Source organism: Microbispora sp. NPDC046973, from assembly GCF_040644495.1.
Lineage (GTDB): Bacteria > Actinomycetota > Actinomycetes > Streptosporangiales > Streptosporangiaceae > Microbispora.
Genome location: NZ_JBEYWQ010000011.1, coordinates 168,375 through 224,434, shown reverse-complemented (window position 1 = coordinate 224,434; position 56,060 = coordinate 168,375). Strand labels below are relative to the sequence as shown.

Below are 56,060 nucleotides of genomic sequence, written 5' to 3'. Positions count from 1 at the left end.
TCCTGATCGGGCCCGGGCCCCCGATCACCTGCCGCGAGACGGGCGTGTGAGGATATGATCCGTCCGCTCTTGCGGATATTGCGAGGAAAGGGCTGATTTGTCGCTCCAGCACGCGCTCCGGACCTCTCCTCGCCGGGCGACGGGCGGACGCCGATGACGGACGAGACGCTGGCGCGGCTCCAGTTCGCGACGACGGCCGGTTTCCACTGGCTGTTCGTGATGCTCACCCTCGGCCTCGCCCCGCTGATCGCGGTGATGCACACCCGGCACGCCCTCGGCGGCGCACCGCTCATGGAGCGCATGACCCGGTTCTGGGGCCAGATCTACGTCGTGAACTACGTGCTGGGCATCGTCACCGGCCTGGTCATGGAGTTCCAGTTCGGGCTCGCCTGGAGCGGGCTGGCCGAGTACGCGGGCAACGTCTTCGGCGCCCCGCTCGCGCTCGAGACGATCGTCGCCTTCTTCGCCGAGTCCACCTTCCTGGGCATGTGGATCTTCGGCTGGGGGAAGCTGCCCAAGGCGGTGCACGTCACGTTGATCTGGCTGGTCACCCTCACCGCCTACGCCTCGGCGTACTGGATCATGGTGGCGAACGGCTTCCTGCAGCATCCGGTGGGGCACGAGGTGCGCGGCGGCGTCGCCTACCTCACCGACTTCGGCGCCATGCTCACCAACCCCAACGCGATCAACGCGCTGGTGCACGCCGGCACCGCAGCGCTGATGACCGGTGGAGTGTTCGTGGCGGGGGTGAGCTCCTACCACTTCCTCAAGCGCACGGCGGAGCGGGAGTTCTTCCGCGCGTCACTGCGGCTCGGCCTGTTCGTGGCCACGCCCGCGGCGTTGGTGGCCCTCTACTACGGGTTCGTGCAGATCCCGACGCTCGTGGACACCCAGCCGATGAAGGCGGCGACCCTGCGCGGCCACGTCGACGACATCGGCTCCCTGCGGGTCGAGGACGTCCAGGCGCACCTGGCGCAGCGGTTCGGCGCGGGCGACTACCGGCCACCCTCCTGGATCGCCGCCGCCTTCGACGTCATGCAGGACGTCGGTTATCTGATCTTCCTGCTGGTCGTCGTGGCCCTCGTCCTGCTCTACCGGGACTGGTACCTCCGATTCCGCCCGGCGGCGTACCTGATGCTGGTCGCGGTTCCCCTGCCCTTCGTCGCCGCGCTCGGAGGATGGCTGCTGCGCGAGGTGGGACGCCAGCCCTGGGCGGTGTACGGCGAGCTCACGACGGCCGCCGCACGGTCGCCCGTCGGCTCGATGACGGTGTCCCTGGTCCTGTTCTGCGGGGTGTTCCTCGCGCTGGCGGTCGCCGACTGGGTGCTGATCGCCCGGTATGCCCGCCGCGGCCCGGCCGGCACCGACCTGGGCGGACCACCCGGCGACGGGCAGGCGGAGCGGCCCTCCGCGGCGCTCGCCCTGTGAAAGAGGAGCCCTCGTGACGCTCGGACTCGTGTGGCCGGTCCTGCTCGGACTGCTGCTCGCCGGCTACTTCGTCCTGGCCGGTTTCGACTACGGCGTGCAGATGCTCACCCCCTGGCTCGGCCGTGACGACCGCGAACGGCGGGCGCTGCTCAACGCCTTCGGCCCGTTCTTCCTCGGCAACGAGGTCTGGCTGGTGGCCGCGGCCGGGGTGCTGTTCGGCGCCTTCCCCTTCCTGGAAGGGCGGCTGCTGTCCGGCATGTACTTCCTGTTCGCGGCGATCCTGGCCGGGATCGTCGTCGGGAACGCCGCCGTGCAGTTGCGCAGCCGCCACCGGAGCGCCTCGGCGCGCCGGCTCTGGGATGGGTTGATCTTCCTGGGCGGGCTGGTGCCCGCCGTGGGGTGGGGGCTCGTGACCGGCCGCCTCCTCGCCGGGGTGCCGCTGGACGCCCGGAACGCCTTCTCGCTCGGACCGGCCGACCTGCTCCACCCCTTCGTGCTGCTGTGCGGCGCCACGACCACCGCGATGTTCGTCGCGCACGGGGCGTCCTTCCTGGCGTGGCGGACCGCCGGCGAGCCGAGCGCGCGGGCGGCGAGGGCAGGCCGTCGCGCCCTGCTCGTGGCGGCCGTGGCGGCGGTCGCCGTCCTCGTCGCCGGCTTCCTCACCTCGGCGCGGCACGCCCTCGTCAACCCGTGGCCCGCCCTCGTGGCCGGCGCCGCCTTGGTGGTCGTGCTCCTCGCCGGGGCGGCTCTGCTGCGCGCGGGCCGCACCGGTCGCGCCTTCGCCGCGACCTCGTGCGCGGCCGCCCTGCCCGTCGTCGCCCTCGGCGCGGGCCTGCACCCCTTCGTGCTGGTCTCCTCCGGCGCCCCCGGCTCCGGCCTGCGACTGGCGGAGGCGATGGCGGAGGCGGGCACCCTGCGGCTTCTGGCGGGCTTCGCCGCGGTCATGGTGCCGCTGATGGTGCTTTCCCAGGTCTGGAACTGGTGGATGTTCCGCGACCGGGCCGGCCGTACGCCGACGTACCTGTAGCTCCTTCCACCATTCGAGACCGATTCTTGACGAATGCCGGTCACTAGGATGGGTACCCCGATGAGGCGGTGGGCGGCGGGGACCGCTCGGGGGTGGGGTCGCGGTGACGGTCAGCGCTGAAGTGCAGATCACGGATCTGACGATCAACGATCACGCGTGCCTGACCTTCGGCGAGCCGGAAGAACTGCTCGACCTCACCGCCGCGTTCGTACGGGACGGGCTGGCGGGAGGCCTGCGCGTCGTCTGGCTGTGCGAGGAGCCGCAGGGAGCGCTGGCCGAGCTGAGCCGCCGCGGGATCGCCGTGCAGACCGCCACCGCGAGCGGCCGGATGGACGTCGTCGCCTCTCAGGAGGGCCTGCTGTCCGGGCAGGCCTTCAACGTGGATCACGCGATGGGGTGGCTGAGCTCCCAGATGGAGCTGACCTCGCACGAGGGCTACTCGGGACTGCGGGTGGCCCTCGACATGGGCTGGGCCCTGCGGCCGGTCCACGGTGTGGAGCAACTGCCCGCCTTCGAGGAGAAGATCGCGACGGTCCTGTCGGACAGCAGGGTGTCGGTGTTGTGCCAGTACGACCGGGAACGCTTCGACCCGGTCACCCTCGCGTCGGTCTCCCCGTTCCACACACGGGCGGTCGCCGCGGCCACCTACTACGACGACCCGCTGCTGCGGATCTGCCGCCAGTACGCGCCGCCCGGCATCCGGATGGCGGGACAGATCGACCGGGCGGCCGAGGACGCGCTGGCCCTGGCGCTGTGCGAGGCGATCAGGACGGACGGCCCGCTCACGATCAACATGGCCGAGCTGTCCTTCATCGACCTCTCCTGCACCCGGACGATCATCGACGTGGCGCGGAGCGTGGCGCCGGCCCGCACGGTCGTCCTGCGATGCAACCCCGCCATCGTGCCGCGGTTCGTGCTGCTCGGCGCTCAGGGCGTTCCCGGGATCAGCCTGGTGACCACGCATGAGCGATGACGGAACCACCCACGCCTCCCACGTCGCCTCGGGCTCCGGCAGCGGGAAGCGGAGCACCGCTACGCCGGTGCTGATCCTCGACCAGTCGTTCGACCGCGGCTCGCTCTATCCCCTGCGGGAGACGCTGGAAGCCCACGTCGTCCACGCCGGGCTTCCCCACGGCCGGGCCGTGGACCTGGTGCTCACCGTCCACGAGCTCGCCACCAATGCGGTCTTCCACGGCTCGGGAACCGGACGGGCGAGGATCTGGCAGCTCGACGGCGTGCTGCGGTGCGAGGTCGGCGACCCCGGCTCGCCCGGGCACGACGCCGCCGGATGGCCGGTCAGGCACGGGCACGGGCTGTGGCTCGCCCGCTACCTGTCGGACCGGTTCACGATCGACTCCGGCCCGGGCGGCACCCTCGCCACGGCCGACTTCACCCTCCCCGGGCCCGCGTCGCGCCGGTCCGCCACTCCACGGCTGCGCCGTCTCGAGTCGCACACCGTTCTCGAGCTGGACGGCGCCCTGGACGAGCAGGCGGCCCCCGAGATCACCGCGGCGGTCGGGGAGCTCGTCTCCCGGACACCGGCGGCGGGGCTGGTGATCGACCTTTCCGCGGTGACCTACTGGGACAGCACCGGCATCACCGCCCTGATCGTGGCGCAGCAGCGCGTGTCGGAGACGGCGACGGGGATGCTGGTCCTGACCGGCCTCGCGGCCGAGTTCGCCGAGCGCCTCGACGCGCTCAGCCCGGTTCCGTTCACGACCTGCGAGACACCCGCCAAGGCGGTTCCCCTGCTTCCGCCCCCCTGACGCGCACGCATGTGCTGAAATGTGCCGATGGATCGGACGAGGCAGGCGATGGGTGAGATGCTCATCTACCTTTTCGCGGTCTTCCTGATCACCGGCGGGGTGCTGGCGTTCACCTACGTGCCCAGCGGCGAGACGGTCTCCTACACCGGCGACTACGAGCCGCTGCGAGGCGTGCAGATGAGCGCCGCCTACCACTCGATCCTCGACATCAGTTTCGACGATCGCGGCGGCCTGCTCGCACGGCAACTGCACCACCGCTGTGCGATCCTGCTCGGCCTGGGCACCGTCGTCTGGGCCCTGCTCGGCCGGTTCCGGTACGCGCTCCCGGTGCTGGGCCTGGCCGCGGTCGCCGCACTCGGCGGCTACGGGTCCGCCGACGACCTGCTGTCCGGCACCTTCCTGGCCAGGGTGCCCATTCCCGTCTGGTACGGCCTGCACCTCGTGGCGGCGCTCGCCGTGGGCGCCGTGCTCGTGGTCTCCTCTCGCCGGGAGGCCGCCCGGCAGCCCCGCACGGCCGGTTTCGTGGCGGTGACCCTCGGCCTCACCGCCATGCTGATCTTCTTGGTGTAGGAACCGTCACAGCTCGACGACGACCTTGACGTCCTGCGGCCCGGCGGTGAAGGCGTCGCGGAACGACTCCAGCGGCACCCTGCGGTTGATCAGCCGGTTCAGCCAGGCGAGATCGGCCTTGGCCAGGGCGTCCGCCGCGGCGGCGTAGTGGCCGAGGTTGGCGTTGACCGAGCCGATGAGCACGTCGTTCTCCAGCACGATCTCGCGGTTGAGGCTGCCCGCGTCGAGCGTGATCCGGCGGCCTGCCGAGGAGACGCCGGTGAGGCAGACGATGCCGTACGGCGCGGTGTTCGCGGCCACGGCGAAGATGACCGGTCCGGCCCCTGTCGCCTCGATGACCACGTCGGGGCGCACCTTGGCGGCGACCTCGCCGGCGTCCTCGGCGTGGTAGACCGCGCCGAGATCCCGCACGAGGGCCGGTTTGGGGCCCTCCGTGACCCGGTCGAGGACGTGCACCTCCAGCCCGCGCTGCACGCCGAGCAGCGCCGCGAGCAGGCCGATCGGCCCGGCGCCGGTGACCAGCGCGGTCTTCGGCGCGAACCAGGCCCGGGCGCCGACCTTCTCCACCTCGTCCCAGGCCTTGGCGACGACGCTGGTGGGTTCGAGGAGCATTCCGACGTCGGCCAGTCCGGGATCCAGCCTGACGGCGTAATCAGGCTCGACCACCCAGCTCCGGCTGGCGTATCCGTCCAGTTCCTTGATGCCGCGCTCGGTGTAGCGGCCGTTGCGGCACATGTCGAACTGGCCGTGCGCGCAGGCGCCGCACGGCACCGGGTCGGGCCGCCGGACCACTCCGACGACCAGGTCGCCCGGGGCGAAACCGCTGCCGGAAGGCGCCTGCCGCACCCTGCCCAGCGACTCGTGGCCGATGACCAGGCGGTCGCGGCCCGGCGGGGCCCAGCCGTACTCCCCGGCGGCGATCTCCTTGTCGGTGCCGCACACGCCGACGGCGAGACCGTCGACGAGCAGGTCCCCCTCACCCGGCTCGGGATCGGGGACCTCGGTGACGGCCAATGAGTCCTTCTGCAGCGGAATGACGGTGAGAGCGCGCATCAGCGCTCACCTCCAACGTGCTCGTGGCCGTGCGCGACGTGCTCGGCCGGCCGAGTGCCGGACAGGTGCCGGGCGGCGTTCACCAGCCCGACGTGGCTGAACGCCTGCGGGGTGTTGCCGAGCTGCCGCCCGGTCGCGGGGTCGTACTCCTCGCTCAGCAGGCCGAGATCGTTGCGCAGGCTCAGCAGCCGTTCGAACAGCTCGTACGCCTCCCGGCGGCGGCCGATGCCGTACAGCGCGTCGGCGAGCCAGAACGTGCAGGTGACGAAGGCCCCCTCGGTGCCGGGAAGGCCGTCCACGTTGCCGTCGGCCTGCGGCCGGTAGCGCAGCAGGAACCCGTCGGAGCACAGCTCGCGTCGCACCGCCTCAACGGTGCCGGCCACCCGGGGATCGGTCCAGGGCAGGAACCCCACCCGGGGGATCAGCAGCAGGGCGGCGTCCAGTCCCTTGGAGCCGTAGAACTGGGTGAACGTGCCCCGCTCGGGGTCGTAGCCGCGGTCGCAGACCTCGGCGTGGATCTTGTCGCGGGTGGCGCGCCACCGGTCCACCGGCCCGTCGAGGCCGAAGCGTTCGACGGCCTGCACAGCGCGGTCCAGGCCCGCCCACGCCATGACCTTGGAATGCACGAAGTGGCGGCGGTCGCCGCGCACCTCCCACAGCCCGTTGTCCGGGTCGTCCCAGTGGCCCTCCAGGAAGTCCAGCAGCGCCCGTTGCAGGTCCCATGCCTGCTCGTCGGCGTGGATGCCGGCCGTCCTGGCCAGGTGCAGCCCGTCGAGGACCTCGCCCCACACGTCGAGCTGGAACTGCCCGGACGCCGCGTTGCCCACCCGCACCGGAGCCGATCCCTCGTAGCCGGCCAGCCAGTCGAGCGGGTATTCCGGCAGGCGGCGGGTGCCGTCGATGCCGTACATGATCTGCAGGTCGGCCGGGTCTCCGGCCGCGGCCCGCAGCAGCCACTCCCGCCAGGCCCTGGCCTCGGCGACGAAGCCGGTGCCCAGCAGCGCCTGCAGCGTGAACGTCGCGTCGCGCAGCCAGCAGAACCGGTAGTCCCAGTTGCGCGGCCCGCCCGGCTGTTCGGGCAGCGAGGTGGTGACCGCGGCCACGATGCCTCCGGTCGGCGCGTAGGTCAGCGCCTTCAGCACGACCAGCGATCGGCGCACGGCCTCCTCCCACCGGCCCTCGTATCGGAAGCCGCGCATCCACGACGTCCAGAACGCCTCCGTGTCGGCGAGGGCCTTCTCCGCGTCCACCGGTCGCGGCATGCGCTCGTGCGAGGGCCGATAGGTCAGCACGAACGGCACCCGCTGCCCGGCAGCCACCTCGAACTCAGCGTAGGTCGTCATGTCCTCGCCGCGGAGCGGCACCGGTGTCTTCAGCCAGGCGGCGTCCGGCCCGGCGACCGCCGCGAGCCGTCCGTCCTCGTGCCGCACCCAGGGCACGATATGCCCGTAGTCGAACCGCAGCCGCAGCGCCATCCGCATCGGCACCCGTCCGCTGACGCCTTCCACGACCCGCACCACGTCGGCCGCCTCACCGCGTGGCGGCATCGCGTCGATCACGCGCACGGACCCCTCGGGGGTGTCCCACTCCGTCTCCAGGACGAGGGAGTCGCCGCGGTAGCGGCGGCGCGTGCAGAGCCCGCCGGCCGCGGGGGCCAGACGCCAGGACCCCGCCCGCTCGTCGCCCAGCAGGGCGGCGAAACACGCGGGAGCGTCGAACCGGGGCAGGCACAACCAGTCGATCGACCCGTCGCGCCCCACCAGCGCGGCCGTGTGCAGGTCGCCGAGCAGCCCGTAGTCCTCGATCCGCAGTGCCACCGCGCCTCCCCCTCCGGTGGTCGATCTCGCTCTCGCGAAACAAGGCCGGGCTACCCGGGCAAAGGGAACGTATGCACTGTGCAAAGAACCGTCGTCCAGCCGGCTGTGCCGCCTACCCACCTTTTTGTGGGTACTTGTCGGCCAGGCTCGCGCGGCGTGACGCTTGGTTCCGGGCGGCCGAAGGCCGTCGCATTCACGTGGGAGCGGAGGTGACGGCGGTGCGTCAGGAGACCGGGAAGGGCCCTGCCGGCGCCTCCTCTGCCGACGTCTCCCGGGCTGACGTCTCCCGGGCCCGCGTCTCCCGGGCCAGCTTCTCCAGGCGGCGATGTCCCCAGTCGGACAGCGGCGCCAGCGCCTCGGACAGCTCACGGCCGAAATCGGTCAGTGAGTACACGGTCTTCAACGGACGGCCGTCGTGCACCTCACGGTGCACTAGCCCGTCGGCCTCCATCTCCCGGAGCGTCTGAGTCAGCACCTTCTCGGTGAGGCCCGGCAGCCGCCGGACCAGCTCGCCGGGACGACGCGGAGCGGATTCCAGGAGCCAGAGCAGGATCGTCTTCCACTTGCCGTCGATCACGGCGATCGCGGCGGTGACCCCGCAGACGTTCAGGTCTCCGGCACGGCTACGCGTCATCGTCCATCCACCCGTTCAGCGCAATCTCCGTCATGCACACAGGAGTCGAGACATGAGCCAGCACGCCCACCAGTCTGCCGTCACGGTGCTCGGCCTGGGGCCGATGGGCCGGGCCCTCGCCGGGGCCTTCCTGGACGCCGGCATCCGGACCACGGTCTGGAACCGGACACCGGGCAGAGATCGGCAGTTGGCCGAGCGGGGCGCGTACGGCGCCCCCACGCCGGAAGCGGCGGTCGCCGCGAGCGAGCTGACCGTGATCTGCGTGGTGAACTACGACGCGGCGGACGCCGTCGTACGGCGCGAGGCGGTCGCCGGCGCGCTCCGGGGACACACGCTCGTGAACCTGACCGCCGACACCCCCGACCGCGCCCGGAGCACCGCCGCCTGGGCGGCCGGGCACGGCATCGGCTACCTCGACGGCGCGATCATGACGCCGACCGCGACCATCGGCACCCCGGCCGCGGTGTTCCTGCACAGCGGCCCTGAGGAGCTCTACCGGCGGCACCGGCCGGTGCTGGAGGCCCTCGGCGGCACGCACACCCATCTCGGCGAGGAGATCGGCCGGGCGGCGGCCTATGACATCGCGCTGCTCGGCGTCTTCTGGACCGCGATGGCGGGCTACGCGCACGCGCTGGCGGTGGCGCGAGCCGAGGGGGTGACCGCGCGGGAGCTGGCGCCGTTCGCCAAGGGCATCGGCGCGATCCTGCCGCCCGTCTTCGAGCAGGCGGCGGCGGAAGTGGACAGCGGCGGGTTCTCCGGCGAGGGCAACCCGATCACCTCGGCGGCCTCGTCCATGGCCCACGTCGTCCACACCTCCGAGGCCCACGGCATCGACGCGAGCGTGATGCGCGCGGCCGAAGGCTGGGCCCGCCGCGTCATCGCACAGGGCCACGGCGCCGACGGGTTCGTCCGGATCACCGAGCTCCTGAACCCCTCCGCCCGCGCCTGACCCGGCTTCCGGACGCCCCCGGCCCGCACCGCGCACGTCCACAGCCCGCCTTGCGTGGTTTCCGGCCACGCCCATGCACGTCCCCGGCCCGGCTTGCGGACGTGCCCGGCCCGGCTTGATGACGTCGAAGGGCGCCCGGCGACACCGGGCGCCCCCAGTCGTGGTCGTCAGTCGGTGCCGAGCTCCATGGCGGCCTGGTCGAGGAGCTCCTCCTCGCTGGAGACCTCGCCGCGAGAGGCGATCGCCTCGGCTCCGCCCTCGGGCATCGCGCCGATCAGCCCGGTCGAGGCCGCCTGGGCGGCGCCGATCAGCGCCGGCTGCTGGCTGCCGACCATGCCGAGCCTGGCGTACTGCTCCAGCTTGGCGCGAGAGTCGGCGATGTCGAGGTTGCGCATCGTCAGCTGCCCGATGCGGTCCACCGGGCCGAAGGCGGAGTCCTCGGTGCGCTCCATGGAGAGCTTGTCCGGGTGGTAGCTGAACGCCGGTCCGGACGTGTCCAGCACGGAGTAGTCCTCGCCGCGCCGCAGCCGCAGGGTCACCTCTCCGGTCACCGCCATGCCGACCCAGCGCTGCAGCGACTCGCGCAGCATCAGCGCCTGCGGGTCCAGCCAGCGGCCCTCGTAGAGCAGCCTGCCCAGCCGCCGTCCCTCGATGTGGTAGCTGGCGAGGGTGTCCTCGTTGTGGATCGCGTTGACCAGCCGCTCGTAGGCCGCGTGGAGCAGCGCCATGCCCGGCGCCTCGTAGATGCCCCGGCTCTTGGCCTCGATGATCCGGTTCTCGATCTGGTCGGACATGCCCAGGCCGTGCCGGCCGCCGATGGCGTTGGCCTCCAGCACCAGATCGACGGCGGAGGGGAACTCCTTGCCGTTGATCGTCACCGGCCGTCCCTGCTCGAAGCCGATCGTGACGTCCTCGGTGGCGATCTCGACGGCGGGGTCCCAGAAGCGCACGCCCATGATGGGCTCGACGATCTCGATGCCCGTGTCGAGGTGCTCAAGGGACTTGGCCTCGTGCGTCGCGCCCCAGATGTTCGCGTCGGTGGAGTAGGCCTTCTCCACACTGTCCCGGTAGGGCAGCCCGTGGGCGAGCAGCCACTCGGACATCTCCTTGCGCCCGCCGAGCTCGTTGACGAAGTCGGCGTCCAGCCACGGCTTGTAGATCCGCAGGGAGGGGTTGGCGAGCAGACCGTAGCGGTAGAACCGCTCGATGTCATTGCCCTTGAAGGTGGAGCCGTCTCCCCAGATCTGCACGCCGTCCTCGAGCATCGCGCGCACCAGCAGGGTGCCGGTGACGGCCCGCCCGAGCGGGGTGGTGTTGAAGTACGTGCGGCCGCCGGACCTGATGTGGAACGCCCCGCAGGCCAGAGCCGCGAGCCCCTCCTCGACCAGGGCCGCCCGGCAGTCGACCAGCCGGGAGATCTCCGCGCCGTACGCGGTGGCACGCCCCGGCACCGAGGCGATGTCAGGTTCGTCGTACTGGCCGATTTCCGCGGTGTAGGTGCACGGCACTGCACCCTTCTCCCGCATCCACGCGACCGCTACCGAAGTGTCGAGGCCACCGGAGAAGGCGATCCCGACACGCTCGCCGACAGGCAGAGAAGTGAGCACCTTGGACACGAGTAGAATATATACACGGGAATGCATGATCATGCAATCCTCTGCGAGCAGGATGCCGTCACCGGTGACCGTCCGGTGCGGGCGCCGATCACCGCGGGAAGCGGTAGACCTCCTCGCTGACCAGCCTGGCGGCGCCGATGACGCCCGCCTGCGGGCCGAGATCGCTCATCGTGATCGGCAGATTCCTGGTGGCGAGGGGCAGCGAGCGGCGATAGATCGCCCCGCGGATCTCGGCGAGCAGGACGTGACCCAGCAGCGTGAGCCCACCGCCCAGCACGATGAGGCTCGGGTTGAAGAACGACACCAGGCCCGCCAGCACCTCGCCCAGGCGCCGTCCGCCGTCGCGCACCATCTGCACGGAGGTCGCGTCACCGGCGGCCACCGCCTCCCCCACCTGCGCGGCGGTCAGCGTGCCGTCGCGTTCGAGGAGTTCCCCGAGCAGGGGCGAGCGCCCCGAGCGGGCCGCGGCGAGCGCGTCGCGAGCCAGCGCCTCCCCGCCGAAGGAGGCCTCCAGACACCCCGTGTTGCCGCAGGTGCAGATCTCGCCGGAATCGGCCACCGGTATGTGCCCGATATCCCCCGCGCACCCGTCCATACCGCGATAGAGCTCACCCTTGGCCACGATTCCGCAGCCGATGCCTGTGCCGACCTTGACGAACAGGAAGTTCTCGGCGGTGCTCGCCGCACCGGCGTGTTGTTCGCCCAGGGCCATTACATTGACATCGTTGTCCAGTACGACCGGACAATCGAACTGCCCGCCGAGGACATCGCGGACCGGATAACCGTCCCATCCCGGCATGATCGGCGGCGAGACCGGGATACCGCGTGAGAAGTCCACCGGGCCGGGCACGCCGACGCCGACTCCCACCGGTCTGTCCACTCCCAATTTGAGGAGCAGCCGGCGGCTCTGTTCCATGGCGAGTTCGAGCACCGGCTCTGGGCCCTGGCGTATGTCGCATTCCGCGCGTTCGAACGCGAGGACGCCCAGCCTGCCGTCGGTGACCGCGGTGGACACCGAGGTCGCGCCGACGGCGACGCCGACGAACCGCACCCGGCCGGCGAGATCGATGACGGTCGACCTGCGGCCTCCACGCGACGCGGCGGGCCCGATTTCCTCGACGAGGTGAAGCGCCGCCAGCCGGCCGAGTTCGGCTCCGATCGTCGTGCGTGACACTTCGAAGTGTTCCGACAGCTGAATGCGAGATTGCGGACCGGCGTCACGCAAGCGCGTCAGTATTTTGGCCTGGAGCCGCGTTTCGGCTCGTCCCGGCACCGGAGTCTCCACCGCCCAAGTTTCTCACCGGGCGACGCGTGATCCGCCATCCTGGCGAACCCCGGCGCGTGCCGGAATATCGCCGCGCCCGCTCATCGGAGAAGGATTTGCGCGGAAGTCGGGCAGGACTCGGACACCGCTCGGCAATGAAACTTTCATTGACAACTCAGCCGAACTCCGCGTTTCATCGGCCTTGAGCGCTTTTCATCCTGAGTAGCGGCCTTCTTCGATGAGCTGCAGGACATGGATGGTTGCATGATCGTGATGGCGCGCTGCGGGCGGCAGCGCAGCCGAGTCAGGATCTTCCAGGTCTACAAGGTGGCCACGGCGCGTTCCCCGCAGGCGCGGATGGGAGCTTGCGCGCGTTTGACCGAGCGCTGATGGCGCGACAGCGGCAGTCGTAGCCGATGGCCTTTGAACGGCGTCCGTCAGGACAATCCGGCTCACCGGCCGAGCGGATCGCCCGGACGCCCAGGCGTCCTGGGCGACCTGGGCGCCGCTCGCCGGTTGCGCGGCCTCTCGACCTGAGTCAGCGGGCTTCGAGGTCGCCGTGTGCCTCGATTGAGAGGTCCTGCCAGTCGGCCCAGGTCTTGAGCCGGTCGGCGTAGGCCCGCTCGATCAGCGGGTGGAAGCCCTTGCCGAACAGCACCCGCACCGGCGGGTTGGCGGAGTCCACGAGCTTCAGCAGTGCCTGCGCCGCGGCGGCCGGGTCGCCTGCGGGCATCTTCCCTGTCATCGCCCCGAGGTGCTGACGGAGACCGTCGTAGGCCGGGTCGGGCGTGGCCATGTAGCCGTTGGCGAGCGGGTCGGGGTTGTTGCCGTCCCGGGTGGCGAAGCCGCCGGGCTCGATGATGGTCACCTTGACGCCGAACTCGGCGACCTCGCCGGCGAGCGCCTCGTTCAGGCCCTCCAGGGCCCACTTAGAGGCGTGGTACGCGCCGCCGAGCGGCATCGCGATGACCCCGGCGGCCGAGGAAAGCTGGATGATGTGCCCCGAGCGCTGCTCACGCAGGTACGGCAGCGCGGCCTGGACCACCCACACCGCGCCGAACAGATTGGTCTCGAGCTGGTCGCGCAGTTCCTGTTCTGTAAGTTCTTCGACCGCGCCGATCTGGGCGTAGCCGGCGTTGTTCACGATGACGTCGAGCCGGCCGAAGTGCTCCTTGGCGCGCTTCACGCTCTCGAAGACGGCGGCCCTGTCGGTCACGTCCATTTCCAGTGGAAGCACCGCGTCTCCATAGGTGTCGGCCAGCGCCTGCAGGCTCGCGGTGTTCCGGGCGGTGGCAGCGACCTTGTCGCCGCGCGCCAGGGCGGCCTCCACGAAGTTGCGGCCCAGGCCGCGGGACGAGCCGGTGACGAACCAAACCTTCTGCACGGTGTGCTCCTTGTTGCCGCTCTCAGCCGTTACAACCCCCTGGACGAGATAGCCCGGCAGAGATGTGAGATCGCCCGAGTGTGACCTGCGACACCATGTCACCTTTGTCCTGAGTGGTGATATCAATGGTCCGCGTGACTCGCGTCGAGGACTTCCAGGAATTGAGGCCGCTGCTTTTCACGATCGCCTACCGCATCCTGGGCAGCGTGAGCGAGGCCGAGGACGCCGTCCAGGAGGCCTGGCTGCGCTACGAAGGTTCCCCGGCCCAGCCCGAGTCACCCAAGGCCTTCCTGTCGGCCACGGTGACGCGGATCTCGATCGACGTGCTGCGCTCGGCCCGCGTCCGGCGCGAGGCTTACGTCGGGCCATGGTTCCCCGAACCGCTGCTGACCGACCCCTACCAGGACCCGGAGCGGTCGGCGGAGCTGTCCGACTCGTTGTCGATGGCGGCGCTGATCCTGCTGGAGCGGCTCAGCCCGCTCGAGCGTGCGGTCTTCGTGCTCCGCGAGGTGTTCGCCTTCAGCTACCGGGAGATCGCCGCCGCGGTGGAGCGGTCGGAGGCGGCCTGCCGCCAGCTCGCGGTGCAGGCACGCCGTCACATGGACGCGGGCCGGCCCCGCTTCGAGGCGGATCGCCGGGCCCGCGAGCAGCTCGCCGGGCGGTTCTTCCATGCGATGAGGGAGGGGGACGTCACAGGGCTGCAGGAACTGCTGGCCGCCGACGTCCAGCTGGTCAACGACGGCGCCGGCAAGATCGGGAGTACGATTCCCCTCTTCGGCGTCGCGAAGATCGCCCGGGTGCTGTCCGTCGCCATCCCGCCGTTCGCCCAGATCGGCGCGGTGCTGGAGGCGCACGAGGTGAACGGCCAGCCGGGTGCGATCATCCGCGACCGAGACGGTCACATCATCAACGTCTGGACGCTCGACATCCTGGACGGACGCATCCAGACCATCCGCACGATCGTCAATCCCGACAAGCTCGCTCACCTAGGCCCCGTCGCCGACGCCCACGCGGTCATCCGCGAGAAGAAGCAGACCCGCCGCGACCAGCAGACGCCATGATGGGCGGCACGCGGGTCGGCCGGGCGGAGTCCCGCGAGGCGCTCAATGACGACTGGCAGGTCAACTCGGATATCGCAATCTCAGCTGGTCCATCGAGCCCTTTCAATCCTGAGTAGGGGTCGGCTTCGACGGCGCAGGACGAGGATGGCCTGCACGATCGCGGTGGCCCGGCGAGGACAGCAGCGGAGCTTGGCCAGGACCTTCCACGTCTTCAGTGTCGCGATGGCGCGTTCGACGAGGGCTCGGATGCGGGCGTGGGCACGGTTGACGTCCTTCTGCCCGCGTGACAGCCGCGGGATTGTCCTGCGGTCGTCTCCGATGCCGCCGGGGTCAGCCGTCGGCGGACTCGGAGAGGGAGCGCCACTCCCGCCAGGTGTCCAGGCGTTCGCTGTAGACCCGCTCCGCGATCGGCAGGCAGTAGCTCCCCAGGAACAGGCGCAGCGGGGGCCGTTCCGCGTCCACGACCGCGAGGACCGCCTCGGCCGTGACCTCAGGGTCGACCGGGACCCTGCCCGCCGCGGCGGCCCGGCGGGCCTCCCGGACGTCGTCGTAGGCGGGAAGCGGCTCGGCGTGGACGGCCGACGATCCGCTCCAGTCGGTGCCGTACGGGCCGGGCTCGACGATCGTCACCGCGATCCCGTGCGAGGCGACCTCCTGGGCGAGCGACTCGCTGAACGCCTCCAGGCCCCATTTCGACGCGTTGTAAAGCCCGAGCATGGGGAACGCGGCGACGCCGCCGATGCTCGACACCTGCAGAATGCGGCCGCGCCCGCGCTCCCGCATCCCGGGCAGCACGGCCTGGGTGACCCAGAGCGCGCCGAGCAGATTCGTCTCCAGCTGAGCTCTCGCCTGGGCCTCGGTGACCTCCTCCACCGCGCCGAACAGGCCGTATCCGGCGTTGTTGACGGCGACGTCGACGCCGCCGAAGCGTTCGGCAGCCCGGGCCACCGCGTCGAAGGCCGCCTCCCGGTCGGTGACGTCGAGCGTGAGTGGGAGGACAGCGTCGCCGAACTCGTCGGCGAGCGGCTTCAGCGCGGTGACGTCGCGGGCCGTCGCGACGACCCGGTCGCCGCGCCGCAGCGCCGCCCGCGTCCACACGTTCCCGAAGCCGCGGGATGCTCCCGTGATGAACCAGGTGAGTGGGTGTCCGGTAGTACTCATGCCTACGACTGTGCCAAGCGCGGGAGGAAGCAGCCATCACCGTGACAGGGTCACCTTCGCCCACGGGGCCCGCGTACAGTGGCGGGTGACATGCCCGGCGACAACACTCTCGGCAGCTTCCTCAAGGCCCGCCGCGCGCTCGTACGCCCGCAGGACGCCGGGCTGCCCGCGATCGGGCGGCGCCGGGTCGCCGGGCTGCGCCGCGACGAGCTGGCCGCGCTCGCGGGCGTCAGCCTCGCCTACCTGACCCGGCTCGAACAGGGCCGCGACCGCAACCCCTCCGAGCAGGTGCTCGACGCGCTCGGGGCCGCCCTGCGCCTCGACGCCGATCTCACGGCCCACCTGCACGCCCTGGCCCGCGACGCGTCGAGACGGAACGGCGGCCCGCCCCACCGGCCCGAGGAGCGACCGGCCCCGGGGATCGGGCGTCTCCTCGACGCGTGGGTGGGCACGCCCGCCTACCTGCGGGGACGGCGGTTCGACGTGCTGGCCGCCAACACGACGGCGATCGCCCTGGCGCCCATGTATCGGCCCGGCCGCAACCTCGTCCGAGACGTCTTCCTCGATCCCGGCGCGCGGGCGCTGTTCCCCCAGTGGGACGCCGTCGCGGCCGATTCGGTCGCCGCGCTGCGGGCCGTGGCCGGCGCCGACCTCGGCGACCCGGCCCTGCGCGAGCTGGTCGAGGAGCTGTCCGCGGCCTCCGAGGACTTCCGCCGGCTGTGGGAACGTCACGACGTCCGCCCGACACGCGACGAGACGAAGGAGTTCGTCCACCCCGTCGTCGGGCCGCTCGTCCTGCGGCGGCACAGCCTGACGGTCGGCGGGACGGACGGCCAGGTCGTCATCGCCTACCAGGCCGAGCCCGGCACGCCCTCGGCCACCGCCCTCGCCAGGCTCGCCGCCCCGGGCTGATCACCACGCGATCTTCCGGTCGCCGCGGGCGGCCCGCCGGTCGCCCGCGGCGTCATACCGGCCAGCCGCCCCGCTTGCGCGGCGACCTGAGCGGCACGGCGGGCGGCAGCGGGGAGGCCCCGCCGGAAGACAGGGCGCCGGGAGACAGGGCGTCGAGGACGAGCGCGAGGTAGCGCCGCCAGCCGTCGCTGCCGGGTTCCATCGTCCACAGCACGCCCATCAGCATGACCATGATCCTGGGCAGGTCGTCGGGGACGAGGTCGGCGCGGATGAGACCGGCCTGCTGCCCGCGCCGGGCCAGCAGGGTCAGCGACTCGATGAACGGGCTGCTGGCCTCCGCGGTGATGGCGCCGGAGTTCCGCGCGGCGGCCAGGGTGTTGTGTTCACGACCCGCCGTGGACATCGCCGCCTCGAGCACGGTGGCCAGACCGCGCCGGGGATCGTCGTCGCCGAGCGCCCGTTCTATGGCGGGGGCGATGTCCTCGGCGAAGCTCTGGTCGAGGGCCGCCCGCACCAGGCCCGCCTTGTCGGGGAAGTGGCGGTAGAGCGTCGCGATGCCGACCCCGGCGCGGCGGGCGATGTCCTCCAGCAGCGCGTCGGGGCCCTGCTCGGCCCAGAGCTCCCGGGCTGCGCGCACGATCCTGCCGGAGTTGCGGGCGGCGTCGGCACGCAGCCGTCGTGAGGTCTCGGCGGTCACCACCACAGGATAGCCAAGTGATAGGCGACTATCGATTAGCTCCGCACGTCCGTCAGGGCTGGTCCCAGGTGACAAGCATGTGCTCGGGTCCCCGGGTGGACAACCCCGTCTTCCACACGACGTCGTCCTCGGCCCCGGCGAGGCGGAGTCCCGGTAGCCGGGTGAGCAGCGTACGCAGGGCGACCTGCAGCTCCATCCGGGCGAGCGGGGCGCCGAGACAGTGGTGGGCCCCGTGCCCGAATCCCACGTGCGAGGCCTGCTGACGGTCGAATTCGAGATCGTCGGGGTTCGTGTAGACCGACTCGTCGCGGTTGGCCGACACCAGGCTCACGACCACCGGCTCTCCGGCGCGCACCGTGACGCCGCCCAGCTCGACGTCCTCCAGCGCGTAGCGGGCGATGGAAGCGCCGCCCCCGAGCGGGACGAAGCGCATCAGCTCTTCGACCGCCCTGGGGATCAGGTCGAGGTCCGCGCGCAGCGCCGCGAGCTGCTCGGGGTGGGTGAGCAGCACGTAGACGAAGTTCGGGATCTGCGAGGCCGTGGTCTCGTGACCGGCGACGAGCAGCGCCTCGGCCAGCGACAGCATCTCCTCCTCCGACAGCCGCTCCTCGTTGTCGCGGGCCGCGACGAGCGCGCTGAGCAGGTCGTCCTTCGGGGTCTGCCGGCGCTGGGCGATGAGCCCGGCCATGTACTCCCGCAGCAGGCCCATGCAGTGCACCACCTGCTCGGGAGTGAACCGCGTGGTGGACAGGAGCGCGTCCGACCAGGTGCGGAAGTCGACCCGGTCCTCGACCGGCACCCCCAGCAACTCGCAGATGACCGTGATCGGCAGCGGCAGCCCGAAGTTCTCGACGATGTCGGCCGGGGCGCCCTTGGCCAGCATCGCGCCGACGAGATCGTCCGCGATCTCCTGGGTCCGCGGCCGCAACAGCTCGACCCGCCGTACGGTGAACGCCTTCGACACCAGCCTGCGCAGCCTGCTGTGCTCCGGCGGGTCGAAACTGAGGATGCTGCCGGAGCGGGACTGGTGAGGCCGCATCCGCGGCTCGTCGCGGCCGATCGCCGCGGCCCGGCTGAACCGCGCGTCGCCGAGCACGACCTTGACGTCCTCGTAGCGGGTCGCGAGCCACGCGGGTTCACCGTAGGGCAGCCGGACCCGGCACAGCGGTTCCTCCTGCCGCAACCGGGAGAAGAGCGGGTCCACCTCCAGCCGTTCCACCTGGCCGAAGGGGAAGGTCCGGGGTTCGACAGTGGTCATGATGCCTCCAGAGCGTCGTTCACCACGAGCCGTCGAGTCGCCACTTGATAGTCAACTATCACATGACTCGTGTAAAGAGATCAACGCAAACGAGAGCAAAATCCCACGTGAGGCGATGTGGCCGCAGGAGGCCGGAATTCCTGCCCGGTCAGGCGCCGGGGTCGCCGTCGTGGACGGTGGCGAGGTCCGCCAGCCCGGAGATGGTCAGGACGGGAGTCAGCAGAGGGTTGGCGATGAGAGTGATGCGGTCGGCGTGGGCGAACAGGACGCTCAGGCCCGCACTGTCGAGGTATTCGACGGAGGTCAGGTCGAGGACGACAGGCCCCGGGGTGCTCTCCAGCGCGGCCGCGAGGGCGTCGGTGTTGCTCATGTCGATCTCACCGGCGGCGGTCAGGAGAGCGGCGCCGTCCGGGCGAACCCCAGGAGTGAGGGTCAGGGGCGTGGTCATCAGGCGATCCTCATCTGCATGTCGACGGTGGTCCCGTACGGACCCGGGGTGATGGTGACCTGCTGCATCATGGCGCGCATGAGCGCGACGCCGCGGCCGCGGTGGGCGTTCGCCTCGGGCTCGGGGGACTTCCAGCGGCCGGTGTCGGCGACGGTGAGGCGCAGGTTGTCGACCGACGCCTCGGCCCGCAGGCGCACGATGTCGCCGGGGGTGTGACGGTGGCCGTGCTCGATGGCGTTCGCGCACGCCTCACCGGCGGCGACCAGGATGTTCTGGACGATCTGGGTGGGGAGGTCGCACTGGCCGAGCCAGCTCCGCAGCGCCTTGCGCACGGGCGCCAGCTGGGACGACTCGGCGGGGAAGGTCATCTCCAGCGGGGCCGGGTGCCGGTAGAGCAGCAGAGCGACGTCGTCGTCGTAGCCGTCGGCCGGGGCCAGGCGGATCATCACTTCGGTGGCGAGGTCGTCGACGGCGGCGTTCCTGCCGTCCTGTACGGCCTGGCTGGCCTGGTCGATGCCCGAATACAGCGGATGGCGGCGGCGCTCTACCAGGCCGTCCGTGTACAGCATCAGCGTGGCGCGCGCCGGGATGATCGTCTCGCTCTCCGGACGGGTCGCGCCCGGGCGTACGGCCAGGGGAACGGAACGTCCGCCGTCGAGCAGGCTCGTGCTGCCGTCGGCGAGGGCGAGGATCCCCGGCGGATGTCCGGCGCTGGAGTAGGACAGGCGCCCGGTCTCCGGGTCGAGCACGGCGCAGAAGACGGTGGTGCACCGGGCCCCGGGGACGCCGGCGGCGAAGTGGTCCAGGGCCATGAGCACGCGGGCCGGGCTGTCGTCCTGCAGCAGCAGCGCGCGGCACGCGCTGCGCAGCTGTCCCATGACGGCGGCGGCCTCCACCCCGCGTCCGACGCAGTCCCCGACCACGATGCCGATGCGCCCGCCGGGCAGGGCGATGGTGTCGTACCAGTCGCCGCCGACCTCCAGGGGCCGGGTGGCGGGCTCGTAGCGTACGGCGAACCCGTCGGGAAGCTGGGCGGGGCCGAGGATGGCCCGCTGCAGCGCGATGGCGGTCTCGCGTTGCTGGTCGATCTGGTGGGCGCGCACGAGTCCCTGGGCGAGACGCCCGGCCAGCAGCGACAGCAGCACCTGGTCCTCGCCGGTGAAGGGCCGGTGGACGCCCAGGTCGATCCACAGGGCCAGCTGGCCCTCGGGGTGCTCCAGCAGGACGCCGGCCCCGTCGCGGTCGGCGACCGGGGTGAGCAGCGGCCGCCGCAGCAGGTCGGTGAGCACACGGCGGCGATCGCCCGGCAGCCCGTGCCAGTCCACCGGTTCGCCGGCGACGGTCAGGGTCGGTTCCTCGCCGTGGTCGAAGACGGCGGCCAGCACCGACCGGGCGCGCCACAGGCTTCGCAGTTCCCGCAGGGCGCCGGTCAGCGCGTCGGAGAGGCTGCCGGCCTGGGACAGGCTGGTGCTCAGCGAGGCGAGGGCGCTCTCACGCTGGATGGCGTAGTGCTCGGCGGTGACGTCGCGGAAGGTGCCGACGACGACATGCCGCCCGGTGTCGGGATCCTGCGCCTGGTTGAAGGTGACGCTCACCCACAGGCGGTGCCCGTCGCGGTGGGTGACGGGGATGGTGTAGCTGCCCTGGCCCGGGCCGAGAAGGCCGCTGAAGGCGTCGGCGACCTGCTGGTGGGCCTCGGGATCGGTTGCGGCGTCCGGCCACCACGGGTGGATCGGCCGGTAGGGCAGGTTCTCGGGGCCGTAGCCGAGGATGTCGGTGAAGGCGCTGTTGATCTCGACGACGGCGCCCTGCTCGTCGCAGACGAAGAACGCCTCCTGCAGCGAGTCGACCAGCGCGCTGCGCCAGCGCGCCTGGTGCTGGCGCAGCCGCGCCATGTCCATGTTCGCCCTCACCCGCGCGAGCAGCTCCGCGGCGGCGAAGGGCTTGACCAGGTAGTCGTCGGCTCCGGCCTGCAGGCCCTCGATGGAGGCCTCCTGGCCCGCCCGGGCCGACAGCAGCACCACGGGCACGGCGGCGGTGCGTGGATCGGACCGCAGCGCCGCGACCAGGGACAGGCCGTCCAGGCGCGGCATCATCACGTCGCTGACGACGAGGTCGGGGGCGTCCGCGCGGACGGCGTCCAGGGCCTCCATCCCGTCGCTCGCGGTGTCGACGACGTAGCCGGCGCCCTGGAGGAGACGGACGAGATACTCGCGCATGTCGGCGTTGTCGTCGGCGACCAGCACGCGCGCCGCAGCGGCCGAGCCCCCGGAACGGGCGGCGGAGCCGTCGTGGGACGGCATCGCCGTCGTGTCCTCCGCGGGCTCGCCGGCGCCGTCCGCGGGCAGCCAGCGCAGCGCCTCCTCGACGTACGGGTCCGCGGTGGTGGCGCCGACGCCGGCGCCGGCCGTCGTGATCGCCTCGGCGGGCAGGTGCGCGGCGCCGTACGGCAGGCGGATGGTGAAGCGGGTGCCCTCGCCCTCGACGCTGTCGGCGCTGATGGTGCCGCCGTGCAGGCCGACGAGCTCCTGCACGAGGGCCAGCCCGATGCCGCTGCCCTCGTTGGACCGTGAGCGCGCGTTCTCGATGCGGTGGAACCGCTCGAACAGCCGCGGCACCTCCTCGGCCGGGACGCCGATGCCCGTGTCGGTGACGGTCACCACCGCGTGGCCGTCCTCCCCGCGCACCGTGACGCCGATCGCGCCCTCGAAGGTGAACTTCAGCGCGTTGCTGAGCAGGTTGAGCACCACCTTCTCCCACATGCCGCGGTCGATGTAGACCGGCTCGTCGATGGGAGGGCAGTCGACCCGGAAGTCCAGGCCCGCCTTGTCGATGGCGGAGCGGAAGAGGCTGGCCAGCTCGGCGGTGACCGCGGCCAGGTCGACCGGCTCGTAGCTGGCCTGCATCCGGCCGGCCTCGATGCGGGAGAAGTCCAGCAGGGTGTTGACCAGCTTGCCCAGCCGCAACCCGTTGCGGCGGATGACCTCCAGCTCCTCGCGCACCTGCGGGTCCGCTTCCTGAAGACGGCCGCGCAGTTCCTCCACCGGCCCCATGATCAGGGTCAGCGGCGTGCGGAACTCGTGACTGATGTTGGAGAAGAAGACGGTCTTCGCCCGGTCGAGCTCGGCCAGCTCCTCCGCCCGCCGCTGCTGGGCCTGGTAGCTGCGGGCGCTCGCCACGCCCGCCGCGACGTGCCCCGCGGCCAGCTCGACGAACCCGCGATACGCCTCGTCCGGGAAGCGGTAGCGGTTGAGCGCGGCCACCAGGAACCCGTACGGCGCGCTGCCCTGCTGGAGCAGCGGCACCACCAGCGCCTGCGTGGGCGGCTCCGGCCAGTCTCCGGCCGGCAGACCGGAGAACGGGGCGCCCTCGAGCGGCACGATCACCGACTCTCCCCGCGCCAGCGTCGTCGCGGGCCACACCGCGTCCGCATCGCCGGCCGGCAGCGTGAGAGGGGCGGCCGGATGCCCGGCGGAGATCCCGGTCACCCCTGCCAGCCGTGCGCCGCCGCCGTCCTGGAACAGATAGGTCAGCGTGAAGGGAAGGTCCTGCGGGTTGCGGCCGAGCTGCCGGCAGGCGAACGCCAGCATCTCCTGCTCGGTGCGGACCACGCTGGGATCGGAGCCGAGATCCCGCAGGGTCGCCATGCGCCGCTCGCCGATGACCCGCTCGGTCTCCTCGCTGACGACGCACAACATGCCGACCACGGCGCCGGAATCGTCCCGGAGGGGGCTGTAGGAGAACGTGTGGTAGGTCTCCTCCGGGTAGCCGGCCCGCTCGAGGAACAGCAGGAGCGCCTCGTCCCAGGTCGCCTTTCCCGTCTCCAGCACGGCCTGGATCCGCGGGCCGATGTCGTCCCAGATCTCCGCCCAGACCTCGCTGGCGGGCCGGCCCAGCGCCCACGGATATTTCCGGCCGAGGGTGTCACGGCGGTAGGCGGCGTTGCAGAAGAAGGTCAGCTCCGGCCCCCACGCCATCCACATGGAGAACCGGGACGACAGCAGGATGCTCACCGCCGTCTGCAGGCTCTGCGGCCACTCCTCCGGCGGCCCGAGAGGGGTCGCCCGCCAGTCCACCGACGCCAGATCCCGGCCGACCTCGTCGTCGGCGGCGAACACCCCGGCTCCGGCCACCGTCGGCGGCCCCTGCTCAGCGTCCTCACAGCGCGTCACTTGACACCCTTTCGTTCACGCCGAGGCCCAGCCCACCCGCGCCGGACTCCCTACCGTGCTGTTGCCACGCGGCGGGCCCCGCACGGTGTGAGGGAGGTCGGTGACACGTGCGCAGCAGGATACTCCGCCAGCCAAAACCGGGATGAACCCGTACGGAGAGCTTGTGCGGCGGCTCCTGGCCGGTCAGCCGGCCGTGAGCGGCTGCGTGGGGGAGCCGGCTTCCTGGGTGGCGGCCCAGGAGGCGAGCAGGCGCAGGCCTTCCTCCGAGGGCGAGCCCGGTTCCGCGGTGTAGACGGTGAGGGTGAGGCCGGGAGCGGCGGCCATCTCCAGGCCCTCGTAGGCGAGGGTGAGGTCGCCGACGACAGGGTGGTGGTACCTCTTCACGCCCGTGCCGTGGTGGCGGACGTTGTGGGCGCCCCACCGGACGCGGAACGCGTCGCTGCGGGTGGACAGCTCGCCGACCAGGTCGTGGAGCTCCTTGTCGTGGGGGTCGCGGCCGGCCTCGGTGCGGAGAATGGCGACGGTGATGTCGGCGGCCAGGTCCCAGTCCGGGTAGAAGCGCCGGGACGCCGGGTCCAGGAAGGTGTAGCGGGCGAGGTTCGGCGGCCGCTGACCGGTGGTGTAGAAGTCGCAGTAGAGGGCGCGCGCGAGCCGGTTGGCGGCCAGCAGGTCCATGCGGCCGTTGCGGACGAACGCCGGGCCTGCGGTGATCGCGTCCAGGGTCCACTGCAGGCTCCGGTGCGGCGCCCACTGCCTGGTGGCGCGCTGCCGGGGCCGCGCGAGCGCGTCGGAGCCGTCGGCCGCCTGCGCGAGGTTCAGCAGGTGGGCCCGCTCGGCGTCGTCGAGCTGGAGCGCGCGGGCGACGGCTTCGAGAACGCCGGGGGACACGCCGGCGAGGTTGCCGCGCTCGAGTTTGGCGTAGTACTCGACGCTGACGTCGGCCAGCGCCGCGACCTCGCTCCTGCGCAGCCCGGGAACGCGGCGCCTGGTGCCGGCGGGCAGCCCGGCCCGCTCGGGCGTTATCTTGGCGCGCCGCGAGACGAGGAACTCGCGGACTTCTTCGCGGTTGTCCACTCTTCGACCGTACGCGCTCGCGCCCCGTGGAAGGGATGTACTGCCGGTACACCCCTCACCAGGCACTCCCTGGCCCTTCTGAAAGCCGGTTACCTGGATGGCGTGGCACCTCCCTCCCGCGCACGCGGCGCGGAGAGGTGCCCCCACCCGGTCCGTCCGCGACGGACCCGTACGACCCCGGCACGTGAGGAGCAATCGAATGCGTGGTGTCGTTTTGCACGCCCCCGGCGACGTCCGGGTGGAGCAGCGCGAGGACCCGAGGATCGTCGCGCCGACCGACGCGGTCATCCGCCTGTCGGCGACCTGTGTCTGCGGTTCCGACCTGTGGCCCTATCGCGGGATCGACGCCGTCGGCGGCCCGTCCCCGATGGGCCACGAGTACGCGGGCATCGTGGAGGAGGTCGGCGGCGAGGTGACCTCGGTCAAGCCCGGCCAGTTCGTGGTCGGGTCGTTCTTCGCCTCGGACAACACCTGCGAGATCTGCCGGGCCGGCTACCAGACCTCCTGCGTCCGGCGCGAGCTCATGGGGCCGCTCGGCGCCCAGGCGGAACGGCTGCGCGTCCCGCTCGCCGACGGCACGCTCGTCGCGACGCCGGAGGTCCCCGGCGACGATCTGATCCCGAGCTTCCTGGCGGCGTCCGACGTGCTCGGCACCGGCTGGTTCGGCGCGCTGGCCGCCCAGGCGGGCCCCGGCAAGACGGTGGCGGTCGTCGGCGACGGCGCCGTCGGCCTGCTCGCGGTGCTGGCCGCCAGGCAGCTCGGGGCGGAGCGGATCATCGCCATGAGCCGCCACGAGCCTCGGCAGAAGCTCGCCCTGGAGTTCGGGGCGACCGACATCGTCACCGAGCGCGGCGACGACGGCGTGGCGATGATCAAGGAGCTGACCGGCGGGCTGGGCGCGCACTCGGTCGTGGAGGCGGTCGGCACCCAGGAGTCGATGCTGCAGGCCGTCCGCTCCACCCGCCCGGGCGGGCACGTCGGCTACGTCGGAGTGGCCCACGATGTCGAACTCGACGGCAGGGAGCTGTTCTTCTCCCACGTCCACCTGCACGGCGGCCCCGCCCCGGTGCGCCGGTATCTGCCCGAGCTGATCGACCTGATCTGGAACCGCAGGATCGACCCCGGCAAGGTCTTCGACCTCCACCTCCCGCTCGACCAGGCCGCCGAGGCGTACCAGGCCATGGACGAGCGCCGCGCCGTCAAGGCCCTGCTGCGCGTGTGATCACGCCCTGTACGCCGGGGCGGCCGTACCGGCCGGTGCCCGGAGGTGACCGACGGACGGGGCATGGCCTGCGGGTTCTACGCTGAGTTGGGCCCGTCCTGGCGGTGGCCGCGTGCCGCTGTGACGGATCATGTCCGTCCGGGCTCACGACGGTGCCGCCGGCCGTGGTTCGTCACCGGCGCCGGCGCGACCCCGGCGTGCGGAGAGTGGAACAGTGGAAGGATTGCGAGGGTGACGGCAACAACCAGTGACATCGAGAAGGCGGCCGCTGTGCTGCGCGCCGGAGGTCTGGTGGCCTTCCCGACCGAGACCGTCTACGGCCTGGGCGCCAATGCCGAGGACCCCGCCGCCGTCGCGCGCGTCTTCCAGGTCAAGGGGCGCCCGCCCTCCCACCCGCTGATCGTCCACATCGGCGGCGCGGAGCACCTGGGCGACTGGGTCGAGGACGTGCCCGAGACGGCGCGCCTGCTGGCCGAACGCTTCTGGCCCGGGCCGCTCACGCTGGTCCTGCGGCGCGGTCGCCGGGTGCCCCTCGAAGCGACCGGCGGCCTGGAGACGCTGGCCGTGCGCGTGCCCGATCACCCTGTCGCGCTCGCGCTGCTGTCGGCCTTCGGCGGGGGTGTCGCGGCCCCGTCCGCCAACCGCTTCGGCTCGGTCAGCCCCACGACGGCGGACCACGTCCGCGCCGAGCTCGGTGACGCCGTCGACTTCGTGCTGGACGGCGGCTCGTGCGAGGTCGGCGTCGAGTCCACCATCGTCGACGCCACAGGCGACACTCCGAGCGTCCTTCGCCCCGGCGGGGTGACGCGCGAGGACCTCGAGGCGGTGCTGGGGCGCCCGCTCGCGGTCCACTCCACGAGCCGCGTCCGGGTGCCGGGCCAGCATCCGTCCCACTACGCGCCGCGTGCGCGAGTCGTCCTCGTCGAGCCCGAGAAGGTCGTCGCCGAAGCGGAACTCGCGCAGGAGCTCGGGCACCGGGTGGGCGTCCTTCTTCCCCCCGCCTTCGCCGACGCCCAGGTCAAGGCGCACGCCGTGGTGGCGGTCCCCGCTTCGACGGCCGCCTACGCGCGCAGGCTGTACGGATTCCTGCGCGAGCTCGACCAGCGAGGGTGCGACCTCATCGTCGCGTCCTTGCCGGTGGAGGAGGGGCTGGGACTCGCGATCGCCAACCGGCTCAACCGCGCCGCGGGGCCCCGGCCCTCCGAGTGACCCTCCTGGCGTCATGATCACGCTTCCGCCCGGCCATGCTCAGCCATCGGCCGCACGCGTACGGTAGGCGTGCCCACTTCGAGGAACGCGTGTGCGGCTCAGCCGAGCTTGAGCAGCAGTTCGGTGAGCTCGGCCGGCATGGTGATCATGCAGTCGTGGCCCGTATCCAGCTCCCACACCTGTGCCGGGCTGCCGTTGGGCTGTGTCGCCGGGACGGGCCGCCGCTTGATCCCCTCCGGTGCGGCGGCGACGCAGTGGATGTGCGTCCGCGGAATCGTGTGCACGGCCGGATTGTCCAGCCGCACCGGTTGCCGCAAGCAGAGCACCGGATGATCCGACAGCATCGTCCGCAGCCACGCCACGTCCGCCGGGTCGGTGACCCCGAACAGGCCCAGGGGCGGCGGCGACTCGGGCATCGGCGGGATCCGCCAGCCGACCTCGGACTCCGCGGCGCGGTCGATGAGGGCCTGGGTCACGGGCAGCACGTCGACCGCGCTCTCGCCGTCCTCCGGGACCATCGCGTCGAGATAGACCAGATGGGCGATCCGATCCGGGATCCGGTTGGCGGCGGACGAGATGACCAGCCCGGCGTAACTGTGGCCCACCAGGATCACGTCGGTGAGATCCTCCTCCATGATCAGGCTGACGATGTCGTCGGTGTGCGTGTCCAGCCCTACCTCCGGGCCGAGCAGATGCGCCTTGTCGCCGTAGCCGGTCAGCGACGGCGCGACCACCCGATGCCCGGCCGCTGCCAGCAACGGGACCACCCGCTCCCAGCATCGCCCACTGTGCCAGGCGCCGTGGACGAGCAAGAATATTGACATGGTGTAGCTCCTCGTTCGCGAAAGGGACCATCAGGTCCCGGCAGTGACGTTTCCGCTCACCCGCACGCAGAGCCAGAGTCCCCGCGATCCTGGGGGTGACAGGACCAGGCACGCACGAAAGTGCGCGACTTACAGTGGGGACATGAGCGACGAATCCAACCTTCTGGGCGATTTCGTACGCGCTCGCAGGGAGCTCGTCACTCCTGAACAGGCCGGCATCCCCTCCGTCGGCGTACGGCGCGTGCCGGGCCTGCGCCGGGAGGAGGTCGCGATGCTCGCCGGCATCAGCGCCGACTACTACCTGCGCCTGGAACAGGGCCGCGACCGCAACCCCTCCGCGCAGGTTCTCGAGTCCCTCGCCCGCGTGCTGCTGCTCGACGACGACGCGACGGCCTACCTGCTACGCCTGGGGGCGGGGAAACCCCGGCGGCGACGGCGGCCCCGGAAGGAGACCGTCCCTCCCGGCGTCGCCAAGCTCGTCACCGCGCTCCCGCTCCCGGCGTACGTGGAGGGCCGCTACTTCGACGTCCTCGCCGCCAACGCGCTGGCGACCGCTCTGTCGCCGCGACTCGTGGCGGGGGGCAACCGCCTGCGGGACGTGTTCCTCGACCCCGCCGAGCAGGCCCTCTACCCGGACTGGGAGGATGCCGCGCAGGGCATGGTGGCCGGCTTCCGCGAGTCCGTCGGCACCGACACGGACGACCCCCGGTTCATCGAACTCGTCGGCGAACTCTCCCTCGCCAGCCCTCGCTTCAGCAGGCTCTGGGCCCGCCACGACGTGAACACGTGCGAAGGCACTCCCAAGCACATCGACCACCCCCAGGTCGGTGGCCTCTGGCTGAACCGGGAGAGATTGGGCGTCAGCGGCGCGCCAGGTCAGACGCTCGTCGTCCTCCACCCGGACCCGGGCACCGACAGTGCCGACAAGCTGGCGCTCCTCGCGTGCGTCGCGCGGCCATGACCCCGCTTCCATCCGGCGAGGTGCCCTTACGCCAGAGCGATGCGGGCATCAGGCGCAGCATCGGCGTCGTCAGCCGGTCGGCCCCTCTGGAGGTGCTGCGGGCGCCGTCCTCGCGTGCGCCCATGGCGGTGGCCTGCGTACGAGGGCAGCGCTCGGCGTCGGAGCAGCGCAAGGCGTCGTCGAACCAGGCCGGCCGCCGGTCAGGCCGGTGAGGCGGTGCTGCCGCGTACGACCAGGTGGGTGGCGAGCTCGATGCGGTGGTGTTCGGACGTGTCGCCCGCGCTGACGGCCATGACGAGTTCCGCGGCGGCGGCGCCCATCTTGGCCAGCGGCTGGCGCACGGTGGTCATCGGCGGGTCCGCCCACTGGGCGAGCGGCAGGTCGTCGAAGCCGACGACGCTGAGGTCGTCGGGCACGCGCAACCCGGCCCGCAGGGCCGCCTGATAGACCCCGAGTGCCTGCAGATCGTTGCCGGCGAAAACGGCGGTGGGCCGGTCGGGAAGGGCCAACAGCGCCTGCGCCTCTGTGCGGCCGGTCTCCACGTAGAGCGGACCGGTCCGCAGGAGCCGGGGGTCGACGGGCACGCCCGCGGTCTCCATGGCCGCGCGGTAGCCGTCGAGCCGGGCGCGGCAGCACATCAGGGTCGCCGGGCCGTTGATCATGGCGATCCTGCGGTGCCCGAGCTCCAGCAGGTGGCGGGTGGCCGACAGGCCGCCGTTCCAGTTCGTCGCGCCGACCGAGGGGACGCGATGGCTGGGCTCGCCGTACGGGTCGAGCGCGACGAGCGGGATGGACCTGCTGGCGAGCTGCGCGTGCTCGTGGTCGCTCAGCTCGGCGGAGACGGCGATCACGCCGGCGGGGCGCCGGGCCAGGACCTCCTCGATCCACTCGCGGTGCGGGGAGCTGTGTCCGTGCATGTCGGTGACGGCCACGGTCAGGCCGTAGGACTGGGCGACCTCGTTGACCCCGCGGATGAGCTCCAGCGCCCACAGGCTGTCGAGGGCCTGGAAGAGGACCTCGATGATGGCCGCGGACTCGGTCCTCTCCGGCCGGCGCTGCCAGCCGTGCTCACGGATCAGCTCCTCGATCCGGCGCCGGGTGGCGACCGACACGCCGGGGCGTCCGTTGATCACTTTGGACACGGTCGGCGGGGACACCCCGGCCAGTCTGGCGATCTGCGCGACCGTGATCTCCTGGCGGCGCCGCGGTCCTAACTCAGTGGGAGGGCTTGTGCCGGTCACACACGGAAGTTTAGGGAATCCGGCGACAGCATTCGTGAAATGTTCAGAATCATTCGTCGGCCCGATCCGATGACCTGCGGAATCGAAATGCGTTCGACAGGGGAATGTCCTCCGTTCACCTCTCGCCCTCATGATGCGGTCACGAAACATAAAGGCCGGAGGTGTTAATCATGAAAAAGCCAGGCTGGACGCGCCGCCCCCGAGCGGCGCTGTCCCTGGCGCTTGCCGTCGGTGCGGCGTCGTTCGCCGTCGTGACCGCGACGAGCCCGGTGCAGGCCGTCACGAGGCCGCCGCTCGGGCAGAACATCAAGGTCAACCAGGTCGCCTACGCGCCGGGCATGGCCAAGCAGGCGACCCTGGTGACCTCCTCCACCTCGCCGCTGACGTGGAGCCTGCTCGACGGCTCCGACCAGGTGGTGGCGACCGGGACCACGACCGTCTTCGGGCAGGACGCGCCGTCGGGCGACACCGTTCACAAGATCGACTTCTCGTCGTACACGGGGACGGGCACGAACTTCGTGCTCACCGTGGACAACGAGTCCAGCCGGCCCTTCGACATCGGCACGGACGCCTGGAAGAAGCTGCCGTACGACGCGCTCGCGTTCTTCTACCACCAGCGCAGCGGCATCGCGATCCAGGCTCAGTACGTGGGCAGCCAGTACGCCCGGCCCGCGGGGCACGTGAACGTCTCGCCCAACCAGGGCGACAACACCGTGCCCTGCCGCACGAGCTGCGGATACACCCTGGACGTCCGCGGCGGGTGGTACGACGCCGGCGACCACGGCAAGTACGTGGTCAACGGCGGCATGTCGGCCTGGCAGCTCGTCAACATCTACGAGCGGGCGAAGTACGTCTCCGGCGCCAACCCCGCGGCCTTCGGCGACGGCACCATGGCCATTCCGGAGCAGGGCAACGGCGTGCCCGACATCCTCGACGAGGCCCGCTGGGAAATCGACTTCATGCTGAAGATGCAGGTCCCGGACGGACGGCCGCTGGCGGGCATGGCACACGCCAAGATCCACGACCAGGCGTGGACCGGCCTGCCGATGCGGCCCGACCAGGACCCCCAGCCCCGGCTGTTGTCGGCGCCCACCACCGCCGCCACGCTGAACCTCGCCGCGTCGGCCGCGCAGTGCGCCCGCGTGTGGGCCTCCATCGACTCGGCCTTCTCCAGCCGCTGCCTCACCGCCGCGGAGAAGGCGTACGCGGCCGCCAAGGCCAACCCGTCCATCATCGCCCCGAGCAGCGACGACCAGGGCGGCGGCTCCTACGTCGACACCAAGGTGACCGACGAGTTCTACTGGGCGGCTGCCGAGCTGTACGTCACCACGGGCAAGCAGACCTACCGCGACGACCTCACCGGCTCGTCCCTCTACTACGGCAGGAGCTTCACCAACGAGGGTGCCCAGTGGTCGGAGGTCGGCTCGCTCGGCGACATCACGCTCGCGCTCGTGCCGAACGGCCTGACCTCCACGATCGGGACGCAGCTGCGCAACCGTTTCGTGAGCAACGGCGACACGTTGCTCACCGCGATGCGCGGCCAGGGCTACCCCGTGCCGTTCGCGCCGTCCGGCGGGGGCTACATCTGGGGCTCGAACAACCTGATCCTCAACAACGCCGCGCTGCTCGCGCTCGCCTACGACTTCAGCGGGCAGGAACGCTTCCGCACCGGCGTCTTCGAAACGATGGCCTACGAGTTCGGCCGCAACCCCCTGGGCCAGTCGTACGTGACCGGGTACGGTGACCAGCCCTCGCGCAACGTCCACCACCGCTTCTGGGCCCACCAGCTCGATTCGTCGCTGCCGATCGCACCGCCCGGCGCGCTGGCCGGCGGCCCCAACAGCGGGCTGCAGGACCCGGTCGCCCAGGAGAGGCTCAGCGGATGCAAGCCGCAGAGGTGCTACCTGGACGACATCAACGCCTGGTCGGTCAACGAGGTGGCGATCAACTGGAACGCGGTGCTGGCCTGGGTGAGCGCCTGGACCGCGGAGAAGGCCGGCACCTCCGTGAGCCCGTCGCCGTCGCCCTCGCCCTCCCCCTCGTCGTCGCCCTCGGCTTCGCCCAGTCCCAGCCCGTCTCCGTCCCCTTCAGCGAGCCCGTCCCCGTCGCCGTCCCCGTCGCCTTCGCCTTCACCTTCACCGTCGCCGTCGCCGTCGCCGTCGGCGAGCACGGGTAAGGCCTGCACCGCGACGTACGCCGTCACCAGTCAGTGGCCCGGCGGCTTCGGGGCGGCCGTCACCGTGAAGAACACCGGGACCGCCGCCACCAGCGGATGGACGGTCGCCTGGACCTTCCCCAACGGCCAGACGATCACCCAGCTCTGGAACGCCTCATACACGGTGAGCGGATCGAACGTGAAGGCTGCGAACCTGTCCTGGAACGGCGCGCTCGGCGCCGGCGCCTCCACCTCCTTCGGCTTCAACGGCTCCTGGAACGGCACCAACTCGGCCCCGTCCCAGGTGACCTGCACCCCCGCCTGACGAGCACGGCCCCGCGCGAACCCCGCGCGGGGCCACACCCCGTTCACGCCCTTCTACGGGAACGTCGACGCTCGTCGGCGTTCAGCTCCTTCTGCCTGCCCGGGCGCCCGGTCTTCAGGTTCGGTTGTCGAAGTGATGTCGAGAACGTTCTGGCCACTCCGACTCTCTTACGAGGGAACCGCCGGGTGCCCAGGGACGGCCCCCGATCTGAAGGAGCACACATGTCACGGAACATCGAGACCGTCAACACCTATCTGGACGGTTTCCGTAAGAACGATCACGAGCAGATCCTGTCCTGTCTGACCGACGACATCGAGTGGACCGTCTTCGGCGCCTTCCACCTGAACGGCAAAGCCGCCTATGACAGGGCCATAGACGGCCCGCCCGAGCTCATCGACCCTCCCCACCTGGAGGTCGTACGGATGGTCGAGCAGGACGATGTCGTCATGGCGGAACTCACCGGGACGGTGAAGCGAGCCGCGGGCGGTGAGATGCGCATGTCCATGGCGGAGGTGTTCGTCATGCGCGACGGCAAGATCGCAGAGCGTCGTGCCTGGGTCGTCGAACTGAAGGAGAACGACTACCGCTGACCGGAGGCGACCTTTCCCGCCGTGCCGGTGGGCTGCCGGGCTACCCCTGGGGAGTCGGTGCGCGGGCTGTGGCGGACATCTGTAGCGCGGTGACAGGCGCCTCTTGCGGCCGGCGTTGCCGTACCTTGGTCGGGGGACCGGGCTGTACGGCGCCGGCGCTTTGCGAGTAGGAGGCGGTGATCGCGGTGCCTCCAAAGGGAATCGTGTTCGACGTGGATCACGGCGCCTATGGCAGGTGGGCGGTTGTTCACGTCACGGGAGATCTCGATTGGACGAGGTCTGCCAGCCTGCTCGACACGGTTGAGCGCCTGTGGGATCACCTCCGCGACGGCTGTTTGATTCTGGATCTCGGCCCGATGCGCTTCTGTGACTCCTCCGGAATCAGTCAGTTCATCAAGGTGTTCCGGGAGTGCCAGAAGCGCGGCATCCGCATGACTCTGGCGGCTCCCCCGGCGTTTCTCCGGCGCCTGCTGAGAACGACCGGTTTGATCCAGTTGTTCGAGGTATACGAGACGTTGGAGCAGGCTTTGGGGGGCCTGGACGGCTGGGAGCCTGGCGCGAACGCGGCTCCCACTCCGTTGACATGAGTCGGGAGCAGGGGCCGTCCAGCCTCTGATGGCGGCGGCGCGGCGCTCGTCCGGGGGAGGCTTGGGGGTCGGGTCCGGCCGCCAGCCGATCGAGCCGCGCAACCTCGCCCGGTCCTTCCCCCGGATGGTGGAGACGCACAAGCTCCGGCCGGTCCGCGTCCACGACCTCCGGCACACCGCCGCGTCCTTGCTCAAATAGCACGGCGACGGGCGAGCCGGCAGCGGATCGGGACTGAGCGGATGCCGCGGCGGCCATCGGAACGGAAGCGATGGCTGACGCGACGACGGTGCCGAGCAGCGCTCGGCGGATCAGGAGTCGTCTCTCGCTCAGTATCACCAAAATGTAAGGTGTCCCTTCCATTACGTCAACGTCGCTTTACTTTATGGAAGGGAAACCTTACATTCATCGCATGACAAAGCAGGTGCAGCAGGACCAGGTGACACGTGCGGCCCGCCGCGCTGTGCTCATCGACGGCATACCCGTGTCTACTTTGGGCGTAATAGCCCTGGCGCTGGGCAGCACCCCCGATCAGAGCACCGCCCAGAAGGCCTGGTGGATCGCGACCACCACCGTGTTCACCCTCGCGGTGGCCTGGGTGCTGCTGCGGGCATTCCGGCGCGCAGACGAATACCTGCGCAGGATTCAGTTGGAGAGCATGGCCATTGCGTTCGCCGCAGTCCTCGTGGGCCTGCAAGTGGCCACCCTGCTCGATGCCGCAGGCGTCATCCAGCTCCACCAGCTCGCGCAGTTGATCCTCCTCGGTGGCGTGGCGATCTGGCTGCTGATCGCGGACCTGCATACCCGCCTGCATCGGTGAGGGCGCACTATGAAGAACCGACTACGCGAACTGCGTGCAGCTCGCCGATGGAGCCAAGCCGACCTGGCCGATCGATGCCACGTCTCCCGGCAGGCCATCAACGCCATCGAAACCGAGCGGTACGACCCCAGCCTGCCTCTGGCGTTCACCATCGCCGACGTCTTCGGCTTGACCATCGAGGAAATCTTCCGACCTGACCGGGCGGAAGATACGAGCAACCCGGCCTGACTTCAAGTCTTCTCAGCCGGAATAGCGGTTCGCTTCGATGTCCTTGCAGGACGAGGATGGCCTGCACGATTCGGCGGAAACTTGGTGTCGCCGGCCAGTTGGATGTCACCTTGGTGTACTTACTGGCACGTTGCTCCTCCGGTGTGCCAGCCATGGACCGATCGGCTGGAGGTGCTTTGAACAGCGACGGAATGTTTCACATCGACGAGTCCGGTCGCCTTCTCACGATGCGTCTGGCACCGTACGAAGCCGAAGAAGTGCTTCAGGCATTATTGGCCACCCACCCGGATCTTCTGGCGGGCGGGCAGATGACACCCGGCGACCCTCGTCGCTGGCTGCTGGTTCGGCGGGAGGCCGGCGTCCCGGACCGTGACGGAGGCGGTGGACGCTGGAGTCTCGATCACCTCTTCGTCGACCAGGACGGCATCCCCACCTTGGTCGAGGTCAAGCGCGCCAGTGATAGCCGCATCCGCCGCGAGGTCGTTGGCCAAATGCTCGACTACGCCGCCAACGGCGTCCTCTACTGGCCCGTGCCCAAGTTGCAGGCGCTGTTCGAGCAGACCCAGCGCGAGTCCGGCCACGATCCTCAAGGCATGGTCGCGCAGCTCTGTGAGGACGACACGGTCACCGTGGAGACCTTCTTCGCCAAGGTGGGCGACAACCTGCGAGCAGGCAAGATCCGCATGGTCTTCGTCGCCGACGCCGTGCCCGATGATCTCCGCCGCATCGTGGAGTTCCTCAACGAGCAGATGAGCCCCGCAGAAGTCCTCGCGGTAGAGGTCAAGCAGTACGTCGCCGAGGACCACGGATTGCGGACACTCGTCCCGACCGTGTACGGACGCACCGCAGCCGCCTCCGCCAAGTCCGCCATTGCACAGCCAAGCCTGAGCGAACTTCGCGACAAGGCCGACGAAGACGTCCGCGCACTCTGGACTCTGCTCGAGCAGTGGGCTGACGAGGAGGGACGGCTGCTGACCAACACCGCTGCGGGCGTAATCGTCTCGGGCCGAAACGACCTGCGGATCGCACAGCTCTATCCGAAGAATCGAGCGCTGTGCATCAACCTTGACCCGCTCCGGGGACGGGGACGCGAGGAACTCGCCGAAGCCTGCCTGGCGACCTTGCGCACGCTGACGAGCAAGCCGCTGACATCGGCTTATCCGTTCTTTCCCGCACACGATGCCGTAGCCAAGTGGGACGACATCGTCAAGCTCCTGAATCAACTTGCCATTGCATAAGGCGGGAGAACGCGTCCCGATCCGAGGAACGTCTGCACCTTGCACCGGGCTGCGCTCCACCGCCCTTCACCGTCGCAGGGTGAAAGTGGGCTTCCAACTGAAGGACGTCTGCTTATCCAGCTGACAGTCCGGAACCTGCTGGGCGCCCGATGAGAGTGCACTCATCCGCCATGGCCTCAGCGTGTCGACCACAGCGCACCCGCATGTCGTCGAGTAAGGGTGTGCAGGCGTGCAAGTCTGTACGGCCGAAAATCGCTTGCCTCGCGTGGCGGGCTCAGGAAACGTTGTGTCCATGATGCTCTGACGGACAGCACCCCGCTGCTTTTCGAGATGCCACGGCGCCGACTCCCGCCGTAATGCCGCCAGCCCATGACCTGTTCAGCGAAGAGAGCGTCTTGTCTCAGCAACACTCCCGGCAGGAGTTTCCGCCGCCGTCCATCCCGGCCACGGGGTCGGCCACCGTCACCGTGTTCGCCTCCCCCACCAGTTGGATCGAGTCCGATGCCGTTGCGCAGTGCCACCAGGTGGCCGCCCTCGACGGCATGATGCACGTCGCCGCCATGCCGGACCTGCACCCCGGCAAGGGCGCCCCCATCGGCGCCGCCATGACGTCGACCAGGCTGTACCCGTTCCTGGTGGGCTCCGACATCGGTTGCGGCATCGCCGTGTTCCCCATCAAGCTCAAGCGCGCCGTACCCGAGAAGCTCGCCGCCCGGTTCCCCGATCTCGATCGCGCGCTGCACCCTGAGCAGGATGCCGATGACCCGGCCTGGGCCGTTGTAAAGGGCGATATTCCCGCCGGTCACGTCGAGGGCCTCGGGACGGTCGGCCGGGGCAACCACTTCGTCGAGCTGGCGCGCATCGGGACCGTCTTCGAGCCGGGCCACGCGAGCCGTCTCGGACTCGCCGCCGGCGACACGGTCCTCATCGTCCACAGCGGTTCCCGAGGGCTGGGCGAACGGATCCTGCGAGCCCACACTACGGTCCATGGCGCGGGCCCCGCCCCTGATCCCGGCGCCTACCTCGCGATGCATGACGACGCCGTACGCTGGGGCTCACTCAACCGGCGGCTGCTGGCCGCCCGGGTCGCCCACGCGCTGGGGACAGAGCCCAGCGAGCCGATCCTCGACCAGTGCCACAACCTCGTCGAGGTCCGCGACGGGATCTACCTGCACCGCAAGGGGGCGGCGCCGGGCGACGGCCGCGACGTGCTCGTCGCCGGTACGCGAGGCACCCCTTCCTACCTGGTGGCCGGCCACGCCGGGCCGCACGCCAACCATTCCGTGGCGCACGGCGCGGGCCGCAAGATGTCCCGTGCGGACGCCCTGCGCCGAGGCCGGGCCAAGCACACGGTCGAAGAGCTGCGCCGCACACCGATGGGGTCGCTGGTGGTGTGCGGCGACCGCCAACTTCTCTTCGAGGAGGCACCGACGGCCTACAAGCGCATCGAGCAGGTCATCGCCGACCTCGTCGACCATGACCTGGCCACGCCCGTGGCCACCACCATTCCTCTGGTCACCTACAAGACACCCGACCTCGGGTCCACACCTCGAACAGACCACCGGGACCACCGCCGCAAGCGAGGCAGGCCGTGAGCGTCCACCTGCTCCTGTCAGCCGGGCGTGGCCCACAGGAGTGTGCCTGGGCCCTGGCCCAGTTGCTGCACCGCCTCGAAGCCGACGCCTCCCGGCAGAATCTGGAGACCCATCGGGCCCGGACTGTCCCCGGTGACCGGGCCGGCACCTACCGATCGGTCCTCATCCAGATCGTCGGAGACGGCGCCGAGGCATTCGCCGCCTCGTGGACCGGAACCCTGTGCTGGCAGGCCCCCAGCCCATACCGGGCCGGCACCGGCCGGAAGAACTGGTACGTCATCGCGCAACCGTGCCAGGTCGACACCCCGCGCACGACGTTCGCGGAAGCAGACGTCGACATCGTCGCCTGCCGCACCGGCGGCCCCGGCGGGCAACATCGCAACAAGGCCAGCACGGCGGTACGGGCGACCCACCGGCCCACGGGGATCGTCGTGGTTGTCGACGCCGAGCGGCAGTTCAGCCTCAATCGCCGCATCGCCATACGGCTGCTGCGGCAGGCCGTCGAGCGCGGCGACGAGGCGGCGGAACGCGCCGCCGTCACCGGCCGCTGGCGCATCCACGACGACCTCGTACGCGGCAACCCCACCCGCATCGAACGTCCGGGACCGTCGGCGCAGGAGCCGGCCCCGCAGAAGCAGACGCGCCGACGTCCCCGGCCTCACCCTCGAGGAGCTCATGGAACCGAGCAGTAGGGTCGACCTATGATCGTCGATCCCCACATCGTCGTCACGTTCTGCCTGGCAGCCCTCGTCGTCTCCATCGTGCCCGGCCCCGACATGCTGTTCATCGCCGCCACCGGCCTGGCGTCAGGGCCCCGGGCGGGCGTGCTCGCGGCGGTCGGCATGTCCACGGGACTGGCCGTGCACACGACGCTGGCGGCGCTGGGCCTGGGGGCGCTGTTGAGCGCCTTTCCCACGGTCTTCGACGTCATCCGCGTCGCCGGAGCCGCGTACCTGGTCTACCTGGCCGTCACGTCGTTCCGCGCCGCCCGCCGCGACCAGGACGTCCCCGGACAGGAGCCCAGGGCGCCGCTGGGACGCGTGTACGGCAAGGCCGTGCTGACGAACCTCGCCAACCCCAAGGTGATCGCCTTCTACCTGGCGTTCTTCCCGCAGTTCGTAGACCCGGCCCGGGGCAGCGTGACCGCGCAGTTCTTCTTCCTCGGCGCGCTGTTCATCGTCGTGGGCCTGTCGGTCGACGCCTCCGCCGGATTGCTGGCCGGCCGCCTGGGCGACCTCGTCCGCGGGCGCCCGGCCGTTCAGAGGTGGCTCCACCGGATCTCCGGCACCGTCTTCGCGGCGCTCGCGGTGCGCCTGGCCACGGACGGCCGATAACCCGCACGCACAACCACGTCCTCCGGGGCCCATTCCCGGGACGAGCGGAAACGCCGGCTGCCGAGGTCCGCCGCGAAGCGACAAAGGCAGCCGGCGTTCGCCTGCGCCCGCTGTCCTGACCGGTCGCGATTCCGCCAGGAGCGCCCCTCACGGCCGGAAGCTCACCCGGTCGAGCCCGCGGACGATCGCCGGCTCATCCTGCCGAACCCGTGTAGCTGTACGTCGCGTTGCCGTGGACCGTGATACGCGACCACGGCTTCATGCTGGCATAGCATCCGTACTTCGCCACGCAGTACTCCAGATGGCGTTGCAGATGCGACCATGCCGATGTCGTCCCGACTCCGCCTGCTTGGTTCACCTGCAACTCTCGCATGTAAACAATGCTCTGCGCGTCGCTCAGGTAGTCGTAGCGATTCTGCCAGGAGGTCACCCGAGAGCCGTCGCGGCAGTAGACGACGCGGTGATGCCACACGTATATGGTCGACCCGAGCAGGCTCCGCTTACGGAACCAGACATCCGCGTACGCACCGCAAATGGCGTGCGTGCTCGCGTCGTCGTTCGTGGTTGTACTGGACTCATCGGGTTTCGTGGGGTCCGGGACCTGCGCGGCGATCTCCGGATCGGATTTGAGCAACTCCAGATCCTCGTTCGTGTAGGTCCCGTCCGCCACTCGGGCGAGCGCATCCGCGATCGGGTCGCCCTGCGCAGCGGCAGCAGGAGGGCCGCTGAGGAGTACGGCCAGACCCAGCGCGGCGGCGACACCCAAACGAAGAGCGCGGCGTGCGGATCCAGTGCTTTTGTGGAATCGTGGCTCGGCTGACATTCCGGTCCTTTCTCGGAGGGTTTTGGAATATCCCGTTCCATAGACCCGGCACCCGGGCGCGTATTGAGCTCCGTCCGAGGCCTGGCTCAACTGTCCCGGCGGTGTGAGAAAGCGCCAACGAGGGGGCCGGAAACAGGTCCGGAAACGTTGGCTGTGTGTCTTCCCGACGTAGAGTCGTGCCATGACTCAACGACGTGTGGTCGTGCTCGGATACCATGCGGCGGAGTTGCTGGACATTTCATGCGTGACGTCCAGCCTGATAATGGCGAACCTGCACGGCGCCGTGCCGCTCTACGACGTGTGCCTGGCCACCCCGTCAGGCCTGCCCATCACCTGCGCGAGCGGGTTGACGCTGCAGGGGCAGCAGGCCCTCGAGCACATCACCGGACCGCTGGACACACTCGTGGTGTCGGGGGGAATCGGGCACGAGGACGCCGCCGCCAGCCAAGTGATCGTCGGCCACGTCCGCCGTCTGGCCCGGGAGAGTCGCCGCGTCGCCTCGGTGTGCACGGGCGCGGCGGTGCTGGCCGCCGCCGGCCTGCTCGACGGGCGCCGGGCCACCACTCACTGGAAGTACGGGTACGTACTCGCCACCCGTCACCCGGAAATCACCGTCGACGCCGAGCCGATTTTCATCCGCGACGGCAACGTCGCCACGGCCGCCGGGGTCACGAGCGCCCTCGACCTCACGCTCGCCTTCATCGAAGAGGATCACGGGGCCCCGCTCGCCCGGGAGGTGGCCCGCTACCTGGTGGCCTACCTGCAGCGACCCGGCAACCAGGCCCAGATGAGCATGTTCACGGAAAGCCCGCCGCCGAGCGACAGCCTGGTCAAGCGCGTCGTCGACCACATCACGGGCCACCTGGACGGCGACCTGACCACGGCCTCCCTGGCGGCCGACGCGGGCGTGAGCGAGCGGCATCTCACCCGCCTGTTCCTCAAGCACCTGGGCCAGAGCCCAGGCCGGTTCGTACGCCGGGCCCGCACCGAGGCCGCCGCCCATCTCCTCGTCTCCACGTCCCTGCCCATGGCCGCGATCGCGGCCCGTTGCGGCTTCGGCACGACTGAAAGCCTCCGTCAGAGCTTCCTCGATCGGTACGGCATCCCGCCCGCGCGCTACCGTCTGACCAAGACCATGCGGTAGCGACGAAAATGATCACCGCAGCGACCCCGTACCCCACCCGCCTGCGTCGAAAGGGGGCAAAGAGGCGGGAACCGGGGGCAGCACTACCGGCACGACGCGCGAACCGGCGTCGGCATGGGTGGGCTCACCAGCGCAGCATCGCGGCCCTGCCGCAGCAGGGAGAGGATGTCGTCGAGGCCGACCGCGCCGTTACCGCCCGACAGGGCCAGGTCCCGGGCGCGTACGGCCAGGGCGGCGTCATGCCTGGCCCGCACCTCGTCGAGAGCAGGGCGGACGAACTCCAGCGCCTCCGACGGCGACAGGGCGGGATCGAGCACGGCGTCCATCTGGACGATCTCCGGGCCGACCGGCAGCGCCTCACCCAGCACCGAGGTGTCGCGGGGGTCGCCCACCAGCAGCAGCGTCTCCCAGCCCAGCCGCTGGGCCTGCCCGGCAACGTGCGGGGCCGACTCGCGCAGGAACTTGGTCAGGTGCTCCTCGACGCGCTGGTCGAAGCGGGCGGGGTGGATGTCGCGCCGGGAGAGCCCGGGCAGCGTCGCCGGCTCCTCTCCGGACGAGCCCGCGGTCGCCAGGTCGAAGGTGACCGGCTCCAGCTCCTCGGCCAGGCCGTACCGGCAGTCGAACAGCCGCACGCCGTCACGCCCCACCAGGAGCCCTTTGCGCGGGCCCCCGCCGGTAGGGGCGATCCCATTTCGACGAGGCGCCCGTCTTCCCTGGTCAGCGCCTACGGGAGCGCCCTCAGCCCTGCTCTGCCCAGTCGCCCAGTGACCAGTCCCGCACCTCCGGCATGTCCTGCAGGTGCTCGACCACGTACCGCTCGTGGCGGAGGAGCTGCTGCTCGCACCACGCCTTCAGCTCGCTCGCCCCGGTGGGGGTCCGCCGCGCGGTCTTCAGCGCGTCGATGACCAGGTGGTACCGGGATGCCCGGTTGCGCACCACCATGTCGAACGGGGTCGTGGTCGTCCCCTCCTCCACGAACCCGCGCACGTGGAACCTTTCCGGGTCCGGCCGGCCGTGCACCAGCTGGTGGATCGCGCCCGGGTAGCCGTGGAAGGCGAACAGCACGTCGACGTGGTCGGTGAACAGCTCCCGGAACAGGATGTCGTCCATGCCGTTCGGGTGGACGGTGCGCGGTGGCAACGTCATCAGATTGACCACGTTGACCACTCTGGTGGCGAAGTGCGGCAGCCGCCCGCGCAGGATGTTCGCCGCCGCGACGGTCTCCATGGTGACCACGTCCCCGGCGCAGGCAAGCACGATGTCCGGGTCCGACCGCCCGTCCTCGGTGCCCGCCCACGGCCACACCCCGGCACCCCGGGCACAGTGGACCACCGCCTCATCCATGGGCAGCCACTGCAGCTGCGGCTGCTTGTCGATGACGACGAGGTTCACGCGCGACCGCGACCGCATGCAGTGGTCCGCCACCGACAGCAGCGTGTTCGCATCCGGCGGCAGGTAGACCCGGCTGATCGTGCCGCGCTGGGTGATCGCGTTCTGGATCAGGCCGGGCCCCTGGTGGCTGAAACCGTTGTGGTCCTGGCGCCAGGCGGTCGAGGTCAGCAGGATGTTCAGGCTCGGCACCGAAACCCGCCACGCCAGGTCGTGCGCCTCCTGCAGCCACTTCGCATGCTGTACGGTCTGCGAGGCCGACACCATGCCGAACGCCTCGTAGGTGGCGAACCAGCCGTGCCGGCCGGTCAGCGTGTAGCCCACAAGCCAGCCGTGGCAGGCGTGCTCAGAGAGCACCTCCATCACCCGGCCGTCCCGAGATATCGCGACGTCCTCCTCGGTCACGCGCTCCGCGAACGCCCGGTCGGACTCCTCGAACACCGCCCCCAGCCTGTTGCTGTTGGTCTCGTCGGGGCAGAAGAGCCGGAACCGATCCGGGTTGCGCCGGTAGATGTCGCGCATGAGCTCGCCGAGCTTGCGGGTCGACTCGAGCCGGTTCCTGCCCGGCGCCTGCACCGGCACCGCGTAGTCACGGAAGTCGGGCAGGTCCAGGTCGACGGTGAGCAGGCCCCCGTTGGCGTGCGGGTTGCCGCTCATCCGCAGCTCTCCCTCAGGGTTGATCGACAGCGTCAGCGCCTCGGGCGCGCCGTGGTCGTCGAAGAGATCCTCGGGCCGGTAGGAGCGCATCCAGTCCTCAAGGATCCGCAGGTGCTCCTTGTTGTTCTTGATTCCGGTCAGTGGCACCTGGTGAGAGCGCCATGTGCCCGACACCCGCACCCCGTCCACCACGTCCGGTCCGGTCCAGCCCTTCGGCGTCCGCAGCACGATCATCGGCCACCGGGGCCGGGTGCCGTCCCAGTCGCCGCCGCGGGCCGCCGCCTGGATCGCCTTGATCGACGCCCACGCCCGCGTCAGCGCGTCGGCGAACCGATAGTGCATGCCGGGGAGGTCGTCACCCTCGACCTCGATCACCTCATACCCGTGCCCGGTCAGCAGGGACCGGACCTCGTCGCGGTCCTTCCGGGCCAGCAGGGTCGGCCCGGCGATCTTCGCGCCGTTCAGGTGGAGGACCGGCAGCACCGCGCCGTCGCGAACCGGGTTCAGGAAGGAGATCCCGTTCCACGACCCCGCCAGCGGACCGGTCTCCGCCTCACCGTCGCCGACCACCGCCAGGGCGATGAGATCCGGGTTGTCCATCACCGCGCCGAACGCGTGCAGCAGCACGTAGCCGAGCTCACCTCCCTCGTGGATCGAGCCCGGGGTCGGCACCGACGCGTGGCTGGGGATTCCGCCGGGCGTGGAGAACTGGCGGAACAGCCGCAGCAGCCCCGCCTCGTCCAGGGTGATGTGCGGGTAGATCTCCGTGTAGGCGCCCTCCAGGTAACCGGCCGCGACCAGCGTCGGGCCGCCGTGCCCGGGACCGGCCAGGTAGATCATCTGCTGCCCGGTGTGCCGGATCAGCCGGGACGCGTGCGCGTACACCAGCGCCAGGCCAGGGCTGGTGCCCCAGTGTCCGAGCAGCCGCGGCTTGATGTGCTCGCCGGCCAGCGGCTCGCGTAGGAGTGGGTTGGCCATCAGGTAGATCTGGCCGACGGTCAGATAGTTGTTGGCACGCCACCACGCGTCTACCGCAGCGATGTCGGCGTCGGTGGGATGGGCGAGCCGGTTCACCACGTCCGCGGTGACGGTGCGGCGCCCGGTTTCGGTGGTTGCCACGAGAGACTCCATCCACCTGGATGTCCCTGCTTACGGTTCCCCACGGGCTCTGATCAGGTGATTCCCTGGATCGTGGGCGTTTTGTCAGTCTACGTGTCGCTTGTTTTCCGCTTGGGGTCATCGGTCTGGGACGCGGTGGGCTGCGCCGTCGTACGGCCTCCCACGTTTGTGCCTGATGACGTGCGGAAACCAACACAATTGGCTGCTTCTCGCCGTACACGCGGCACCCGGTGCCGCAGTCCCGCCTGGTTGGCCTTTCCTCGCAGGGAGATGGACGATGCGTGTCCATACGGCCCCGTCCCCGGTGACCGTCGCCCCAGACGCCCAGCTCGCCGACGTGGTGTTCGCCGACGGCCGGGTGGACGGCGACATGGTCCTGTTCCAGCGCCGGTCGGCCGGCAGTTGGCGTCCGGTCTCGGCCAGGCGGTTCGCGGCCGACGTTCGCAGCCTGGCGGCCGGCTTCTTCGCCGCCGGGATCCGGCCGGGCGATCGGATCGCCCTGCTGGCCGCCACCAGCTACGAGTGGACGGTGGTGGACTACGCCCTGTGGACGGTGGGAGCGCTGCCGGTCCCGATCTATGAGACCTCCTCGGCCGAGCAGGTCCGCTGGGTGCTGGAGGACGCCGGCCCGGTCGCCGCGGTGGTCGAGCGCGAGTCGCATCGCCGCTTGGTCGAGGACGCGGCCGTGAGCCTGTCCGGGCCGCTGAGGGTGTGGCAGATCGACGGCGGCGGGCTGGACCGTCTCCGCGAGGACGGGCGAGACGTGGACGACGCCCGGCTACGTGAGCGCCGCCGGGCGGTGTCGGCCGACGACCTGGCGACGATCATCTACACCTCCGGCACCACCGGCCGCCCGAAAGGCTGCATGCTGAGCCACGGCAACCTGCTGTACGAGGCTCGCATCGCGATCGACAGCCTGAAGCGGATCTTCGGCCAGGACGCCTCGACGCTGTTGTTCCTGCCGCTGGCGCACGTGTTCGCGCGGGTGATCCAGGTGGCGTGCGTGGAGCAGGGGATCTGCCTGGCGCACAGCGCCGACCAGTCCAGGCTGACCGAGGACCTGGCCGCTGTGAAACCGTCGTTCCTGCTGGCGGTGCCCAGGGTGTTCGAGCGGGTCTACAACGGTGCTCAGCAGCGGGCCCGGGCCGGGGGCAAGGGCAGGATCTTCGCCTGGGCCGACCGGACCGCCGTGGCCTACAGCCAGGCGTTGGACGACGGGCGGCCAAGCCGGCGGTTGCGCCTGGCACATCGCCTGTCCGACCGGCTGGTGTACCGGAGGCTGCGGGCCGCGCTCGGCGGCCGAGTCAGCTACGCGATCTCCGGCGGAGCGCCGCTGGGCGCACGGCTGAGCCACTTCTTCCGGGGAATCGGCATCACCGTGCTGGAAGGCTACGGGCTGACCGAGACCAGCGCCGCCGCGACCGTGAACCTGCCCCACGCGATGAAGATCGGCACGGTGGGGCCACCCCTGCCCGGGGTCGAGATCCGGATCGCCGGCGACGGCGAAATCCTGATCAAGGGCCCGATCCTGTTCCAGGGCTACTGGCGCAACGAGCAGGCGACCAGGGAGAGCCGGACCGCCGACGGCTGGCTGCGCACCGGCGACGTCGGCGCTCTGGACGAGGACGGGTTCCTGACGATCTCGGGTCGCAAGAAGGAGATCATCGTCACCGCCGGCGGCAAGAACCTCGCCCCCGAGCCGCTCGAGGACCGCCTGCGCACCCACCCGCTCATCAGCCAGGCGGTGGTCGTCGGCGACCGGCGGCCGTACACCGCCGCGCTAATCACCCTGGACACCGAGGCGCTGACGTCATGGAAGCGGGCCGTCGGCAGGCCCGAGCAGGCCGGCCCGGCCGAGCTTCGCGACGATCCGGATCTGCTGGCCACGCTGCAGACGGCCGTGGACGAGGCCAACACGGCGGTGAGCCGGGCTGAGTCGATCCGCAGGTTCCGGATCCTTCCCGTCGACCTGACCGAACAGAACGGTTATCTGACCCCGACCCTGAAGGTCAAGCGCGCCTTGGTCCACAAGGACTTCGCGGCCGACATCGAGGAGCTGTACCGCTGAGCCTCAGGCGCCGACCTCGGCAGACCGGCCGGGTCGCGGACAAGCGGCCGACGCTGGACCGGCTGGTGGCGGCCACGCCGGCGTCCCGCGACCGGGTGGTCGACGCCGCCCGCGCGCTGTGCATCCTGATCGTCACCCTCTGGCACTGGACATTGTCGGTCACCCACCGCACCGCCGACGGCAGCCTCACCATGCCCAACCCCATCCATGCCGTGCCTGGTGGCTGGCTGGCCACCTGGGTGCTGCAGATCATGCCGGTGTTCTTCCTCGTCGGCGGGTACGCCAACCTGGTCGGCTGGCGACGGGCCCAGACGCGCGGGACGACCGCCGGGCGGTTCGTCCGAGACCGGCTGCGCCGGCTGCTTTGGCCGACTGCCGTCTGGTCCCTGGTCTGGCTCGCCGGCGAGCTGATCGCGGCCGCCCTGCCCGGCCCGCACCGATGGATGTGGGAGTGGTTTCCCGGCTACCTGACGCCGCTGTGGTTCCTGGGCGTGTACGGCCTGCTGATCGCCGCGGTGCCGATCACCGCGAGCCTGCACGCCCGCTACGGAGCCTGGGTGCTGGTAGCGCTCGTGCTGCTGATCGCCCTCGGCAGCGTGGCGCACCGCGGCGCCGGCCTGGACTGGGCGGGCTGGGCGACCGCCGCACTGGTGTGGCTGTTCTGCCATCAACTCGGCTACGCCTGGCGCGGCTGGGAGCTGGGGCGGCGGTCGCTGGCGCAGCGGCTGGCGGTTGCCGGGGCCGGACTGGCCGCGCTGGTCGCGCTGACGGTGGGAGCGGGCTACCCCCCCTCGATGGTGAGCACCGTCGGCACCGAATCCAACCTCTTCCCCACCAACGCCGCCATCGCCGCCCTGGCCGTCTTTCAACTCGGGCTGCTGATCCTGGTCACGCCGGCCGCCGAGCGCCTGCTACGCCGGCCGGCTGTCTGGAAGCCGGTGGTGGCACTCAACGTGGGCGCGTTGACCATCTTTCTCTGGCACATGACCGCTTACCTGGTGGTGCTCTGGGTCTACGAAGGGCTGGGTGGCACCCTGCCGGCGCAGCCGACCGCCGGCTGGTGGGCGCAGCGCTGGCTGTGGCTCGTGGCCCCGTCGGCCGTGCTGGCCGTGCTGGCCGCCCTGTTCGTCCGAGCCGAGCTGGCCGCCCGCCGGCCCAGAAGAGGGGCAGGTCGCTGAGACCACATGGACGTTCACCTGATCAATCAGGAGGGGATCGAGAAGCGTCCCGTCGAAGAGCTGCCGACACTGCTCGGGCGACAGGACGGCCTGGTGTGGGTGGACATCTCCCCCTGTGGCACCGACGCCGCAGGTGTGCTGGCGGAGGTGTTCGGCTTCCACCCCATGGCGATCAAAGACTGTGTCGAACGCAACCGTGTGCCGAAGATGCACGCCTACCGGGATCATGTGTTCGTCGTTCTGCACGCCCCCGAGCGGGGGAAGCGGGGGCACGTGCACTACATCGAGCTCGACCAGTTCATCGGCCGCAACTATCTGGTAACCGTCCACGGGCCGGTGAACCCGGCGGTCGAGCCCGGGATCGCCCTGCGGGAGACACGGGCGGTGCTGGCCCGCATCGAGGCGGGGCGGCTGCGTCCCGCCTCGGCGTTCGAACTGTCCCACGCGATCGTCGCCGCCCTCATCCGCAACCAGGAGGACTACGTCGAGGCGGTCACCGGCGACGTGTGGCGACTGGAGCAGCGGGTCACGGGCGGGCAGGTGGGCGACCCCGAAGAGTTCCTCGACGAGCTGTTCCGCACCCGCCACGGCCTGCTCACCGTGCGTACGATGGGTGCGCTGAGCGGCGCGATCTACGGAGAGATGGCCGGCCTCGCCCGCATGTCTCCCGAAGGCAGACGTCTGATGGCGGAGATCGGGGACCGGTTCGAGCGGATACGGAGGGTCGCCGACGGCGAACGGGAGTACCTCCAGGGCGTGATCGAGTTCTACCAGACCACCCTCACCATCAAGGCCGCGCTCATCGGCCAGGCGCAGAACGAGGAGGTCAAGCGTCTGACGGAGGCCAGCTATACGCAGAACGAGGAGATCAAGAAAATATCCGCTTGGGCGGCCATCTTCTTCGCCCCCACTCTGGTCGGCACGGTATACGGCATGAATTTCACCCATATGCCGGAATTGCACTGGATCCTTGGCTACCCGTTCGCCCTGACCCTCATGATGCTGGCGTCGGCAGTTCTCTACATGGTGTTCAAGAGACGGGGGTGGCTGTGACCGTCGCCGCTCTCAGCGCCCTCTGGCCGTGATGGTCCGCCATTCACCTTCCCACCCGGCCACGGCACGCCGCGCGGTCCATGCACGGCGCCCCGACCGCACGAGGTGGCCTGCGGTCCAGAGGCCGCCGGCCGCGGCCGGTCCCGCCAGCAGAGCGACCACGACGACCACGGCGGTCGGCGAGGGGCCGGGGGCCGGGTCCTCCCCGGCGTCGACCCACAGGGCCAGCCGGTCCCCCGCCTGGTGCCCGGAGGTCGTCACCGTTCTGCCCGTGTGGGAACGGCCGTCCCGGCCGGTCCAGACGACCTCCGCCACCGTGGTGGGCAGAGCAGCGGACCGGGCCGCGGCGGCGGGGGTCCGGAGCACCCGTACAACGTGGGCGGTCACCCGCCGGTGGCCGTCGGTGTAGGCGTCCGCGTCGTGGATCAGGAGCGCGCTGACGATCGCGCTGGTCGCGCAGGCGACGATGGTCAGCAGCGCCGCCGTCAGGACGCGTTCCGTCGACGAGACGTGCACGATCTTCCCCACGAGTTCTCAGAGGCCGACGTCGCGGCGCAGCAGATCGTCGAGGCCCTCGCGGCGAACGACGAGGCGGTCCTTGCCCCGGCTCACGGCGACGACCGGCGGGCGCCCGGTCATGTTGTACGTCGAGGCCATCGAGTGGTTGTAGGCGCCGGTGGCGGCGACGGCGAGCACGTCTCCGGGGTGGATGTCGGCGGGGAGCGCGGCGTCCTCGGCCAGCGTGTCTCCGCTTTCGCAGTGGTGGCCGACCACGGTGAAGTCGCGCTCGCCCTCGTGCGTCGCCCGGCCGATCACGCGCATCTCGTACCGCGAGCCGTACATAGCGGGCCGGGGGTTGTCACTCATGCCTCCGTCGACCGCGACGTACGTGCGGCGCAGCCCCTTCTTGACGGCGATCACGCGATAGAGCGTCACGCCGGCGGGCCCGGCGACGGCCCGTCCGGGTTCGACGGTCAGCCGCGGCGCCGGCAGGCCGATGCCGGCACAGCGCCTCTCGACGGTCGCGGCCAGCGAGCTGAGCTGTGAGGGAGCCAGGCCGCTCTGCCCGCTCGTGTACGCGATCGCGTGACCGCCGCCGAGGTCGAGCTGGGGCAGCGTCACTCCGTGCGCGTCGCGGATCCGCGCGAGCTGCTCCACCAGCACCCGCGCGCTCTGCTCGTACGGCTCGGCGGCGGCGATCTGGGATCCCAGGTGGCAGTGCAGGCCGACCAGCTCCAGGCGCGGCTGGCGGAGGATCCGGTTGACCGCCTCCCTCGCCACACCGGCCGCGATCGACAGCCCGAACTTGTGGTCCTCGCCGCCCGTGCGAATGGCGGCATGCTCCCCGGCTTCGATGTCGGGAATCACCCGCACCAGCACCTTCTGCCGCATTCCGGCGGGGACGAGCGCGGCGAGGCGGTTGATCTCGGTGAGGTCGTCGACGACGATGCGGCCGACGCGCTGCACACGTCGAGGGCGAGCCCCTCGGACCGGACCCAGGCGGCCATGGCCCGGCACCAGAACGCCTTGGCGGCGTACGCGACCTCGGCCCGGGGCAGCGCGGCGCGGTAGGCGCGGCAGCGCAGACGCACGTCCGCCTCGTCCATGACGTACGCCGGGGTGCCGAAGCGCCCGGCCACCTCCATCAGGTCGACGCCGCCGACCTCCGCATGCCCGTCGGCGCCGAAGCGCGCGGTGGCCGGCCAGGGGCCGCCGGCCGTCTCCGTCGTACGCGGAGGTGTGATCAGCAGGCTCATCTCGTTCTTCTCTCCGCCAGGATCGCCTGGCCGAGTCCGGTGACCGTACGGGTCACGATCTGGGTGCAGGTGGTGTCGGCGCCCGCGTCGCGGAGCGTCGCCACCGCAAGTTCGAGGTCGTCCATGCTCCGGCAGGCCACCCGTACCTCGATGTCGGCGTCGCCGAGCAGGACCAGCGCGCTCAACACCGCGGGCATCTCACGCAACCTCTGCTCGTAGGCTCCGCATGTCACGTCGTGGCGCAGCCGGACGCGTACGACCGCCTGGATCGGGCGGCCGAACGCCGCCGGGTCCACCTCGACACGGACGGCGGCCAGCGCGCCGCTGTCGCGCAGCCTGCGCAACCGGACGGAGACCGTGCTGTCGCCGAGCGCGAGGTCGCGGGCGAGGGCCCGCACCGGAGCGCGGCCGTCTCGTGCAAGCGCCTGGAGCAGCGACCTGTCGACGTCGTCGAGAGATCTCACCGCACACCGCCTCCTGAACGGTCCTGCCGCGCTGAACCGGCGAACAACCCGTAAATGGGACACACGACACGCTAAGCACGGGTCAGCCCACAAGCGGGCGATCCTGACGCGATTCCTACGGCGGGCCCGCCGAATCTGACGCCCGATTGACATGCGCCACACTCCAGGGCTGCCCCCGGCGTGGACCAGGGGACCTCGGCTGCCTGTGAGGAGCGGCCGGTCACCGTTGGGGCGTTCTGTCGCCACGCCGACAGGTCCGGTGCGCGCCTGGTTGCTGGAGGGTCTCCAGACCGATCGCAAGGAGATCGAGCACGGGCCGCACGCGAAGCACCCGTGGTGGCGGGTGATGTGCCTGACGGGTGTGGACTATTTCTCCACGCTCGGCTACCAGCCGGGGATCGCGGCGCTCGCGGCCGGGTTCCTGTCTCCGCTCGCCACGGTCTTCCTGGTCGCGCTCACGCTGCTGGGCGCGCTGCCGGTCTACCGCCGGGTGGCCGCCGAGAGCCCGTACGGCCAGGGCTCGATCGCGATGCTGGAGAAGCTGGCGCCGCAGTGGTGGGGCAAGCTGTTCGTCCTGGCCCTGCTCGGCTTCGCGGCCACCGATTTCGTCATCACCATGACGCTGTCGGCCGCCGACGCCACCGCGCACATCCTGGAGAACCCGTTCGCGCCGCACTGGCTCGAGGGGCAGCGGGTGCCCGTCACACTGTTCCTGCTGGCCCTGCTCGGCGGGGTGTTCCTGATGGGCTTCACCGAGGCGATCGGCATCGCGGTGATCCTCGTCCTCGTCTACCTCGCGCTCAACGCCGTCGTCGTGGTCACCTCGATCGTCCACGTACTTCAGGCACCCCAGGTGGTCGTCGACTGGACGCACGCACTGGACGCCGGCTACAGCGGCCCGCTGGCCATGATCGGTCTGTCGCTGCTGGTCATGCCGAAGCTCGCGCTGGGCATGTCGGGCTTCGAGACCGGCGTCGCCGTGATGCCGATGGTCAGGGGCGACGTACGGCAGCGGATCAAGGGGACCAAGCGGCTGCTCACCGTGGCCGCGCTCGTCATGAGCGTCTTCCTGATCTTCTCCAGCTTCGTCACGACTGCACGTCCGGGGCGAGGAGCGCTACGGGTACAAGATCCTGCGGATCGAGAGCTCGGCCGTGCCGAACTCGCTGGCCGCGCTCCTGCTCCACCTCCGCGACCGCACCGGTGCGGTGCCGCACATCTACTTCCACTGGGCCGAGGGGAACCCGGTGCTCGCCATGCTGCGCTACCTGGTGTTCGGCGGCGGCGACGTGCCCCCGCTCACCCGGGAGGTGCTGCGCAAGGCGGAGCCGGACCTCGAGCGCAGACCCCACGTCCACGTCGGCTAGTAGTGCTGGTCACCGCCTCTCAACGTAAGGCCTCAACGCGTGGCGACGACCGGGTCGGCCGTCGGCGAACCCAGCCGGAAGCGCATGCGGCAGACAACCGTGTCGGTGTGGCAGCGCAACGCCGGGGCGAGGACGGCGCCGCGCTGGTTCTGCAACAGCCGCTGCCATGCGCGCTGGGTTCGACTTCGGCGATCGGGACGAAGACGTGTGGCTCGGGGACGTTTCTGAGGTATTCCACCAGGGGCTCGTCGAGGCGTCGGTGAGCGCCGGACACCTGCACAAGCTCCACGCCGGGATCCCAGCGCTGCCAGTCCTCGACGAAGCCGATGAACGCCCGCGCGCTGTGCGCGATGCCGCGCAGGTTGATCGCGGTGACGAGGGCGAGCACGCCGAGACACAACAAGACCGTGAACGGCAGGAGCTCGGGGAACGCGGAGGTGAGCGCCGCGACCCCCGCGGCCACCGAGACGGCCACGTTGAGCACGTAGTCGACGATCAGGCTCGCCCCGGCGACCAGCGCCGCCCTGCGTCCGAGATAGGTCTTCGCCACGCCTTACGCGCCGCCGCCCTCGGGAAAGGCGGCGATGACCTGACGATAGGAGAAGGTCAGCACGCCCAGCAGCCCGGCGATGGTCAGGGTGACCGGGATGGTGAACCCCAGCCCCGCGCCGCCGGCAGGACGATGACGATCGCCTCGGGGCCGTACGCCACCGAGGCCAACGGGTCCAGGGAAAGAGCGGCAAGACCGCCGATCACTGACAGCCGGTGCTTTTCGCCGCTATCAGGGGGCTCCTTCGCCGCGGAGGTCGCGGTAGGGGTGAGCGTCGCGGACATCAGTCCTCCTACCAGGGGAAACGCCCCAATCATCCGCCACTTCCAGGGCCGTTCCGGCTGATCAATACGCGACCTTGACGCCTTCCGTCGCTATCCCTACGAGGGCTTGACGCGTGTCGCTCCGGTGCCGTTTCCGCGGCTCGTTCCTCGCCGTACCGCAGGTCCTGCCGGTCGAGGTCGCGCCGGAGACCGCAGGGGTGCTCCTGTCCGCTGGAAAGCGGGTTCCCGGCCGTCGGCGGCTCCACGAATCGGTCATCGTGGTCGGTGAGGTTCTGTCGGAGGATGCACATCACGCGGTCCTGGAGATCGGCCGGCTCATCGTGCCGGCGGGGTCGATCACGATGCCGATCACGCCGAGTTCATTGATCATGCTCCGCAGCGCGGGCTCACTCAGGCGGATCCAGCTCTGGTCGCTGCCCAGCACCTTCATCAGTTGGAGCGGTGAGGTGAAGGCCACGGCCGTCCGCTTGCCCGCGGCCGTCCGGAACAGGCGTAGCGCCAGGGAGAACGAACTGCGGCGAACCGGCACATATAACGGATCTTCGAGCATGTCATGCCTTCCAGAGGACTCTACGAAGGCGACGTTAGAGTCCACGCGACCAGCGGGAACGCCATCGCTACGGAATCCGGACGCCGCGCCGCGGAAAGCTGACGCGATGTTGATGGATCGCCGCGAGCCGGGGCGTGTCTTCGGGCGACAGGAGCGTCTGCGTGAGAGGCCGAGAAGGCCAAACCACTGGCGGAGGCGGACATGATGTGCACCGCTTTGCTGGCCGCCGTCAGCCACGACCTGCGCACCCCGCTCGCAACGGCGCGTGCGGCCGTGGAGAGCCTGGGCGCCACCACCGACGTCGACTGGTCTGCGGACGATCGCGAGGAGCTGCTCGCCACGGCGGACGAGTCGCTCTACAAGCTCGACCGCCTCGTCGCGAACCCTCTCGACATGAGCCGGCTGCAGGCCGGAGTGCTCGGACTGTCGCTTCAGCCGGTGGCGCTGGAGGAGATCGTGCCCCGATCGATCGACGACCTCGGGCCGCGGGGAGAGTTGCGCGATGGGGGAGGCGGCGAGTTCGGATTCGACTTTGCTCGTGGCGTGATCGAAAAGATTCGATGCGAGTGCGGCTCCGGCGAGCCGTGGCTCGCCGGAGCCCTCCTTCACCTTCAGGGGCAACCTTTCGCCCCCATTTGCAGGGGCTATCTGAAGGTCACCTGGCCGCGACGAGTCAGTCGTCGAACTCGCAACCATCGCAGCCGCAATCGGCACATTGACAGCTGCCGGACTGGCTGCCGCTGCACTGACAGCTGCCGGAGCTGTGTACGGTCATGGCACTGGCGGGACCGGCGTAGGTGAGAGCGCCCAGGCAGACAGCACTGCCGGCCATAGCGGTGCTGGCCGCGATGCCGGCGATGATGTTACGGAATACAAGCATCTCATTGTCTCCCTGATGGATTACCGAGAATTCAATGCGCATGGAAATGCCACTCGTAGACGTGAAGTGACCACTCCAGGCGACTCATTGATTACCTCTCCGAAAGTCCACAAACAGACATTCTGGCTATTTAGTAATCAATTGAGCCTACTGTCACTCTTAGTAGAAGTGCTCTGTGACATCTGGTAGCAAAACGACCCGTCTGTCCTAATTCGTTGATCAGGCGCTTGCGGGTCAAGCAAGTGGTCGGCCAGTTCAAGCGGTATCGACACCACGCTGGGGGCTGCCGTGGAGCGAGGTCGTCTGACGTTCCCCTTCGATATCGCCTCTTCGGCAGCGTGGAGCCGGCTCGAGTTGCGTTCCGAGGAAAAGGAACCGTCGCCGGACACAAGGGGCACTACTATCGCTGGTAGGAGTTATCGACCCTGGAGGACATGATGGCGGCCCGGGGACCAGTAGCAGCGCTTCTCCGCGCGATGCTGCTGATGATCCTCGTGACAGGCGTGGCCGCCATGCACACGCTCGGGCATGAGCACGATGACTCCGGCGCGATGTCGATGTCGGCGGCCATGACAACGCATACGGCCGACGCTGGGCTTGCCACCCCGCATCACAGCTCCTCCGGCAGCGACTCGTCCACGCACAACGCCGGCTCCCACTCGCCGTTCGATCCGAGCACGGTGTGTCTTGCGATCCTGTCGGCGCTGGGCCTGGCCGTGGGGCTGCCGCTGTTCCTGACCCTTAACGGAGCGGAGGAAGCGGCCAGGCCCGGCCGGCTGTCGATCGGCCGACTCTCCGTTCCCGACCTGCCGCCGTTATCCGTCGTCCCCACGCCTGTGGTGGTGCTTCGGAACTGATGGATGCCACGTCCGGCATCGTGACCAGCGAGCTCCTCACGTGGCCGCTGCGGCGGTGGTCTCACGCAGAGCACGGGTGAGAGCGGGCAGCGCCACGGCCAGAGCGGAGCGTTCGGCGCCCGAAAGCCTCATGAGCACCTGGCCGTGACGCTCGTGCAGGTGCGTTGACATTCGTGCCACGACGGCACGACCGGCGTCACTCAGCATGAGGCGGTAGTAGCGACGGTTCGCCTGATCGCGTTCCCGGACGAGCCAGCCCTTGCGCTCCAGCCCCGCGACAAGGCGGCTGACGCTGCTCTTCTCCAGGCGTAGACGGTCGGCGATGTGCTGCTGCGGCACCGGGCCGGTGTGCCGGATCTCCAGGAGGGCCAGTCCTTCGGAGAGAGTCATCGCCAGATCCGGCACCAGTGCGTCGCCCCGCTGAAGGCCCATCTCGATGACCAGCTCCATCAGGAGCGCTTCCAGGCCGTCGGGTGTCGGTTCCTGCTGCACAGATCCTCCATAGTTGCAACGTACAACTCTGATCGCTACCCTCTCTTAAGAGTTGCATCGTACAACTCTCATGCAGGGGGGGTGGAATCGTGGCAGTTCCGCAGATACCGCGGGACATGCGGGATCGCCAAGTGGTCCGCTCACTGCGGCGGCTCTCGGCTGTGACCGGGTGGACCGGAGGCCCGCTGTTCCTGCTCGGGGTGATCTGCACCCAGGTTCGCGCCGGACGTCGCGCCCACGCCGCCCGACCTCGAGCCGGGAGTCGCCATGGTTGTCCCGCCCACCCTCGTGATTGAGCCGCGCTAACCCGTACATAACTGCTCGACTTATCCGCTGCGCTTGGGTTCGTCGTGCAGCCTTCACGTCCCCTTCCGGAGGTCGCTCGTGAGCCATCCCGTCTCTGCTCACCATCCGCACGCCGTGCAGGCACATCCCGAGGCCCCACCTGACAGGCGCCGCTGGGCGGCCCTCGCGTTGGTGTGCCTGGCCCAGTTCATGCTGATCCTCGACGTCACCGTCGTGAACGTCGCGCTGCCCAGCATGAGCGCCGACCTTCACTTGGACCGCGAAACGCTCACGTGGGTGGTCACCGCCTACACCCTCTGCTTCGGAGGGCTGATGCTGCTGGGCGGCCGGCTCGCGGACGGGCTCGGCGCTCGACGGACCCTGCTGGCCGGTCTCGCCGTCTTCACCCTCGCGTCCCTTGGGACGGGCCTGGCCGCGAGCGGACCGGTGCTGATCGCCGGTCGTGTCGCGCAGGGAGTCGGAGCGGCCCTGCTCTCGCCGGCGGCGCTGTCCATCGTCACCACC

At 70.3% G+C, this 56,060-nt stretch carries 56 protein-coding genes and 2 pseudogenes (2 of these 58 cut by a window edge); 32 read left to right on the top strand and 26 right to left on the bottom strand.

Annotated features, from left to right (window positions below; translation table 11 throughout):
• From ABZ860_RS22055 to ABZ860_RS22030, 6 genes are all read left to right on the top strand, one after another.
• Positions 1 to 6, top strand: partial view of a TetR family transcriptional regulator gene (locus ABZ860_RS22055; protein ID WP_357222880.1) — the 3' end only. The gene continues 627 nt to the left of window position 1, outside the view; the window shows 6 of its 633 coding nt (coding positions 628-633); the start codon falls outside the window, past its left edge; the stop codon is at positions 4 to 6.
• 147 nt (positions 7 to 153) lie between these two features.
• Entirely contained in the window at positions 154 to 1,428 is a 1,275-nt protein-coding gene (locus ABZ860_RS22050) for a cytochrome ubiquinol oxidase subunit I (protein WP_357222877.1), read from the top strand.
• A 13-nt stretch (positions 1,429 to 1,441) separates the two neighbouring features.
• The gene (cydB, locus tag ABZ860_RS22045; protein WP_357222874.1) at positions 1,442 to 2,455 is read left to right on the top strand and encodes a cytochrome d ubiquinol oxidase subunit II; all 1,014 of its coding nucleotides are present in this window, start codon (positions 1,442 to 1,444) and stop codon (positions 2,453 to 2,455) included.
• A gap of 103 nt (positions 2,456 to 2,558) precedes the next feature.
• A complete protein-coding gene (locus tag ABZ860_RS22040; RefSeq protein ID WP_357222871.1) occupies positions 2,559 to 3,428 on the top strand; it encodes an MEDS domain-containing protein in 870 nt (289 codons plus the stop codon).
• Positions 3,418 to 4,221 (top strand): STAS domain-containing protein, encoded by an 804-nt coding sequence (locus ABZ860_RS22035; RefSeq protein WP_357222868.1) that lies wholly within the window; start codon positions 3,418 to 3,420, stop codon positions 4,219 to 4,221. The genes ABZ860_RS22040 and ABZ860_RS22035 overlap by 11 nt, the downstream gene beginning before the upstream one ends.
• 27 nt (positions 4,222 to 4,248) lie before the next feature.
• The gene (locus tag ABZ860_RS22030) at positions 4,249 to 4,791 is read left to right on the top strand and encodes a hypothetical protein (RefSeq protein WP_357222866.1); all 543 of its coding nucleotides are present in this window, start codon (positions 4,249 to 4,251) and stop codon (positions 4,789 to 4,791) included.
• A 6-nt stretch (positions 4,792 to 4,797) separates the two neighbouring features.
• Here ABZ860_RS22030 and ABZ860_RS22025 read toward each other — a convergent pair whose 3' ends face one another.
• The 3 genes from ABZ860_RS22025 to ABZ860_RS22015 form a co-directional block, all read right to left on the bottom strand.
• The gene (locus ABZ860_RS22025; protein ID WP_357222863.1) at positions 4,798 to 5,844 is read right to left on the bottom strand and encodes a glucose 1-dehydrogenase; all 1,047 of its coding nucleotides are present in this window, start codon (positions 5,842 to 5,844) and stop codon (positions 4,798 to 4,800) included.
• On the bottom strand, positions 5,844 to 7,661 hold the full coding sequence (locus ABZ860_RS22020) for a glycoside hydrolase family 15 protein (RefSeq protein ID WP_357222860.1): 1,818 nt from the start codon (positions 7,659 to 7,661) through the stop codon (positions 5,844 to 5,846). The genes ABZ860_RS22025 and ABZ860_RS22020 overlap by 1 nt, the downstream gene beginning before the upstream one ends.
• A 223-nt stretch (positions 7,662 to 7,884) precedes the next feature.
• Positions 7,885 to 8,295: a helix-turn-helix domain-containing protein gene (locus ABZ860_RS22015; RefSeq protein ID WP_357222857.1), complete on the bottom strand. Its 411-nt coding sequence runs from the start codon at positions 8,293 to 8,295 to the stop codon at positions 7,885 to 7,887.
• On the opposite strand from ABZ860_RS22015, the gene ABZ860_RS22010 reads away from it, so the two are divergent.
• On the top strand, positions 8,252 to 9,244 hold the full coding sequence (locus ABZ860_RS22010; RefSeq protein WP_357222854.1) for an NAD(P)-binding domain-containing protein: 993 nt from the start codon (positions 8,252 to 8,254) through the stop codon (positions 9,242 to 9,244). The genes ABZ860_RS22015 and ABZ860_RS22010 overlap by 44 nt on opposite strands.
• A gap of 167 nt (positions 9,245 to 9,411) precedes the next feature.
• Here the strand turns inward: ABZ860_RS22010 and argG are convergent, their stop codons facing one another.
• From argG to ABZ860_RS21990, 4 genes and pseudogenes are all read right to left on the bottom strand, one after another.
• On the bottom strand, positions 9,412 to 10,860 hold the full coding sequence (argG, locus tag ABZ860_RS22005; protein WP_357222851.1) for an argininosuccinate synthase: 1,449 nt from the start codon (positions 10,858 to 10,860) through the stop codon (positions 9,412 to 9,414).
• 88 nt (positions 10,861 to 10,948) lie between these two features.
• Complete coding sequence (locus tag ABZ860_RS22000) at positions 10,949 to 12,145, bottom strand: ROK family transcriptional regulator (RefSeq protein WP_357222848.1); 1,197 nt, start codon at positions 12,143 to 12,145, stop codon at positions 10,949 to 10,951.
• A 192-nt stretch (positions 12,146 to 12,337) separates the two neighbouring features.
• Positions 12,338 to 12,561: pseudogene (locus ABZ860_RS21995) on the bottom strand (IS5/IS1182 family transposase); the annotation flags it as partial.
• A gap of 101 nt (positions 12,562 to 12,662) precedes the next feature.
• Positions 12,663 to 13,508 (bottom strand): SDR family NAD(P)-dependent oxidoreductase, encoded by an 846-nt coding sequence (locus ABZ860_RS21990; RefSeq protein ID WP_357222845.1) that lies wholly within the window; start codon positions 13,506 to 13,508, stop codon positions 12,663 to 12,665.
• A 125-nt stretch (positions 13,509 to 13,633) separates the two neighbouring features.
• On the opposite strand from ABZ860_RS21990, the gene ABZ860_RS21985 reads away from it, so the two are divergent.
• The gene (locus tag ABZ860_RS21985) at positions 13,634 to 14,569 is read left to right on the top strand and encodes an RNA polymerase sigma-70 factor (protein WP_357222842.1); all 936 of its coding nucleotides are present in this window, start codon (positions 13,634 to 13,636) and stop codon (positions 14,567 to 14,569) included.
• A 131-nt stretch (positions 14,570 to 14,700) separates the two neighbouring features.
• On the opposite strand, the pseudogene ABZ860_RS21980 reads toward ABZ860_RS21985, so the two are convergent.
• Both ABZ860_RS21980 and ABZ860_RS21975 read right to left on the bottom strand, forming a co-directional pair.
• Positions 14,701 to 14,862, bottom strand: a pseudogene (locus tag ABZ860_RS21980) (transposase family protein); the annotation flags it as partial.
• A gap of 37 nt (positions 14,863 to 14,899) precedes the next feature.
• Entirely contained in the window at positions 14,900 to 15,730 is an 831-nt protein-coding gene (locus ABZ860_RS21975) for an SDR family NAD(P)-dependent oxidoreductase (protein ID WP_357222839.1), read from the bottom strand.
• 90 nt (positions 15,731 to 15,820) lie between these two features.
• Here ABZ860_RS21975 and ABZ860_RS21970 point away from each other — a divergent pair, with 90 nt between their 5' ends.
• Positions 15,821 to 16,642, top strand: a complete 822-nt coding sequence (locus tag ABZ860_RS21970) for a helix-turn-helix transcriptional regulator (protein ID WP_357222836.1) — start codon at positions 15,821 to 15,823, stop codon at positions 16,640 to 16,642.
• Positions 16,643 to 16,694: 52 nt separating this feature from the next.
• On the opposite strand, the gene ABZ860_RS21965 is transcribed toward ABZ860_RS21970, so the two are convergent.
• The 5 genes from ABZ860_RS21965 to ABZ860_RS21945 form a co-directional block, all read right to left on the bottom strand.
• The gene (locus ABZ860_RS21965; protein WP_357222833.1) at positions 16,695 to 17,339 is read right to left on the bottom strand and encodes a helix-turn-helix domain-containing protein; all 645 of its coding nucleotides are present in this window, start codon (positions 17,337 to 17,339) and stop codon (positions 16,695 to 16,697) included.
• 52 nt (positions 17,340 to 17,391) lie between these two features.
• Complete coding sequence (locus tag ABZ860_RS21960) at positions 17,392 to 18,597, bottom strand: cytochrome P450 (RefSeq protein ID WP_357222831.1); 1,206 nt, start codon at positions 18,595 to 18,597, stop codon at positions 17,392 to 17,394.
• Between the two features lie 148 nt (positions 18,598 to 18,745).
• The gene (locus tag ABZ860_RS21955) at positions 18,746 to 19,045 is read right to left on the bottom strand and encodes an STAS domain-containing protein (RefSeq protein ID WP_357222828.1); all 300 of its coding nucleotides are present in this window, start codon (positions 19,043 to 19,045) and stop codon (positions 18,746 to 18,748) included.
• Entirely contained in the window at positions 19,045 to 23,217 is a 4,173-nt protein-coding gene (locus tag ABZ860_RS21950) for a SpoIIE family protein phosphatase (protein WP_357222826.1), read from the bottom strand. Before ABZ860_RS21950 ends, ABZ860_RS21955 begins: the two co-directional genes overlap by 1 nt.
• Positions 23,218 to 23,400: 183 nt before the next feature.
• Complete coding sequence (locus tag ABZ860_RS21945) at positions 23,401 to 24,291, bottom strand: helix-turn-helix transcriptional regulator (RefSeq protein WP_357222823.1); 891 nt, start codon at positions 24,289 to 24,291, stop codon at positions 23,401 to 23,403.
• A gap of 199 nt (positions 24,292 to 24,490) precedes the next feature.
• On the opposite strand from ABZ860_RS21945, the gene ABZ860_RS21940 reads away from it, so the two are divergent.
• Together ABZ860_RS21940 and ABZ860_RS21935 are read left to right on the top strand one after the other, a co-directional pair.
• Positions 24,491 to 25,513: a zinc-dependent alcohol dehydrogenase family protein gene (locus ABZ860_RS21940; protein ID WP_357222821.1), complete on the top strand. Its 1,023-nt coding sequence runs from the start codon at positions 24,491 to 24,493 to the stop codon at positions 25,511 to 25,513.
• A gap of 231 nt (positions 25,514 to 25,744) precedes the next feature.
• Positions 25,745 to 26,722 (top strand): L-threonylcarbamoyladenylate synthase, encoded by a 978-nt coding sequence (locus tag ABZ860_RS21935; RefSeq protein ID WP_357222818.1) that lies wholly within the window; start codon positions 25,745 to 25,747, stop codon positions 26,720 to 26,722.
• A gap of 98 nt (positions 26,723 to 26,820) precedes the next feature.
• Here the strand turns inward: ABZ860_RS21935 and ABZ860_RS21930 are convergent, their stop codons facing one another.
• Entirely contained in the window at positions 26,821 to 27,546 is a 726-nt protein-coding gene (locus ABZ860_RS21930) for an alpha/beta hydrolase (RefSeq protein ID WP_357222815.1), read from the bottom strand.
• Positions 27,547 to 27,688: 142 nt separating this feature from the next.
• Between ABZ860_RS21930 and ABZ860_RS21925 the strand changes: the two genes are divergently transcribed.
• Together ABZ860_RS21925 and ABZ860_RS21920 are read left to right on the top strand one after the other, a co-directional pair.
• Positions 27,689 to 28,507, top strand: a complete 819-nt coding sequence (locus tag ABZ860_RS21925) for a helix-turn-helix transcriptional regulator (protein WP_357222812.1) — start codon at positions 27,689 to 27,691, stop codon at positions 28,505 to 28,507.
• Positions 28,504 to 28,719: a hypothetical protein gene (locus ABZ860_RS21920; protein WP_357222809.1), complete on the top strand. Its 216-nt coding sequence runs from the start codon at positions 28,504 to 28,506 to the stop codon at positions 28,717 to 28,719. The genes ABZ860_RS21925 and ABZ860_RS21920 overlap by 4 nt, the downstream gene beginning before the upstream one ends.
• Here the strand turns inward: ABZ860_RS21920 and ABZ860_RS21915 are convergent.
• Positions 28,708 to 29,748, bottom strand: a complete 1,041-nt coding sequence (locus ABZ860_RS21915) for a LacI family DNA-binding transcriptional regulator (RefSeq protein ID WP_357222806.1) — start codon at positions 29,746 to 29,748, stop codon at positions 28,708 to 28,710. The genes ABZ860_RS21920 and ABZ860_RS21915 overlap by 12 nt on opposite strands.
• A 170-nt stretch (positions 29,749 to 29,918) precedes the next feature.
• Between ABZ860_RS21915 and ABZ860_RS21910 the strand changes: the two genes are divergently transcribed.
• The 10 genes from ABZ860_RS21910 (at position 29,919) to ABZ860_RS21865 (ending at position 38,618) form a co-directional block, all read left to right on the top strand.
• Positions 29,919 to 32,228, top strand: a complete 2,310-nt coding sequence (locus tag ABZ860_RS21910; protein WP_357222803.1) for a glycoside hydrolase family 9 protein — start codon at positions 29,919 to 29,921, stop codon at positions 32,226 to 32,228.
• A 221-nt stretch (positions 32,229 to 32,449) separates the two neighbouring features.
• The gene (locus ABZ860_RS21905) at positions 32,450 to 32,818 is read left to right on the top strand and encodes a nuclear transport factor 2 family protein (protein WP_357222800.1); all 369 of its coding nucleotides are present in this window, start codon (positions 32,450 to 32,452) and stop codon (positions 32,816 to 32,818) included.
• A gap of 203 nt (positions 32,819 to 33,021) precedes the next feature.
• Complete coding sequence (locus ABZ860_RS21900) at positions 33,022 to 33,405, top strand: STAS domain-containing protein (RefSeq protein ID WP_357222797.1); 384 nt, start codon at positions 33,022 to 33,024, stop codon at positions 33,403 to 33,405.
• A gap of 61 nt (positions 33,406 to 33,466) precedes the next feature.
• Complete coding sequence (locus ABZ860_RS21895) at positions 33,467 to 33,604, top strand: hypothetical protein (RefSeq protein WP_357222795.1); 138 nt, start codon at positions 33,467 to 33,469, stop codon at positions 33,602 to 33,604.
• A 211-nt stretch (positions 33,605 to 33,815) separates the two neighbouring features.
• The gene (locus ABZ860_RS21890; RefSeq protein ID WP_357222794.1) at positions 33,816 to 34,223 is read left to right on the top strand and encodes a hypothetical protein; all 408 of its coding nucleotides are present in this window, start codon (positions 33,816 to 33,818) and stop codon (positions 34,221 to 34,223) included.
• A 9-nt stretch (positions 34,224 to 34,232) separates the two neighbouring features.
• Positions 34,233 to 34,451 (top strand): helix-turn-helix transcriptional regulator, encoded by a 219-nt coding sequence (locus ABZ860_RS21885; RefSeq protein ID WP_079317389.1) that lies wholly within the window; start codon positions 34,233 to 34,235, stop codon positions 34,449 to 34,451.
• Between the two features lie 176 nt (positions 34,452 to 34,627).
• Positions 34,628 to 35,689 carry a hypothetical protein gene (locus ABZ860_RS21880; protein ID WP_357222791.1) on the top strand — a complete coding sequence of 354 codons (1,062 nt, stop codon included), beginning with the start codon at positions 34,628 to 34,630 and terminating at the stop codon, positions 35,687 to 35,689.
• 395 nt (positions 35,690 to 36,084) lie between these two features.
• A complete protein-coding gene (locus tag ABZ860_RS21875) occupies positions 36,085 to 37,284 on the top strand; it encodes an RNA ligase RtcB family protein (RefSeq protein WP_357222789.1) in 1,200 nt (399 codons plus the stop codon).
• The gene (gene prfH, locus ABZ860_RS21870; protein WP_357222787.1) at positions 37,281 to 37,976 is read left to right on the top strand and encodes a peptide chain release factor H; all 696 of its coding nucleotides are present in this window, start codon (positions 37,281 to 37,283) and stop codon (positions 37,974 to 37,976) included. Before ABZ860_RS21875 ends, prfH begins: the two co-directional genes overlap by 4 nt.
• Before the next feature lie 9 nt (positions 37,977 to 37,985).
• Positions 37,986 to 38,618 carry a LysE family translocator gene (locus ABZ860_RS21865; RefSeq protein WP_357222784.1) on the top strand — a complete coding sequence of 211 codons (633 nt, stop codon included), beginning with the start codon at positions 37,986 to 37,988 and terminating at the stop codon, positions 38,616 to 38,618.
• 193 nt (positions 38,619 to 38,811) lie between these two features.
• On the opposite strand, the gene ABZ860_RS21860 is transcribed toward ABZ860_RS21865, so the two are convergent.
• Positions 38,812 to 39,384 carry a hypothetical protein gene (locus tag ABZ860_RS21860; protein ID WP_357222782.1) on the bottom strand — a complete coding sequence of 191 codons (573 nt, stop codon included), beginning with the start codon at positions 39,382 to 39,384 and terminating at the stop codon, positions 38,812 to 38,814.
• A 238-nt stretch (positions 39,385 to 39,622) separates the two neighbouring features.
• Here ABZ860_RS21860 and ABZ860_RS21855 point away from each other — a divergent pair, with 238 nt between their 5' ends.
• The gene (locus ABZ860_RS21855; protein WP_204052543.1) at positions 39,623 to 40,585 is read left to right on the top strand and encodes a DJ-1/PfpI family protein; all 963 of its coding nucleotides are present in this window, start codon (positions 39,623 to 39,625) and stop codon (positions 40,583 to 40,585) included.
• Positions 40,586 to 40,668: 83 nt separating this feature from the next.
• Here the strand turns inward: ABZ860_RS21855 and ABZ860_RS21850 are convergent, their stop codons facing one another.
• Together ABZ860_RS21850 and ABZ860_RS21845 are read right to left on the bottom strand one after the other, a co-directional pair.
• The gene (locus tag ABZ860_RS21850) at positions 40,669 to 41,232 is read right to left on the bottom strand and encodes a VLRF1 family aeRF1-type release factor (RefSeq protein ID WP_357222778.1); all 564 of its coding nucleotides are present in this window, start codon (positions 41,230 to 41,232) and stop codon (positions 40,669 to 40,671) included.
• 91 nt (positions 41,233 to 41,323) lie between these two features.
• On the bottom strand, positions 41,324 to 43,750 hold the full coding sequence (locus ABZ860_RS21845) for a phosphoketolase family protein (protein ID WP_357222775.1): 2,427 nt from the start codon (positions 43,748 to 43,750) through the stop codon (positions 41,324 to 41,326).
• A 277-nt stretch (positions 43,751 to 44,027) separates the two neighbouring features.
• Here ABZ860_RS21845 and ABZ860_RS21840 point away from each other — a divergent pair, with 277 nt between their 5' ends.
• The 3 genes from ABZ860_RS21840 to ABZ860_RS21830 all read left to right on the top strand — a co-directional run bounded on the left by ABZ860_RS21840 (position 44,028) and on the right by ABZ860_RS21830 (position 48,049).
• A complete protein-coding gene (locus tag ABZ860_RS21840) occupies positions 44,028 to 45,818 on the top strand; it encodes a long-chain fatty acid--CoA ligase (protein WP_357222773.1) in 1,791 nt (596 codons plus the stop codon).
• A gap of 65 nt (positions 45,819 to 45,883) precedes the next feature.
• Positions 45,884 to 46,996, top strand: coding sequence for an acyltransferase (locus ABZ860_RS21835; RefSeq protein ID WP_357222770.1), 1,113 nt, complete (start codon positions 45,884 to 45,886; stop codon positions 46,994 to 46,996).
• A 6-nt stretch (positions 46,997 to 47,002) separates the two neighbouring features.
• Entirely contained in the window at positions 47,003 to 48,049 is a 1,047-nt protein-coding gene (locus tag ABZ860_RS21830; protein ID WP_357222767.1) for a magnesium transporter CorA family protein, read from the top strand.
• A gap of 12 nt (positions 48,050 to 48,061) precedes the next feature.
• On the opposite strand, the gene ABZ860_RS21825 is transcribed toward ABZ860_RS21830, so the two are convergent.
• The 4 genes from ABZ860_RS21825 to ABZ860_RS21810 are packed head-to-tail and all read right to left on the bottom strand — an operon-like array spanning position 48,062 to position 50,270.
• Positions 48,062 to 48,577: a hypothetical protein gene (locus ABZ860_RS21825; RefSeq protein WP_357222765.1), complete on the bottom strand. Its 516-nt coding sequence runs from the start codon at positions 48,575 to 48,577 to the stop codon at positions 48,062 to 48,064.
• Between the two features lie 6 nt (positions 48,578 to 48,583).
• Positions 48,584 to 49,516, bottom strand: a complete 933-nt coding sequence (gene lysA, locus ABZ860_RS21820) for a diaminopimelate decarboxylase (RefSeq protein WP_357222762.1) — start codon at positions 49,514 to 49,516, stop codon at positions 48,584 to 48,586.
• Positions 49,414 to 49,806 (bottom strand): hypothetical protein, encoded by a 393-nt coding sequence (locus ABZ860_RS21815; protein ID WP_357222759.1) that lies wholly within the window; start codon positions 49,804 to 49,806, stop codon positions 49,414 to 49,416. The genes lysA and ABZ860_RS21815 overlap by 103 nt, the downstream gene beginning before the upstream one ends.
• Complete coding sequence (locus ABZ860_RS21810) at positions 49,803 to 50,270, bottom strand: Lrp/AsnC family transcriptional regulator (RefSeq protein ID WP_357222757.1); 468 nt, start codon at positions 50,268 to 50,270, stop codon at positions 49,803 to 49,805. The genes ABZ860_RS21815 and ABZ860_RS21810 overlap by 4 nt, the downstream gene beginning before the upstream one ends.
• 259 nt (positions 50,271 to 50,529) lie before the next feature.
• Here ABZ860_RS21810 and ABZ860_RS21805 point away from each other — a divergent pair, with 259 nt between their 5' ends.
• Positions 50,530 to 51,900: a hypothetical protein gene (locus ABZ860_RS21805; RefSeq protein ID WP_357222754.1), complete on the top strand. Its 1,371-nt coding sequence runs from the start codon at positions 50,530 to 50,532 to the stop codon at positions 51,898 to 51,900.
• A gap of 63 nt (positions 51,901 to 51,963) precedes the next feature.
• Entirely contained in the window at positions 51,964 to 52,125 is a 162-nt protein-coding gene (locus ABZ860_RS21800; protein ID WP_357222753.1) for a hypothetical protein, read from the top strand.
• Between the two features lie 145 nt (positions 52,126 to 52,270).
• Here ABZ860_RS21800 and ABZ860_RS21795 read toward each other — a convergent pair whose 3' ends face one another.
• Both ABZ860_RS21795 and ABZ860_RS21790 read right to left on the bottom strand, forming a co-directional pair.
• Complete coding sequence (locus ABZ860_RS21795; RefSeq protein ID WP_357222750.1) at positions 52,271 to 52,471, bottom strand: hypothetical protein; 201 nt, start codon at positions 52,469 to 52,471, stop codon at positions 52,271 to 52,273.
• Positions 52,472 to 52,760: 289 nt separating this feature from the next.
• Complete coding sequence (locus ABZ860_RS21790) at positions 52,761 to 53,066, bottom strand: SAV_915 family protein (protein ID WP_357222747.1); 306 nt, start codon at positions 53,064 to 53,066, stop codon at positions 52,761 to 52,763.
• Positions 53,067 to 53,222: 156 nt separating this feature from the next.
• Here ABZ860_RS21790 and ABZ860_RS21785 point away from each other — a divergent pair, with 156 nt between their 5' ends.
• Complete coding sequence (locus ABZ860_RS21785; protein WP_357222744.1) at positions 53,223 to 53,822, top strand: histidine kinase dimerization/phospho-acceptor domain-containing protein; 600 nt, start codon at positions 53,223 to 53,225, stop codon at positions 53,820 to 53,822.
• Positions 53,823 to 54,377: 555 nt separating this feature from the next.
• On the top strand, positions 54,378 to 54,758 hold the full coding sequence (locus tag ABZ860_RS21780) for a hypothetical protein (RefSeq protein WP_357222741.1): 381 nt from the start codon (positions 54,378 to 54,380) through the stop codon (positions 54,756 to 54,758).
• A gap of 36 nt (positions 54,759 to 54,794) precedes the next feature.
• On the opposite strand, the gene ABZ860_RS21775 is transcribed toward ABZ860_RS21780, so the two are convergent.
• Positions 54,795 to 55,250 carry a MarR family transcriptional regulator gene (locus ABZ860_RS21775; RefSeq protein ID WP_357222738.1) on the bottom strand — a complete coding sequence of 152 codons (456 nt, stop codon included), beginning with the start codon at positions 55,248 to 55,250 and terminating at the stop codon, positions 54,795 to 54,797.
• Positions 55,251 to 55,634: 384 nt separating this feature from the next.
• Here ABZ860_RS21775 and ABZ860_RS21770 point away from each other — a divergent pair, with 384 nt between their 5' ends.
• Positions 55,635 to 56,060, top strand: partial view of an MFS transporter gene (locus ABZ860_RS21770; protein WP_357222736.1) — the beginning only. The gene runs 1,020 nt beyond the window's last position; 426 of the gene's 1,446 nt are visible here — the first part of the coding sequence; it begins with the start codon at positions 55,635 to 55,637; the stop codon falls past the right edge of the window.

Coding starts and splice junctions, on each gene's coding strand:
- ABZ860_RS21800 (WP_357222753.1), top strand. CDS start 51,964: ATGAACGCCCGCGCGCTGTGCGCGATGCCGCGCAGGTTGATCGCGGTG.
- ABZ860_RS21840 (WP_357222773.1), top strand. CDS start 44,028: ATGCGTGTCCATACGGCCCCGTCCCCGGTGACCGTCGCCCCAGACGCC.
- ABZ860_RS21905 (WP_357222800.1), top strand. CDS start 32,450: ATGTCACGGAACATCGAGACCGTCAACACCTATCTGGACGGTTTCCGT.
- ABZ860_RS21910 (WP_357222803.1), top strand. CDS start 29,919: ATGAAAAAGCCAGGCTGGACGCGCCGCCCCCGAGCGGCGCTGTCCCTG.
- ABZ860_RS21975 (WP_357222839.1), bottom strand. CDS start 15,730: ATGAGTACTACCGGACACCCACTCACCTGGTTCATCACGGGAGCATCC.
- ABZ860_RS21970 (WP_357222836.1), top strand. CDS start 15,821: ATGCCCGGCGACAACACTCTCGGCAGCTTCCTCAAGGCCCGCCGCGCG.
- ABZ860_RS22025 (WP_357222863.1), bottom strand. CDS start 5,844: ATGCGCGCTCTCACCGTCATTCCGCTGCAGAAGGACTCATTGGCCGTC.
- ABZ860_RS21890 (WP_357222794.1), top strand. CDS start 33,816: ATGACAAAGCAGGTGCAGCAGGACCAGGTGACACGTGCGGCCCGCCGC.
- ABZ860_RS21855 (WP_204052543.1), top strand. CDS start 39,623: ATGACTCAACGACGTGTGGTCGTGCTCGGATACCATGCGGCGGAGTTG.
- ABZ860_RS21815 (WP_357222759.1), bottom strand. CDS start 49,806: ATGAGCCTGCTGATCACACCTCCGCGTACGACGGAGACGGCCGGCGGC.
- ABZ860_RS21780 (WP_357222741.1), top strand. CDS start 54,378: ATGCTGCTGATGATCCTCGTGACAGGCGTGGCCGCCATGCACACGCTC.
- ABZ860_RS21940 (WP_357222821.1), top strand. CDS start 24,491: ATGCGTGGTGTCGTTTTGCACGCCCCCGGCGACGTCCGGGTGGAGCAG.
- ABZ860_RS21955 (WP_357222828.1), bottom strand. CDS start 19,045: ATGACCACGCCCCTGACCCTCACTCCTGGGGTTCGCCCGGACGGCGCC.
- ABZ860_RS21985 (WP_357222842.1), top strand. CDS start 13,634: ATGGTCCGCGTGACTCGCGTCGAGGACTTCCAGGAATTGAGGCCGCTG.
- ABZ860_RS21960 (WP_357222831.1), bottom strand. CDS start 18,597: ATGACCACTGTCGAACCCCGGACCTTCCCCTTCGGCCAGGTGGAACGG.
- ABZ860_RS21795 (WP_357222750.1), bottom strand. CDS start 52,471: ATGTCCGCGACGCTCACCCCTACCGCGACCTCCGCGGCGAAGGAGCCC.
- ABZ860_RS21865 (WP_357222784.1), top strand. CDS start 37,986: ATGATCGTCGATCCCCACATCGTCGTCACGTTCTGCCTGGCAGCCCTC.
- ABZ860_RS22035 (WP_357222868.1), top strand. CDS start 3,418: ATGAGCGATGACGGAACCACCCACGCCTCCCACGTCGCCTCGGGCTCC.
- ABZ860_RS21925 (WP_357222812.1), top strand. CDS start 27,689: ATGAGCGACGAATCCAACCTTCTGGGCGATTTCGTACGCGCTCGCAGG.
- ABZ860_RS22030 (WP_357222866.1), top strand. CDS start 4,249: ATGGATCGGACGAGGCAGGCGATGGGTGAGATGCTCATCTACCTTTTC.
- ABZ860_RS22015 (WP_357222857.1), bottom strand. CDS start 8,295: ATGACGCGTAGCCGTGCCGGAGACCTGAACGTCTGCGGGGTCACCGCC.
- ABZ860_RS21785 (WP_357222744.1), top strand. CDS start 53,223: ATGATGTGCACCGCTTTGCTGGCCGCCGTCAGCCACGACCTGCGCACC.
- ABZ860_RS22050 (WP_357222877.1), top strand. CDS start 154: ATGACGGACGAGACGCTGGCGCGGCTCCAGTTCGCGACGACGGCCGGT.
- ABZ860_RS21920 (WP_357222809.1), top strand. CDS start 28,504: ATGACCCCGCTTCCATCCGGCGAGGTGCCCTTACGCCAGAGCGATGCG.
- ABZ860_RS21830 (WP_357222767.1), top strand. CDS start 47,003: ATGGACGTTCACCTGATCAATCAGGAGGGGATCGAGAAGCGTCCCGTC.
- ABZ860_RS21885 (WP_079317389.1), top strand. CDS start 34,233: ATGAAGAACCGACTACGCGAACTGCGTGCAGCTCGCCGATGGAGCCAA.
- ABZ860_RS21930 (WP_357222815.1), bottom strand. CDS start 27,546: ATGTCAATATTCTTGCTCGTCCACGGCGCCTGGCACAGTGGGCGATGC.